The sequence below is a fragment of the Frankia sp. RB5 genome, from assembly GCF_059816245.1.
In genome coordinates this window covers 1-57671 of the sequence record NZ_JCBATA010000043.1, presented here as the reverse complement: position 1 = coordinate 57671, position 57671 = coordinate 1, and the positions used below count along the sequence as shown (strand labels likewise).

The following is a 57671-nucleotide window of genomic DNA, read 5'->3' as shown; positions in this document are numbered from 1 at the left end:
TCGCCCGGTTCGCCGTTCCCCCTCACCGGGACGCCGGCATCGGTGCTCGTCGTGTCGGCGTCCGGGGAACAGGCCGATGTGCTCGACGCGGTGAAGGCGGGGGCGTCCGGTTATCTGCTCAAGTCGGCCCGGCCCGAGGAGCTCGTGGACGCTGTCCGCCGTACCGCGAGGGGGACTCCCGTCTTCACCGCGGGTCTGGCCGCCCTCCTCCTCGGCGAGAACTCCCGGGCCGCGCGCGCCGCCGGTACCCGATCGGGTACCGGCTCGTCGTCGGCACCGCGGCTGACCGAACGGGAGATCGAGGTGCTACGGCTGGTCGCGAAGGGCCTGTCCGCCCGGGACGCCGCCAGCGAGCTGGGTGTCTCGCACCGGACGGTCCAGAACCACGTGCACAACGTGCTCGGCAAGCTCCAGCTTCGCAACCGCGTCGAACTGACCCGCTTCGCCCTGCGTGAAGGTTATGACGAGGACGCGGGCGGCGACGGCGTCCGCTGAGCGTCGCCGGCTCGGCCAGGCCCGGCCTCGATCCCGTGGCCTGGACATCGCGGGCGGCCCGCGCCGGTGGGGGCGCGGGCCGCCGCGAGCGTTGATCGTCCCCCCGAGAGACGATCAAACGTCCGAGGAGCCGGCTGCCGGCAGAGCTGCCGAGTGTCAGTGCGTCAGAACGCCAGAACGCCAGAACGCCAGAGACGACGGCGACCGCATACGGCCGTCGTCCCGCTGTCGCGCTTCGAGATCAGTGCCTGTGCGCGCCGTCCCGAAGGCGGTCGACGCGATACTGGGCGGCGCGCAGCCGCTCCGCGTCCGCAATGTCGCGGCGCTCGTCGGCGAACCTGGAAAGGATGAGAAGGAAAACAGTGCCGAGTGCCAGCGCCAGGGAAATCGCCAGCAGCACAATGAGAAGCTGGGTCATTGGGACTCCTCTCTCCGGCCCTACTGTGCAGGTAGCCCCCGTTGGTACCGGCTGTGGTCCGGCCTAGCTTCGTGCCGTACAGTTCATAGCGTCGCGGATCCGACGAAGATCGGCAAGCGGAGATTGATCGGATGTGACGGTGAAGAAAGGGGGGAGGTGATGAGTCGGAACGAAATCGGAACGGACGGGGAAGGAATTCGGAAAGCCCTTGTCGCGGAGCTGATGCAGTTGCGCAGAGGCCGCGGTCTGTCACTGGCCGCGCTGGCGCAGCGCAGGGGCCTGCTCGTCGCGCTCCAGGACTGGAACCGGGCGCTCGGTCGCCCGGACTCCGTGACCGCCGCGCTCGAGCTGTTGCGCGACTCGTTGGTCGAGCTGGGAACGGGAGCCAAGGCCCGCTCGCTGCGCAACGCGCTCGCGGTCCCCGAGCCGCCGTCGGACGCGGCGGCCGGCACGACCGCGATGACCTGGCCGGGCCGTGATCCCGGTTACCTCACCGCACGTCGCCGCCAGCTCGCCGAGACGCTCAGACTGCATCCGGACACGATCGAGAACTATGAGAACGAGGCCATCGACGAGCTCGCCCTCAAGATTGTCGAAGGGCGGGCGCAGGCGTATCCCGTCAGCCAGGCGCCGCCTACCCCGCTGGGCATCACGGTGTTCGTGGGTGGCACCTACACCGACCTGATCGATTATCGGCGGGCGGTCGCCGACGCGGTCGCCGGAAGTATGGCCGACTACGGCGTGAAGGTGACCACGGTCGGGGACCGTGCGGAGGAACCCGGGCAACCGGCCGCCGCCGCGGTGGACGCGTGCGCGGTCTTTATCGGCATCTTCGGGCACACGTTCGGCGTGCCCTCCCCGTACCCGACCCGCTCGGTCGCGATGGCCGAATATGATCTTGCCCGTGCCGCGGGCAAGCAGGTGCTTGTCTACCTGGCCGACGAGAGCCTGCCGGTGCCGCACGACATCGTGCCCGCCGACGACCTGCGTGAGCTGCAGGCGGATTTTCGCGACGAGTTGCTGCGCCGCCATCCCGCCCGGCTGTTCACCAGCCCGGCGGACCTCGCCTTCCGGGTTACCGTTGATCTCGCCCGGGTGGTGGGGCAGCGGAACGCGCCGGCGCAGACCTACGCGGTGTTCGATTCGGATCTGGTCGGCGTGCGCGATCTGGTGGACACCGGAAATCCGACCTCCCGTGCCCAGGTGCAGGGATTCCTTGGTTTCCTGGCGGAATCCTTCCAGCCGCTGTTCACCATCGACCGGTCGTCCTACGGCGCGCATCCCCTGCTCCGGGAGGCGGGGAACCGGCTGAGTGACCTGCTGCCGGAGTTCAGTCTTTCCGCGCAGGACGGTGTGATCAGCCGTACCGGGGTGCGACATGTCATCCTGCGGACGGAGACGGTCGTCCAGTTGCTGCGGCTGCTGCTGCCAGACCGGGCGGACCTGCTGGAGAACGCCGCGCAGAGGATCGGCGCGGGCGCCGCCCGGGACCTGGTCGAGTTCGTGCTGCGCGGCGGCCGGTTCGTGCCCAGCAGCCCCGAGGCGTTCGTCGCGCTGTGGAACTACTGGGACCGCACCGGCGGCTGGGGCACGTACACGCTGGAAAGCGTCACGCGGGACTCCTGGAAGATCATTGTCAGGCGCAGTTTCCTCCGCGCGGCGGACCCGGCTGAGACGCTGGTGCTCGCGGCGTTCTGGCGGGGTTACATCAAGGGCTTTCTCAACGAGTCGCTGCCGCAGATCTCGGCACTCATGCTGAATCTGCCGGAGCAGCAGCGGGCCACGCACCTCACCATGCCGGCATCCGCCCATGTGAGCACGGTGGAGTACGAGACGGCCAGAGGAGACGACGACTCGTTCTTCGTCACCTTCGACCGTGGCCCCTTCTTCGCCGCCCTGCGGGCGCTCATCGCGAGTAGTTACCACCGGGATCGGCAGGAGTACGCCGATGCGGTGATCCATGCCCGGGAGGCGTTTCACTCCGGCCGACTGGCCGGCCCGGAAGAATTCCGTCGGGTCGTCGTCGAGTTACGACTCGACGAGAGATATCCTGCCGCGATGGCGGCGCTCGAGACCTTCATGACCCCCGTGGAAGACGTGGATCTCGCCGCTGACTGCTTTTTTGTGGCGAACCTCGTCGTGCAGAATCTACGTCAACAGCGAGAAGAGAAGTCATGAGCAAGCTTGTCGTGAGCCTGGCGGATATCGACGAAAGGTTTCTGGGCGAGAACCAGGTGATCTGCCTCTTCAGCGGCGGACTTGATGGTACGTTCCTGTTGCACCATATCGAGTCCGTGTTGCCGTCGGCGTCCGTGCTGGCGCTCACCGTCGAACTGGGCGGTGGCGACAGCGTGCGCGCCAGCCGGGTGTGCGAGCGGCTGGGGGTCGAGCATCTGGTGCTGGACCGGACGCATGAGTTCCTCGCGGGCTACGCCTTCCCCGCGGTGGCCGCCCAGGCCGTCTACCTGGGCACTCATCCGATCTCGGCCTCGTTGACCCGGCCGCTGATGGCCCAGGTGGCCACGGCGCTGGCCCGCGAGCGCGGCTACGACGCGGTGCTGCACACCGCTGACGGCACCCAGAACAGCCTGCGGCGCTTCAACCAGACCTTCGCGGCCCTGCGGTTCGACGGCAGCTACGGATCCCCGTTCGTCGTCGACGCGCCCTCGCGCGAGAAGAAGATGCTCAGGCTCGTCGACAGTGGGCTGGGCGACCTGATCCGGCCCGAGTCCGGGCTGTACAGCACCGACATCAATCTGTGGTGCCGGGAGTTCGAGGCGGCCGGCCTCGACGACCCGGAGCGGATCGACGTACCTGAGTCGCTCTACACCTGGACGACCCCGGCGGCCGCGGAACCGGTGGACGTCGAGGTGAGTTTCCTCGACGGGGTGCCGGTCGCCGTCGATGGCCGGGAACTGGCCCCGGCCGATCTGGTCCGTGCCCTCAACGCGCTGGTCGGCGGCTACGGCCTCGGGCGTTACATCGGCCTGGAGGAGATCGAGAACGGAACGAAGGTGCAGGAGGTACGGGAGATGCCCGCCGCCCACCTGCTTCTCGACGCCTATCGCCGGCTCGAGCAGGCAAGCGTGGACGCCGCCACACTGCGCGAGAAGATGCATCTGGAGCAGATCTGGGTGCACGAGGCGGTCGAGGGACGCTGGCTCGGCCCGTTGCGCACCGCCGCGCAGGCGTTCATCACCTCCGTCGCCCAGACGGTCTCCGGGCGGGTGCGCTACCGCGTGTCCGGCACCGGCCTGGCCCCGCGAGCCGTGATCGCCACGCGCCCGCTCTACGTGCGCGACCGCGTCGAGATGCCGCAGCCCTGACCCTCTCGGCGGTCCCTGGCCATCGCGAGGCCAGGGACCGGCCGGGTGCGCGGCGCGGGCGCTTGATCAATGCGTGCGGTGGTGGTCGTCGAGGCGGCGCAGAAGCCGGATCAGCTCCGCGCGCTCGGGCGGGGTGAGCGGGGCGAGAAGGTCGGTCTGCGCGGCGTCGACGCGCCGGTCGAGATCGCGCAGGTGGGTGCGCCCGGCCGTGGTCAGGGTGACGACGTTGCGGCGGCGGTCGGTGGGGTCGGGGGCGCGCTCGACGTGACCTGCCTCGGTCAGGGCGGCGAGGACGGCGACCATGTCGCTGCGGTGGATGCCGGTGCGGTCGCTGAGCTGGGCCTGGCTGGCCGGGCCGCCGTCGCGCAGGGTGACCAGGGCGGCGTACTGCCAGCGGGTCGCGCCCGCCGTGGCGAGGTGGGCGTGGGAGATCCGGTCGGCGTGGAGCGCTGTGCGGCCGATCAGCCGGCTGGGCAGGGACCGCAGACGGGCGGGGACGGCGGCGGGGTCGATCGGCCCGTGACGGTCGTGTTCCGGCATGCACCGCATCCTAGGGGCTTGCGTTCGTCCCCCTAACGATTTAACGTTTGTCTCCCTAACGTTAGGAGGACGAACGATGAGTATCGAGCCTTTCCGGATCGCCGTGCCGCAGGCCGACCTCGACGATCTGCATGCCCGCCTCGACCGCACCCGCTGGCCCGACGAACTGCCCGGCGTCGGGGACGAGTTCGGCGTGCCCCTCGCCCGCGTCCGCGACCTGGCCGATCACTGGCGCCACCGCTACGACTGGCGCGCGGCCGAGGCCGAGCTGAACACCCATCCCCAGTACGTCACCGAGATCGACGGCCAGCGGATCCACTTCCTGCACATCCGCTCCCCGCGCCCGGACGCGCTCCCACTGGTGCTCACCCACGGGTGGCCAGGTTCGATCATTGAGTTCCTCGACGTGATCGAGCCCCTCTCGGTCGACTTCCACCTGGTCATCCCGTCGATTCCGGGCTGGGGATTCTCCGGTCCGACGCGCGAGCGCGGCTGGGACGTCGACCGGGTGGCCCGCGCCTGGGCCGAACTGATGCGCCGGCTGGGCTACCGCCACTACGGCGCCCACGGCGGCGACTGGGGCATGGCGATTTCGCGGGCGCTGTCGCAGCACGACGCCGAACACGTCGTCGCCATCCACCTCACCTACCTGCCGACCCCGCAGGCACCCGGCGATCCGGACCGCGCCGACCTGTCGGCCGAGGACCAGCAGCGCCTCGCCCAGATCGAGGCCTACCAGCGTGACCAGCCGGCGGTGCGCACGCTCAACGGCACCCGGCCGCAGACCCCGGCCTACGCCCTCACCGACTCGCCGGTCGGCCTGCTCGCCTGGCTGCTCGACCCGATGACGATGTGGGCCGCGCGGGACTTCCCGATCAGCGCCGAGCGTGTGCTGACGAACGTGACGCTGTTCTGGCTGACCGGCACCGGCGGCACGGCCCCGCGCCTGCATCGCGAGACCGGCGGGCGTCCGCCGCAGTGGCGGACCGTCCAGCCGGTGGGCATCCTCGTCCTGCCCGAGGACATCACCCGACCCGTCCGTCCGTACGCAGAACGCCGGCTGCCGATCCTCCGCTGGACCGAGGCCGACCGCGGCGGCCACTTCCCTGGCCTGGAGGTCCCCGCTCTGCTCGCCGCCGACATCCGGCACTTCTTCCTGACCGTCGGGATCACCGAGTGACCGCCCGACATCGGCACCGGAGCGGGTCAGGGCCAAGGTGACGGCGCCGCCCACGCCGCGCCCCTGTTAAAGTTTGAGGGGTCAACTTTTAACGGAGACCATGAACATGAAAGGTTGGGAGCCGCCGCGTGGCTCGCTATGAAGATCGGCGATGGGAGGCGGATCACGGAGCCCCGGGGCGCCGGGACCGCCGGGGCGGTCTCTACCGCACGTACATCCCCGATCCGCTCATTGGTCGGCCGCTGGCGCTTGATGCCACCCTCGACGCGCGGTGCGCCGAGGTCGAGGCATCGGTCCGTGCGCTGGCGGTGGGCGCTGGGGCGCGAGGGTTGGAGGGCCTTGCCCGCTTCCTGCTGAGATCGGAGGCGCTCGCGTCGTCCAGGATCGAGGGCCTTCAGGTCTCACCGCAGCAACTCGCGCTGGTCGAACTGGCGGAGTTCGAAGGCCTGCCGGTACGAGGCTTCTCGCAGAACGCCCGGCTGGTCGCCAACAACGTCACCGCCCTGCGACGGGCCGGCGGTGACCTGTCCGGCGCTGCGACGATCACCCGAGACGGGATCGTCGACCTTTATCGTGCCCTGCTGCCCGATCAGAAGCCCCCTGGCCCGCGGGACACACAGAACTGGGTCGGCGGTGGAGCCTGGAATCCGCTGGACGCCGAGTTCGTGCCGCCTCCGAGCGATTGTGTGCCTGATCTTCTGGATGATCTGGCTCGCTACGCATCGGGCGGCGGGCACTCGGCACTGGTACAGGCCGGATTGGTGCACGCGCAGTTCGAGACGATCCATCCCTTCAGCGACGGCAACGGCCGGGTCGGCCGTGCCCTGATCCACACAGTGCTGACCCGGCGCGGACTGACCCAGGCGGCGGTGCTGCCGGTGAGCCTCGTTCTGTTGACCCGCTCCGATGCTTATGTGGCTGGTCTGACGTCCTACCGCTACGACGGACCGCCCGACGGCGAAGCTGCGCGGGCGGGGGTCGGAATGTGGCTCGCGGGCTTTCTGGACGCGGTTGACCTCGCGGTTGATCAGGCTCAGGCGTTCAGCGCCGATGTCGCCGCGCTCGAACGGCTCTGGGCGGACCGGCTGGCGAGGCAGCGGCAGGCCGCGGGCCGGTCGTCGCGTGCAAGGGCGGGCTCGTCGCTGCGCCGAATACTCGACATGCTTCCCGAGACTCCGGTGATGACCGCGCGCACTGTCGAGCGCATGCTGGGCGTGTCGTTCCCTGCGGCAAGATCCGCGCTGGAAGAACTGGTGGCGGCCGACGTTCTCACCTCTCGTCAGGTCGAGCGCAACACGACGGGCTATCTCGCGCCCGAGATCTTTGACCTGCTGACCATCACCGAGCGACGCCTGGCCAGCACCCGTTGGGACACCCGTGAGGTGCTGCCTGGGCGGCCCTCTCCCCGACTTCCGGAACCAGCTCGGAATGGGTCGACGCGTACGTAGCCCTCGGGTGCTCGACCGGCCCCGCGGGCATGTTCCGGCGGGGTTGACGTTGCTCAGGCACGTGCTTTAGATGTTGGCCTGTCTGACGAGGTGGGGCCGATGCGAACATCACGACGTTGATGGCGCCCGCCGCTATGCCGCCGCGCCTCGCGGCTACGCGATGGCGGGCACCGGGCCGAACATGTCAGGGCGCGGCACGCTGCTCGAATACCTTGTCCTGTGCCTGGAGACGCTGTGCGGTCACTGGCTGCGCGCCGGCGAGGTGGTGCGCAACCCGGGGGTGCTCGTCGGGGAGCGGGCCGCCGGGGTCAGGAGCCGCGGGTGAGGACGCCGCTGGGGTTGCCGCTGCCGGGGATGTCGCTGGTGTAGCTCATCGTGCCGTCCGCCTGTAGGCGCAGCGTGACGCTGCCCCCGTGGGTGCAGACGGGCAGGCCCAGGACCAGCGGGTTGTTGCCGGTGCCGGGGACGTCCTGCAGTCGGACCCCGTCGCGGGCGTCGAGCAGGCTCATGTCGGCGGTGCAGCGGATCTGCGTGTCGCTGTCGCTGAGGCTGTTCAGCGCGTCGACGGCGACCTCGGAGTGCGCGACCGTCTGTCCGACCCGCCCGGCGCGCAGGTTCACGACGACGCTCTGCGGCAGGGCGGAACTGCCGCTGATCGTGCCGCGCCAGATGCCGACGTACCCGCTCGGGACCGAACCACTGCCCGGGGAGTCGGCCGGCGCGGTGCCGGAACGGGTGCCGTCGGCGGACCCCGACCCGGAGCCCGATCCGGACCCGGAGCCGGAGCCTGAACGGGACGAGGCCGGATCCGTGGCGGCCGATCCGGTGGTGCTGATGCGCGCGGCGACGTCGTCCGTGGACCCGTCGTTCGACGAGCGCAGGACAAGGAGCACGATCGCCAGCGCCGCCAGCACGACGACGAGAACGCCGGCGCCGGCCGCGATCGCGACGAACGGCAGCGTCCGGCGCGGCCCCGATCGCGGCGCCGGGCCAGGCGATGCCCACCGCGGATCCGTGCCGGTCGGTGCGCCGGGAAATCCGCCGCCCGGCGGCGGGGGTGTCGCCGGCGGCAGGCCGTGGCCTGGTGGGAAGTCGGTCGGTGTGCGCGTCGCGGCGGTGCTGAACGGGCCGGCGGGGGTTCCGCCGGCACCGGACGGGACGGAGACGGGGCCGGATGGGATGCCGAAGGTGGCGTGGGGACTGGGTGTGCCGGGCGAGCTGGGTGTGCCGGGCGGGCCGGGTGTGCCGGGCGGGCCGAGAGCGGGCGTCGGCCCTGGTCCTTGGCCCGGGTGGAGACCGGCGGTCGGCGGTGGCGGGGTGCCGGGAAGATCGGTGCGGACGGGCGCGTCGAGGTCGAGCAGGGCGACCGCGCGGCGGCTCAGCGCGGTGACCAGCGCCGGCGGCAGCCAGCCGGCGGTGATCAGGCCGGCGGCGCCGCCCGGGACGGCGGGGGCGAGCCGGGCCAGCACCGCGCGCGGCGTCGGCCGTCGTCCCGGAGACTTGTGCAGGCAGTCCGCGACCAGATCCCGCAGGTCGTCCGGGACCTTCGTCAGGTCTGGTTCCCGGGACAGGACCGCGTACATCGTGCCGGGCATGTTCGACGCCTGGAACGGGGACGTGCCGGTCGTGGCGAACACGAGCACGGCGCCGAGCGCGAAGACGTCGCTCGCCGGGCCGACGTCGGCCGTGCCGATCTGCTCGGGGGCCATGAACGCCGGCGAGCCGATCGGCGCGCCGGTGGTCGTCAGCACCGTCGCGTCGACCGCCCGCGAGATACCGAAGTCGATCACCCGCGGACCGTCCAGGCTCAGCAGCACGTTCGACGGCTTGAGATCACGGTGGACGAGGCCCGCGCCGTGCACCGCGACCAGCGCCTCGGCGAGCCCCGCGCCGAGCGCGCGCACGCTGTGCGCCGGCAACGGTCCGTGCTCGCGCACCGCGTCGTGCAGCGACGGGCCGGGGACGAACGCGGTGACGAGCCATGGCCGCGGCGCCTCGGGATCGGCGTCGAGCACCGGCGCCGTCCAGGCACCGCCGACCCGGCGCGCGGCCTCGACCTCCCGCCGGAACCGCTGGCGGAAGTGCGGATCGTCGGCGAGGTCCGGGCGGATCACCTTGACGGCGACCGTCCGCCCACCGGCGCTGCGGCCGAGATAGACCCGGCCCATGCCGCCCGCACCCAGCCGCCGTAACAGCCGGTAGTCGCCGAGCATCTCGGGATCGTCGGCGCGCAGAGCTTCCACTGCCGTCGTCCTCCCGGTCTGGCTCGACTTGTGCCGAGGATACGGGTGCGGTGAGCGACAGACCCCGGCGCCCGCCTCCGCGCTGCCGCCGTCGGGCCTCGGGCCACCGGCCGCGCGGGCCGCCGGCACATTCCGTTGTCGGCGCACGACGCGTCGGTCTACACTCACCAGCATTCCGCCGGGCGAAGTCCCGGCGGCCGATCTGGAGGATGCCTTGTGCCCCCCGGGCTCTGCCCGGGTCGCGTGATTCCCGGGCCTTGCCCGGGGTGCCCGCGACTCGTGGCCTTCGCATGCCCCGTCACAGCCTCCTGATCGGAAATTCGGAGCATCCTGCGTTGACCGAGCACATTTCGTCCGCTCACGTTCCCACCGGCTCCGTGCCGGCCACCTGGTACGCGGACTTCTTCACCTATCTGCCCAACGAGTTCTGGCGCCGGGCCGCCACCGAGCAGTGGACCGCCGCCGACGTCGACTTCGTCGAGAGCCGGCTCGGCCTCACGGCCGGGTCGCGGATCCTGGACGTACCGTGCGGCAGCGGCCGGCACAGCCTGGCGCTCGCCGCTCGCGGGCACCGGGTCACCGGCGTCGATCTGTCGACGGAGGCCATCGCGCACGCCAGGGCCGTCGCGCACGCCAGGGCCGTCGCCGCGGCGGCCGGGGGCACCGTACGGTTCGAGCACGGCGACATGCGTGACCTCGAGCGTCACGGTGTTTTCGACGCCGCGATCTGTATGGGTAACAGTTTCGGCTATCTGGACCTGGCCGGCACACGGGCGTTCGTCGATGCCGTCGCCCGGGCTGTCCGGCCGGGCGGCGGGCTCGTCGTCGATTTCGGTGTGACCGCCGAGTCGATCCTGCCCGGCTTCACCGGTGAGGCGAACACCATGGTCACGGGTGACATCACCGTGGTCGCCAAGGAGGAGTATGACGCCGAGGCCAGCCGGCTGATCAGCCGCTATCGCTTCAGCCAGGGAGCGCGGCAGCTCGAGGCCACGGCCATCCACCACGTGTACACCAGCGGCCATCTCGGCGATCTGCTGGCGACGGCCGGCTTCACCGACGTCCGCCGCCACGCCGATCCGGACGGCACCCCGTTCACCCTGGGTTCGGGACGGCTGCTGATCACCGCCCGCCGGCGGTAGTCGGCGACGAGCGGGCGGGCCCACCGCGGCCCGCCCGCTCGCCGCGTGGGTTTCGTCACCGTAGTCGGGACAACCCTTGATGTAGGCTAATTATTGCTTGACTGCAACTATTTTGCGGTGCGTCCGCTACTCGGCGTGGCATGGCCTGCCTGGGCGGCGGTGGCGGTGGGGGTGCGATGGCCGAGCTGACGCGAGGGCGGCGGATGCTCGTCCTGGCGATCTGCTGCCTGAGCCTGTTCATCGTCGGGCTGGACAACACGGTCGTGAACGTCGCACTGCCGTCGCTGCGCCGCGACCTGCACGCGTCCCCCTCGGGCCTGCAGTGGACGATCGACTCCTACACCCTGGTCCTGGCGAGCCTGCTGATGCTGGGCGGGTCGAGCGGCGACCGGTTCGGGCGGCGCCGGATCTTCCAGACCGGCCTCGCGCTGTTCACCGTCGGATCACTGCTGTGCAGCCTCGCGCCCGGGCTGGGCTGGCTGGTGGTCTTCCGGATGCTGCAGGCGGTCGGCGGGTCGATGCTCAACCCGGTCGCGATGGGCATCATCAGCAACACCTTCACCGATCCGAAGGAACGGGCCCGGGCGATCGGGGTGTGGGGCGCGGTGATCGGGGTGAGCATGGCGCTCGGTCCCGTCCTCGGCGGGACGCTGGTCGAGTCGGTGAGCTGGCGGGCGATCTTCTGGGTGAACGTGCCGGTGGGCGTCGCCGCGCTGGTGCTCGCCGGCCTGTTCGTCCCGGAGTCGCGGGCCGCGCGGGCGCGTCGGTTCGACCCGGTCGGTCAGATCCTGGTGATCGTCGCGCTGGCGTCGCTGACCTATGGGATCATCGAGGCGCCGGCGGCGGGCTGGCTCGCGGTCCGCACGCTCGCCCTGTTCGCGGTCACCGCGCTCGCGGCGGGCCTGCTGATCGGCTACGAGTCCCGCCGGGACGAGCCGCTGCTGGACGTGCGGTTCTTCCGGGCGGCACCGTTCAGCGGGGCCACCGGCATCGCCGTGTGCGCGTTCGCCGCGCTGGCCGGCTTCCTGTTCCTGAACACGTTGTACCTGCAGGAGGTCCGCGGCTACTCGCCGCTCGTCGCCGGGGTCGCCACCCTGCCGATGGCCGGGATGACAGTGATCTGCGCGCCGATCTCCGGCCGGCTCGTCGCCGGCCGCGGTGCCCGGCTTCCGCTCCTGATCGCCGGGGTCGCCATGACCGCCGGCAGCGTCATGCTGACCGGGCTGCGGCCCGGTACGTCGATGTCGTGGCTGGTCGGCGCCTACGTGCTCGTAGGGCTGGGATTCGGCATGGTCAACGCGCCGATCACCAACACGGCGGTGACCGGCATGCCACAGTCCCAGGCCGGCGTGGCCGCCGCCGTCGCCTCCACGAGCCGACAGGTGGGACAGTCCCTCGGCGTCGCGGTCATCGGCTCGCTCGCCGCCGCGCATGTCGCCGGGCGCGCCGCCACGGTCGACCCGATGAGCGCCGCCGGCTGGTGGACGGTCGTCCTGTGCGGCGTCGGCGTCCTCCTGCTCGGCGCCGCCAGCACCGGCACCTGGGCTCGGGGCACCGCCAGCCGTCTCGCCACGCGCCTGGCCGCGGGCGAGGTGAATCGTCCGACACCGGCGAAGGGCAGCACGGCTCCGCCAGGCGGGCCGGCCTTCGATCGTGTGTCCGCCGCTGGTCCGGCGTCTGGAACGGCAGGACCAGCCGCGGCGCGGACGGACGTGCCGTCGTCGGGGCCGTCCTTCGCGATGAAGAACTCGGTGTCGCGTTCGGAGAAAACGGGGTGCGCCAGCGACTCGGCGCCCAGCAGCCAGTAGATGTGGGCGAATTCGGTGAACGCGGCCCTAGGCCGCGGGTGTGGGTCGGTGCCGGTAGCGAGTAGTTCCGGGTCTGGGCTTGTCGGCCGGCAGCCGGGTGGCTTTACTACCCCGTGAACGCCGGGCGGGGTGGGCGTTCCGTATCGGGCCGGCACCGCCACGGGGGTTTGATGGCTACCAAACACGAACATGCCGACGTCGTCGTAGTAGGTTCCGGATTCGGCGGATCCGTCACCGCTCTTCGCTTCGCCGCTGCCGGTCGGAGCGTAATTCTCATGGAACGTGGAAAATCGTATCCGCCGGGTTCTTTCGCGCGGACACCGTCCGAGATGTCGAACAATTTCTGGGACCCGAGCAGGGGCCGGCACGGCCTGTTCGATGTCTGGTCCTTCCAGGACTTCGAGGCGGTGGTGTCGAGCGGCCTAGGGGGCGGTTCGCTCATCTACGCCAACGTCCTGTTGCGTAAGGACGCCAAGTGGTTTGTCCGGGACGCCCCCGCCGGCGAGGGCTACGAGAGCTGGCCCATCACCCGGGCCGACCTTGAACCACACTACGACGCCGTCGAACAGATGATGACTCCGCAGCGGTTCCCCCAGGGCCGGCCCGGGTACGAGGCCGCCCGCCGGGCCGACCTGCTCGCGCAGGCCGGCCGGGCCCTCGGCTTCACCGCCGACCAGCCGCCGCTCGCGGTGACGTTCGCGGCCGGCGGCGGGCCCCCGACCCCGGGGGCGCCGATCCCGACCCCCGCCTACGGGAACTATCACGGCAAACCTCGGATCACCTGCGTGCTATGCGGCGAGTGCGACCTTGGCTGCAACTCCGGCAGCAAGAACACGCTCGACCACACCTACCTGTCGGCGGCCAAGTACCACGGTGCCGATATCCGGACCCACCACGAGGTGCGGACAATCACTCCGCGTGACGGCGGTGGCTACGCCGTCGGCTACGTCGTGCACAACCCTGGCACCGCCCGGGCCACCGTCGACCTGTCGACACGCACCGTCACCTGCGACAAGCTGGTCCTGGCCGCGGGCACCTTTGGTACCACCTACCTGCTGTTGCGCAACCGGTCGGCCCTGCCGGGAATGTCACGGCAACTCGGCCGGCGGTTCTGCGGCAACGGCGACCTGCTCGGATTCGTCAGCGACGTCCCCGGGCTCCCGCTCGGGTCCTCGCGTGCCCCGGTCATCACGTCCTACGTCCGGGTACCGGACGCCCTCGACCACACGGCCGGCTCTGGCGGCGGCAACGGGGCCCGCCCGTTGTCGACCGCGACCGGGCGCGGGGTCTACGTCGAGGACGCCGGCTACCCGACGGCCGTGGAGTGGTTGGTCGAGGCGACCCAGGTGCACAGCACCGCACACCGGGTCGCCCGCGCCGCCGCAGCCCTGCTGCTGTCCCGGCTGCGGTGGGCCCCGTCGCGCCGGATCAGCTCGATCGTCGGGAACCTGCTCGGCCAGGGTGAGGTGTCGGCCGGTTCGATGCCGCTGCTCGGGATGGGGCGGGACCTGCCGCTGGGCGTCATGTCCGTGCGCGGCGACTACCTCCAGGTGGAGAAGTACCCGGCCGGGAACTGGCCGTACTTCACCGGGATGCGCGAGGTGATGGAAGGCCTGGCAGAGCAGCTCGGCGGGCGTTTCACCGACAACCCGATGACCTGGCTGTCCCGGGTGGTGACGGTGCACCCCCTGGGAGGGGCGTCGATGGGGGACGACGTCGTCTCCGGGGTCATCGACGGCTACGGCGAAGTGTTCGGCCATCCGGGGCTGTACGTGGCGGACGGGGCCGCGATGCCTGGTCCGGTCGGCGCCAACCCGTCGATGACCATCGCGGCGTTCGCCGACCGGCTGGCCGAAAACGCCCTGAGCGTCCCCTGGCCGAGAACAGCCAGCGCGCCGGCACTGCCGAGACCGGCCGCCCGACCGACGCCCAGCGTCAAGAGAGCGAGCATGTCTTGACCACCCGTTCGGCGAGTTCGAATGTCCAGACCAGCCTGTCCGGCCCGGCCGGACCGGCCCCGGCCAGCCCGAGGCGCGGATCCGGTGCGTCCAGCAAGGCCAGTCCTGTCGCCAAGGCCAGTCCTGCTGCCAAGGCCAGCACTGTGAGCAGGACCGGTCCTGCGAGCAAGGCCGGAGGGAACGGCAAGGTCAGCCGGCCGAGCACGACTCGCCGGCCGAGCAAGGCCAGCCCGGTCGGCCCGGCTCCGACCAGCCCGAGGCGCAGGTCCAGTCCGGCTGGCAAGGCCAGCCTGGTCAGCCCGGTCCCGGTCAGCCCGGTCCCGGTCAGCCCGGACGGCCAGTCCGGCGCGGTCGCTGTGCGGTTCACCGAGACGATGCGCGGCTTCTTCGCCTTTGACACGAACGATCCGCAGCGGGGCTACGACCAGGGCCGGGCCGACGGGACGGGGCTGTTGTTCCGGCTCACCATCGAAACCGACGACGTCGACGAGTTCCTCGCGAGCCCCCGGCACCAGGCGGTCGCGAACGGCCATGTCGGATGCGACGCGCTCGGTGGGCGACGGCCGGTCATCGACGGTGAGTTCAACCTGTTCGTGGCCGACGACGGCGCCACCCCCGGCAGCGGCCGTAACGGCGCCCAGCCCCGTGGCGCACAGCGCCGCGGTACCCAGACGCGGCAGCCGTCGCGCAACCGCCGGATGCTCTACCGGCTGCCGTTCACCGACGCCGCCGGTCATCCGCTCACCCTCAACGGCTTCAAGGTGGTCCGGGACGACGTGGGTCTGGACCTGTGGAGCGACACCACGACCCTCTACACCCGGATCTACGCCGGGCACGTCGGCCTTGGGCCGGGCGCCGATCTCACGACCGAGCCTGACGCGCGCGTCGTCGGGGCCGGGATTCTGCGGATCTACCCGCTCGACTTCCTGCGCCAGCTCACGACGTTCCGAGCCGACCCGGCCGGACTCGCCGGACTCGCCGGGCTGGCCCGGTTCGCTCGGTTCTTCCTCGGCGATCTGTGGCGGGTTTACGTCCCGTTCCCGCCAGCCCCGGCGCCCGGCGCCCCCGCATCGCGAGACCTCATGCCGAAGCCGGCGGGCTTTCGATGAGCCGACCCGCTCCACCTCGCCCGAAGGCGGACCGGCCGGCAGAACCCGGCTCCGCCCGGCGGAACCCCGCCACGCCGACCTTCGACGATGTCGTCGAGGTGACCGCGACCGACGGCCTGCCGCTGAACCTGGTCCATCCGCGGCGGGAGCAGCCGCCGACGCGCGGGCCGGTGGTGCTGGTCCACGGCGCGGGCGTGCGCGGCAACGTGTTCCGGGCCCCGGTACGCCGCACGCTGGTCGACGTCCTGCTCGACGCGGGCCACGACGTGTGGCTGGCGAACTGGCGGGCCAGCATTGACCTGCCTGCAACCGACTGGACGTTGGACCAGGCCGCCGTCCACGACCATCCGGCGCTGGTGAAGGCGGTCCTTGAGCGGACCGGTCGGGACAGCTGCCAGGCGGTGGTGCACTGCCAGGGCTCGACCAGCTTCATGATGTCGGCAGCGGCCGGGCTCCTGCCCGAGGTGGAGACGGTCGTCGCGAACGCGGTTGCGCTGCACCCGATCGTCCCCCGGTGGTCCCGGTTCAAGATTTCCCGACTGGCTCCGCTGGTCGCACGGGTGTTCGATGGCATCGACCCGAGGTGGGGCGACGACGCGCCGGGCCCGTTTGAGGCGGCCCTCGTCGGTGTTGTCAAAGCGTTCCACCACGAATGCAATAACGCGGTCTGCCGCATGGTCAGTTTCACCTACGGGACGGGGTTCCCCGCGCTGTGGCGGCACGAGAACCTCAACACCGGCACGCATGCGTGGGTCAGGACCGAATTCGGCCGGGTACCGATGACGTTCTTCGCGCAGATGGCCCGGTGCGTGGCGGCCGGGAGGCTGGTGAGCGTCGACGGGTTCGCTGAACTGCCGGCCGTGTTCGGCGTGGAGCCGCCGACGACCTCGGCCAAGTTCGTGTTTCTCCGCGGCGAACGCAACCAGTGCTTCCTCCCGGAGTCGATGCGTCGGACGTATTCCTACTTCCAGGAGCACCAGCCGGGACGGCACCGGCAGTACTCCTTCCGTGACTACGGCCACCTGGACGTCTTCATGGGCCGCCGGTCCGCTACCGACATCTTTCCGATCATCGCTCGGGAACTGGAGTCAGCATGATTTTCACGCCGCGCCGGGAACGCCGCCGCGCCGGGAACGCCGCCTCGCCGGCCGGCACGCACTCGTCGACGGAATTCCGTTCGTCATGCCGGTGAACTCGCGCACCAGCCCGGCGCTGATGGCGGCTTTCCCGCTCGACGCCGACGCCGCGGCCAACCTGCTACCCGGCGGCGAGGTTCATCCGCTGCGCCTGCCGAACGGGCGCGGTCTGCTCGTCATCACCGTCATCTACTACCGTGATACCGACATCGGCTCCTACATCGAGTTCTCGATCGCCATCGCCTGCACGCATGGGCCCCGGCCGCTGCCCCGGATGCTGACCGGGCTGGCGTTGCTGCCTGACTTCGCGCTCTCCCAGTACGTCGTCGATCTGCCGGTGAGCACGCTGGTTTCGGTGAAGGGCGGCAAAGGCGTCTGGGGAATGCCCAAGCACCAGGCAAACCTGGACTTCAACGTCGAGGATGGGATCATCTCGAGCCAGTACGACATCGACGGCGAGCTGGGTGTCCGGATCGAAATCGACCACCCCGGCGGTCCGCGGCTACCGTTGCGGGCGGCGGGGGTGAACTACTGCGCGTTCCGCGGGATGCTGATGAAGTCCACGGTCCGCTTCGCTTCGCCGGCCTATGTGGGAGCGTTCCGGCGGGCCCGGGCCCACCTTTACATCGGCTACGCGCCGCGGGTACGGTCGCTGCGTTCCCTCGGTATTTCCGGCCGGCCCTTGTTCACTGCCTACCTACCCGACAGCGGCGGCACGCTGGACGATCATTTTGAATCCTGGTTCCTCACCTCGACCGACAATATCACCTTTCGTCCGGAAGGTATGGAGAGCGTCGTCGACCTCGAACCGTCGCAGGAATGGCTCAAGCCGCCGAGCGCCCCGTACGGGCCGGAACAGTGGATTCCCTGATTGACCGGAGGTTTGTCTTCAGTCGTACTCGTCTGTTACCTGTAGGAGCAGGACCATGCCACCGGCCTGACGGGGCAGGCTGCCGTCAGCTCCGGGAACGGGGCAGCGGGCAGCCGGGTTCGCTCGAGCTGCCCGCTCCCCTGCGATCGGGGTGGTGCCTCAGTGGGTGCTTTCGGGGAGGTCGTCGACGCCCAGTTCGGCGAGCAGGAGGGTGCGCAGGCGGTCGAAGGCGGGGTCGGTGCGGCGCCGGGGAGAGGCGACGTCCACGGCGACGTCGAGGGAGAAGCGGCCGGCGGTGAGCACGAGCACCCGGTCGGCGAGCAGGATCGCCTCGTCCACGTCGTGGGTGACGAACAGGACGGCCGGGCGGTGGCGTCGGCACAGCCGCTGGAGCAGGGCGTGCATCCGGATGCGGGTCAGCGCGTCCAGGGCGCCGAACGGCTCGTCGAGCATGAGTAGCTCCGGCTCCCGCACGAGCGCGCGGGCGAGGGCGACCCGCTGGGCCTCGCCGCCGGACAGCGTCACCGGCCAGGACCGCTCCCGCCCGGACAGCCCCACCTCGGCGAGCGCCGCCCGACCGCGCTCGCCCGCGTCCCGGCCGGTCAGGCCAAGCGTGACGTTCGGCAGCAGCCGCCGCCAGGGCAGCAGCCGTGCCTCCTGGAAGACGACCGAGCGGGAGCGGGCGGCGAGCACCTGGCCGTCCACCTCGTGGTCGAAACCGCCGAGGACGCGCAGCAGCGTGCTCTTGCCCGACCCGCTGCGGCCGAGCAGGGCCACGAACTCGCCGGGCGCCACGGTCAGGTCCAACCCGTCGAGCACGACCTGATCGCCGAAGGCTCGGCGCAGCCCGCGCACCCGCACGGCGGCGTCCCCGAACCGGTCCGCGACCGCGGTGCCACCGCCGCTCGCGTCGGATGTCCCGGAGACAGAGGTCCCGGAGACAGAGGTCCGGGAGACAGAGGTCCCGGCCTCGGAGGCTCCCGCGACGGAGGCTGTGGTCAGGTTCCGTCGAAGCCGCGTCGCCATGACAGCAACGTCCTTTCCAACAGACGGACCAGGCCGTCACTGATCAGTCCCAGCAGGCCGTAGATCACCAGGCAGAGCACGATGATGTCGGTGCGGTTCCACGACTGGGCGTTCGTGAGCAGGTAGCCGATCCCGGAGTCGGTGTTGACCTGCTCGGCGAACACCAGCAGCAGCCAGGCGACGCCCATCGCCCACCGCAGCCCGACCAGGAAGCCCGGCGCGGCACCCGGCACCACCACCGAACGGATCAGCCCGAATCGGCCGAGCCCGAAGGTCTGGCCGGCCTCCACCAGCCGGGCGTCGACTCCGCGGATCGCCGCGAAGGTGTTCATGTAGATCGGGAAGGCGACCCCGACGGCGATGAGGAAGATCTTGGCATTCTCGCCGATGCCGATCCACAGGATGATCAACGGGACCAGCGCGATGACCGGGATCGTCCGCAGGAAGTTCATCGCCGAGTCGACCGTGTCCGAGGCGGCCCGAAAGAATCCGGCGACCACCGCGAGGACGAGCCCGGCGGCGACGCCGAACGCGAGCCCCAGCCCGACCCGGTACAGCGAGACGCCGAGGTCGCGGGTGAGGTCGCCACTGCGCCACAGCTCGCGGCCGGCGTCGAGCACCGTGGCGGGTGACGCCAGCGCCCGGTCGCTGACCAGGCCGAGGCCGGTCACCGCCCACCAGGCCAGGAACAGCAGCGCCGGCCCGAGGAACCGTCGCACCTCCACCGGCACGCGCCACCGCCGACCCGCGCGCCGGCGTCCCCCGGTCGGGTCCACCAGCACGATCGGAGCGCGCCCCGCGTCGCCCGACGTGGCCTCGTCGGCTCTGTCGGGTCGGTCGGCTCTGTCGGGTCGGTTGGCTCTGTCGGGTTGTTCAGGTCGGTCGTTCGTGATGGTGCTGCTCGCCGCGACGGTCCTGCCGTCGGCGAGGGTGACGTCGGTCACGCTGTCTGACCTCCCTGTGCGGGCGGAATTCCTGGTCAGGCCGCCGGGAAGGCCTTGGCGAAGGCCGCGGTCAGCTCGGTGGTGAAGCCGCTGTCGAGCTCGTTGTTGACGTCGAGGCCCTTCGGCAGCACGCCGACGCCGCCCAGCAGCCGGGCCTGCACCCGCTGGCTCTCCACGAAGCCGGGGGAGACGGGCCGGTAGCGGCTGTCGGGGATCGAGTCGAAGTACCGCCGCGCCGCGACCGGATCCTGCTTGAGCTGGTCGACGTAGTACTTCTGCACCCAGGTGGCGGCGTTCGCCTTCGGCCAGGCGGACGCCCGCGACAGCCGCAGCACGAAGTCACGTACCGCCGCCCGCTTCGCCGGGTCCTTCAGCGCCGCCTTCGACGCGAGCAGCACCGAGTAGACGGGCAGCTGGCGCGTCTGGATCTCATACGACCCGGGTGCCTGGCGGGCGACGCCGGCCGTGTACATCCGCGTGTAGACGATCGCGTCGACCTTCCCGCCGGCGAGCGTCGTGGTCAGGCTGGTCACCGGCACGTTGACCGGGGTGATGTCCTTCTGGTCCAGCCCGACGGCGTCGAGCTGGTTGAGCAGGTAGCCGTGCAGCGAGGTCCCGACGGTGAACGCCACCCGCCTGCCCTTGAGATCGGCCGGTGTCCGGATGCCGGAGCCGGCGCGCGCGATGATCGTCTGGGTGTTGACGGGGCTCTCCTGCACGGCGACCGCCACGGCGCCGGCGCCGGCCGCGTTCGCGAACAGCACCGGCGTGTCACCCATGAAGCCGACGTCGAGGCGTCCCGCGCTGAACGCGGCGTTCATGTGCGGGCCGTCGGCGAACGTGCTGTACGACAGCCCGTAGGGCGTGCCCCGGTCGGCGCCGGACAACGACAGCGGGAGCTGCACGACCTTGCTCTGGTCGCCGATGCGCAGAGTGACCCGGCCGGGGGCGGACGACGCCGCGCCGCCACCCCCGCCACTCCCGCTGCCGTCGCCACTCCCGCCGCCGTCGCCGCAGGCGGCCAGCAGCACCGCGACCAGCGCGGCGACGCCAGCGAGCAGGAGGGATGGACGCCGCATGCGCGGTCGTCGTTGGCGCATCGGAAATACTCCCTGTCGGTCTGTCGGTCGTCGCACGGGAGACGAGCGGCGCGTGGGAAGCGAACGGGTGGGGCGGCCGGCCGCGGGGAGGTGGCCCCGCGGCCGGCGATGGTTCGGAACCTCAGGAACCGAGGAAGGGCTCGCCCGCGACGAGCTCGGACTGGCGGCCGTCCACGCCGACAGGCACCTCACCCTCGAGGGTCACCCGGTACAGCACCCGGTCGAAGTCGAGGTGGCCGAGGTCGGACGGGCCGAGGTGAGCGGTCGCCCGGTTGTCCCAGAACGCGACGTCCCCGGGGTTCCACTTGAAGCGGACGGTGAACTCGGCGCGGGAGATCTGGTCGTAGAAGAGGTCGAGGATCTGCCGGCTCTGCTTCGGCGAGAAGCCGACGATCTGGCCTTCCTTCGCGGTGAAACTGGGGCTGACGAACAGGGCCCGCTCGCCGGTCTCCGGGTGCACCCGCACCACGGGATGAACCGCCACCAGCGGGTTCGCGGCAACCTTGCGGCCGTAGTCGCTGTCGACGGGGAAGTTGCCGAAGCTGTGCCGGGCCCGCAGGCCGTCGGCGAGGTCGCGCAGCGGCTCGGGCAGGGCCTCGTAGGCGGCGACCAGGTTCGTCCAGGCGGTGTCACCGCCGTAGGGCGGGATGATGTCGCCGCGCAGGATGGAGCCGGCCGGCGGGTTCACCAGGGCGGTGACGTCGGTGTGCCAGCCGTTGTCGTAGGTGGCCTTCCGCTTGCCGAAGTACTTCTCGTAACGACGGCTGTCGATCGGCAGGATCTCCGGGAAGCCCGCCGGCGGGGCGTCCTCATGCGGATGCGCGGGGGTGAGCCGGCCGAAACGGCGGCCGAACGCCACCTGCTGGGCGTGGTCGATGTGCTGGTCGCGGAAGAACACGACCTTCCACTGGTGCAGCGCCGCGCGGATCTCGGCCACGGCCGCGTCGTCGAGGTCCGCGCGCAGGTCGATGCCGTGGATCTCGGCGCCGGTGTGGCCGGAGAGGGGGCGAACATCTATGCCGAGAGCGGGTGTGGTGCTGGTCATCCTGCGTTCCTCCCGGGATGGGGAAAGGGCGGAGTGGGTTCCGAGCGGGGGGTGCTGGCAGGCTTCCGGTGCGTCCGGGCGCGGCGAATCGACCGACACCTGGAAAGGTCGGAAAGAAGCGCGGGAAGAGCCCGGGAAGAAACGATCGGAAGCCGTGGAGGTATCGCTGGGAGGGCGCGCGTAAGCCGCACCCTCGCGCGCCGCGGAGCAGAACATCGAACCGCGGTCGAGGAATGCGATGTGAACGCGTCGTCAGCGCGATGTGAAAGAGCGGGAGAGATCCCGCGTCAACATCGCCGGCAGCGCCGTCCGGTGGGCGGATGAATATCCGCGCCGCTGCCTTCGGTGTCGTTCACGGGTTAATCGTCGACCATCCGGTCCCAGGTCGTCAATGTTTGGCGTCCGGTTGGAACTAATTGCTCGCGCGGGTGAGCGGCGCGGTCCGCCGCGGGGGTGCGGCGGCGGTCTGCGTCCACGCTCTGTGGGCTGCGGTGGACCGCGTGCAGGACCGTCGCGGCCGCCGCGACGGCGAGCACGTCGGGTCCGAAGCTGCTCGGCAGGACCGCGCGCGCCGGCGCCGCGTGCACCCGGGAGTGCGCCGCGATCTCGGCGTGCAGGTCGTCGCGCAGCTCGGGGAGCAGCATCACCGCGGCCTCGGTGAGGACCACCAGCTCCGGGTCCATCACGTCGACGAGCTGTGCGACCAGCCGTCCCACCGCGCGCACCCGCTCGCGGAACAGCGCCACGGCCCGCCGGTCGCCGGCCGCCGCGACGGCGGCGAGCGTCTGGATGTCCGGCACCGTGATGATCCCCTCGTCGAGGGCGCGGCGTAGCAGGGTCCGCTCGGACAGGGCCGCCTGCGCGCAGCCGGCGCGTCCGCACTCGCAGGCCTGCGTGCTGTCGGCGAGGCGAAGATGGGCGATGCCGCCGGCGGCGGCGTGCGGTCCCACGTGCACGATGCCGTCGGTGGCGAACGCGGCGTCGACGACGTTGCCGACGAACAGCTGCAGCAGGCTGCGGCGGGCCCGCGGGTCCCCGAAGAGGATCTCCGCCTGGGCCAGCGCCCGTGCATGGCCGTCGACGTGCACCCGCAGTCCGGTGGCCGGGGCCAGCAGTTCACGCACCGGGACGTCGTGCCAGTCCAGCGGCTCATGCTCGATCACCCGGCCACGCCGCGGGTCGACCCGACCGCCGGTCACGACACCCAGCCCGAGCACCTGGTTTCCCCGGGCGTGACGGGCGAGGAAGCCGGGCAACCGTCGACCGATCATGTCAAGTACCGCCCGCGCGTCGCCCGACCTGGGCAGCCGTTCCTGGGCGACGACGTGGCCGCGCAGGTCCACCAGGCCGAACGTCACATACGGCACGGCGATGTGCACGCCGCAGGCGACGTGGTGGCGGGTGTCCACGTCGAGCGGGGTGTGCGGCCGCCCGGCCCGCGGGGCCAGCGAGCTCGCCGGCAGCTCTCGCAGCAGTCCCAGCGAGATCAGGCCGGCCGTCTGCCGGGACACCGCTGCCGGACTGAGTCCGGTGGCCCGCCCGATCGCGGTCCGGGCGACCGGCCCGTGGTCGAGCACCGTCCGCAGGATCGCCGCCGCGGGCGAGGTGCCGTCCCGTCCGGACGACCCAGGGGTGCTGGGAGCACCGGGGGGCCGGGAGGGAACGGACGGGCCGCGGGCTATGGACGTGCTGTGAGGGACGGACACGGAGACCTCCTCGCGTCACGTGCGGCGCGCCGTGGGACCGCCGGGGCGGCGTGGGTGCGCGGCACGCCCGGGACCCGCGGGGGGCCGCGTCCCGGTGGCTGAGCTGGGCGGGCGTCGCGGCGCGGGTGACACTGCCCGCGCCCGGGCCGGGCGGTGGTGATGACGGCTCGCGCACGTACCTCGGGACAGCGGGTGGGCGCCGGCGGCTCAGCCGCGGGTGGTGCCACCTGCCATGTCCGACCGGAGGGCACGCCGGCATGGCCGGTCGGAGCGGCTCGGCAGGGCGGCTCCCGAGGTCGCGAGGATCAGCGGGAACTCGGACAGAGCGCGCTCGCGACGCGGTGGAGGTCAATGTGCGCGCGGCAGACCAGGAGAAGGCGCCGGCTCATGAAGCTGACGGTAGATACCACCTTGGGGGATGTCAACCAAGACGACCGGGATGGTGATGCACCTCGCGGGAGAACCGCAGGTCGCGGCGAGTGGTCAGCCGGTGTTGCGCAGGCCGGCCGCGATGCCGTTGATGGTCAGCAGCAGGGCACGGCGCAGCTTCGGGTCGACGTCGGTCCCGGCCGCGCGGGCGCGGGCGAGCAACGAGATCTGCAGCGCGTGCAGCGGAGCCAGATAGGCGTCACGGACCTCGAGGGTGTGGCGCAGCGTGGTCGCGTTCTCCAGCAGTTCCCCCTGTCCGGTCACGGCGAGCACCTCGGTGACGGTGCGGGCGTGCTCGGCCCGGATCGCCGCGAAGATCGCCGCGCCGTCCGAGCCGACCAGGGTCGTCACGTAGCGCTCGGCGATGGCGAGGTCCGACTTGGCCAGCGTCATCTGCACGTTGCCGAGGAACGTCCGGAAGAAGTGCCACGAGCGGTACATCTCGGCGAGCGTGTCGCCGGCCCCCGCGGCCCGGGCGGCGGCCAGGCCCGTCCCGACGCCGAACCAGCCGGGCAGGATGATCCGGGACTGTGTCCAGCCGAACACCCACGGGATCGCCCGCAGGTCGGCGAGGCCGCCGGAGCCGCCGGGCCGCCGCGACGGCCGCGAGCCGATGTTGAGGTTGCCGAGCTCCTCCACCGGCGTGGCGGCCAGGAAGAACGGCACCAGCGCCGGATCGCCGACGAACGCCTGATAGGCGGCGCGGGCCGAGTCGGCGACCGCCTGCATCGTCTCGTCCCAGCCGGCGAGCACCGCCGAGGACTGCCGGGACGACCGGTGCAGGATCGACGCCTCGATCACCGCGGACAGCGCGATCTCCAGGTTGTGGCGGGCGAGGCTCGGCAGCGTGTACTTGTCCGAGATCACCTCACCCTGCTCGGTCACCTTGATCGAGCCGTCCAGGGTGCCGAACGGCTGCGCCATGATCGCCTCGCCGGTCGGGCCGCCGCCGCGGCCCACCGAGCCGCCGCGGCCGTGGAACAGCCGCAGCACCACGCCATGGCGGCGGGCGGCGTCACGCAGCTCCCGCTGCGCCTTGTGGATCTCCCACTGGGACGCGGTGATCCCCGCGTCCTTGGACGAGTCCGAGTAGCCGAGCATGACCTCCTGCACGTCGCCGCGCGCCCGCACCAGCGAGCGGTAGGACGGGTCGGCCAGCATCCCGTCGAGCAGGCCGCCGGCGGCCCGCAGCTCGGCGACCGTCTCGAACAGCGGGACGAAGCCGATCCGCGCCCAGGCGGGACGCCCGCCGACGCCGACCCCGACCAGCCCCGCCTCCCGGGCGAGCACCACCACGGCGAGGATGTCGTCGACATCCCTGGTCATCGACACGATGTAGCTCTCGATGACGTCCGCGCCGAAGCGGTCGAGCGCCGCGCGGATCGTGCGCATCAGCTCGAGCGTGCCCCGCGGCTCGTCGGGCAGCGGCGGCGGCGCGCTGCCCAGCAGGGGGCGCCGCCGCGCCAGCTCCCCGGACAGCAGGACGCGCCGGTCGGCCCGGGTCAGCTCGGCGTAGGGGGCGTCGAGCTCGCCGACCTGGTCGTAGATCGCGGCCAGGGTGGCATGGTGCTTGTCGGCGTGCTCGCGGATGTCCAGCGTCGCCAGCGCCAGCCCCATCGCCCGGGCGGTGCGGATGACCCGCAGCAGCTCGCCGTTGGCCACGAGGATGCCGTCGCGGGCGGCGAGCGACGCGCGCATCACCGCCAGATCGTCGAGCAGGCCGGCGAGGCCCGCGTAGTCGCGGCCCGGGACATGGGCGGTGCCGGCGGCCAGCCGCTCCCGGGTCCCGGCCAGGCGCGCCAGGATGTAGCTGCACTTGAGCCGGTACGGCTCCTCCGCGTTCAACCGGACGAACCGGTCGTACACCTCCGGCAGCACCTCGCGGTCGGCGGCGAGCGAGTCGACCAGATCGTCACTTACTCCCACCACCCTGGTGGACGCGGTCAGCTCCGTGATCAGCCGTTCGACGGACGCCGTCAGCAGCCGGATGCCGAACTCGTGCTGAAGGGTGAGCACCTCCAGGGTGACCGCCGGCGTCACATTCGGGTTGCCGTCGCGGTCACCGCCCGCCCACGAGCCGAACCGCAGCGGCCGCGCGTCGGCGGGCAGCGTGATCCCGACCCGGCCGAACGCCAGATCGAGCTCCTCCAGCAGGTCGGGCAGCACCTCGGAGGCGATCAGCTCCAGGTAGTAGGCCGCCGAGCGGGCCTCGTCGGCGGGCTTGGGCCGCTCCACCCGCAGCTCGTCGGTCTGCCAGAGCACGTCGACCATCTCGGCGAGCCGCCGGGCGATGCGCTCCCGCTCGGCCGGCCCGGGTCGCGCGCCGGCGACCGTGCCGGAGACCGTGCCGGACACGTCGGCGTCGCCGGGGCCGCCCAGGCCGCCCAGGCCGCTGGGGCCGTCGGGGCTGTCGGCGTCGAGCAGGTCGGCGATGCGCCGCAACGTGTCGAGCACCGAGCGGCGGCTGGCCTCCGTCGGATGGGCGGTGAACACCGGGCGCAGCTGGAGGCGCCCGGCGATGTCGGCGGCCAGGGACCGGTCGAGGGTGCCGGCGTCGAGCGCCTCGCCCATCCGGTCGAACGTCTCGGCCAGCGCGCCGCGGGCCCGGTCGGACAGCTCCCGCGAGCGATGCAGCTGCTCAGTGATGTTGGCGAGCTGGAAGTAGGCGGTGAACGCGCGGGCGAGCACGATCGCCGTCGGGTCGTCCACCCCCGCCAGCAGGCGGGCGAGCTGCGCGCCGTTGTCCGGCCGGCGGGCCAGCGCCCGCACCTGCTCGACGAGTGCGAGCGTCTCGGCGCCCTCGTGCCGGGTGAGCGCCTGGCCGAGCAGGTCACCGAGACGGCGTACGCCGGCGCGTACCGCCGCGTGCCGCACGTCGGAGGAAACCCCGCCGGCGAAGGCACCCGGGTCCGGCCCGAGGCTGGCCTGGGTCACCGTCGCGCTGTGTTCGGTCGTCACGCCGCCTCCGGGGGAAGCCGTTGCACCGGTCACCGGACGCGGCGACCACGTTGTCGCCGGTGTCGCCGGGCGCTGGTAGCCGCGGCGTCGCGGCCTAGTCTGCCCACTTCCCGAGTGGTTGCCTACGGCGCGGGAATGTGGGAAGGCCGACGCCGCCGGTCAGCTGACGCCGCCGGTCAGCCGACGCCGCCGGTCAGCCGACGAGGACGATCAGCGGGGGCGCGGCGAGGACGACGACGGCCGCCAGGTACGCGCACGACGGCTGCCACCAGTGCACCACTGGAGGGTCAAGAAGCCGGGAGATCCGGGAGACGACCGGATTGGCCGTGCCGGGCCGTGGCCCGGACGCGACCGCCGCCGTCTCCTTGACCGAGGCCACGCCCGGGGCCGGCCCGGCAGCCATGAATCCGGCCGGTGGCCGAACCGCCGGCAGGGCCGCGATCAGCATCGGGGACGTCGACGCCGACGTCGACGGGCGCGTCGGCACGGTGACCGTGCCCGTGCCGGGGGCCTGGGCGGAGGCCGTGGCCTCGCCAGGGCCGTTGATGCCGAGCGCGCCGGCTGGCACGGGGGCCCTCGCGACGCCGAGACGGGCCAGCGCGCGGGCCAGCGCGCGGCGGCTGGAGCGGCGGGCGGCCGCGTCGTCGGCGAGCATCTCCACCAGTAACGACACCGCCGCCGTCGCCTCCCGGGCCGGGCGTAGGAAGGGGAAGGTGCGCTCCCAGGCGACGAACGGTTGGATGACCAGGTCGTGCCGGCCGGCGACGTGTGCCGCCTCATGGGCGAGCACCGCGTCCAACTCGGCGGCGTCGAGGGTGTTCAGCAGCCCGCGGGACACGACGACCCGGGCGTGGCGCACCCCCGGCACGCAGTACGCCACGGCGATCGGATGGTCGAGGATGCGCAACCCGATGTTGGCGCGGTCACGGTGCTCGCACAGACAGCAGCCACCGGGGATCGTCCCGCCAACGCCGCGGCCGGACGCTCCGCCCCGCTGGTCGCCGCTCTGCTGGTCGCCGCCGTGATGGTCGTGGGCCTCGGGGGTGTCGTGGCCGCGGTGGCGGCGGCCGGCGAGGTCCACGAGGTGCCGGTGCCGATGCCGTTCGCGCAGGGTGGCGGTGGTGGACGCGGCGAGCACGCCGAACAGCCGGCCGGCCAGGGCGGTCGCCACCGCGAGACCGACGAGGTTGATCCAGCTCAGACCGTCGAGCGGTACGCCCGCCGCGATGTTGCCGACATGGTCGACGATCGCGGACGGGGTGCTGGTGGACAGGGGCGAGACGGTGAAGGCGATGGCCGCGAGGAGGGCGGAGACGCCGCCGGCCAGGCCGATCGCCTGCCAGAGCACGATGGCCGCCCGGGGGCAGCGGTGCGGCCAGCGCGCGGCGGCCAGCAGGCGTGGTGCCGGCCACGCCAGCACGCCCGCGAACAGCGCGAGAAGGGCCGCGGTCGTCATCTCGTGGCCAACGCTACCTCTGGCCGGGCGGAATCTGAACCGATCGGGCGGAGCCCGTCGTCACTGCACCGGGCCGTCGGGCAGTGCCACATCGCCCGACCGCGCCGAGCCGTCGGGACGAACGGGACCGTCCCCGAGGGGCGGTGCCGGCTCGTCCGGGTCGACGGATCCGGCCGCCGCCGGCTCCAGCGCCCGCCGCAGGATCTCCGCCTCCTCGGCGGAGACCGAGCCGACGAACCGGACCAGCGCCGATCCACGGTCATCCGCGGTGCCCAGCGCCTCCATCATCGCCTCGGCGACGACGGCCTCCCGGCTGTCGGCCGCCGCGTAGCGATGCGCACGCGCGGCCCGCTGCCGGCGGACGAATCCCTTGCGTTCCAGTCGCTCAAGCACGGTCAGCACGGTGGTGTACGCGAGATCGCGCTCGTGGTCGAGGCGGGCAGCCACTTCGCGGGCCGTCAACCACCCGTCGATGGACCACGCGTCACTGGACCACAACACGTCCATGACCGACCGTTCGAGGTCACCCAGGCGCGCCATGAGTCAATCCTACGTCGCGTAGAAGTTCTGTGCTGCCGATCCGGCGATGCGGACGGGGAAGTGTGGGTCACAGTCAGCCAACCACGGTGTTCGCCGGGTCTCGGACGGTGGCGGCCGGCGCGCGGGCCCGGCGCGGCGACGCTCGGAGTCGGCGAGGTCACGCCCTGACGTGGCTCGAAGGTGTGGGCGCGAGGGCGAGGCGCTGGCCCGCCCCGGTGATCCGGGCCGCGCCGGGGCGCCGCGCCGGGTGCCGCCGCGGACGCCCGACCGGCACTGCCCGGCACGCACTCGCGGGCGCCGGGCGGGACCTTTCGCCCGGCCCGTCCCGGTGCCGCCCGGACCTTGCGCCCGGATGGCGTCCGGACCGTGCGCCCGGGCCTTGCGTCCGGACATTGTGGGCCGGGTGTCGGCGGCCCTTTTCGGCATACCGGCGACGGGATACCCGGGCCCCCGAGGAATTCTTGACCCGTTGGTAATACTGCAATCCGGGACGAGCGGCCCGCGGCCGGGTGACATTCTTCTCGGCCGCGTCGGCCCGCGGTCTTTCCGGTGCGGCCGCGATGCCCGTTGGTGCCGTTCGGGGGCCGGTGATTTCCGAGGTCCGCGGCGGTTGGCCAGAATCACATCCGGCGGTCGAGCAAAAACGCCGCCGCAGCGCGTATGCACTGTGAGGGGACGCGGGATGCACCGTCCCACCGGCCGTCGTCGCGCATGTCGTCGACCTCACGATCTCGCGGCGGACGACCGGATCCCCTGTTACGTACCTTGGGACCTTCTACGTGGGGTAGAAGGTCGGCTGAATCCCGGCCGATTATCTTCCCGCGGTCCATCGAAGGAGCCGTGCGCATGGTTCTCGCCGCCGACGCCGTCGACCTCGCTCGTGCCCAGACGGCGTTCTCCCTCGCGTTCCATATCTGCTTCGCCGTGTTCGGCGTCGGACTGCCATGGATGCTGATCTACACCGAGTGGCGGTGGCTCAGGACCGGTGACCCGATCTGGCTCGCGCTGACGAAGAAGTGGTCGCGCGCCTTCGCCGTGCTCTTCGCGGTGGGGGCCGTCTCGGGAACGGCGCTGTCGTTCGAGTTCGGGCTGCTCTGGCCCGCGTTCATGTCCAAGTACGGCGGTGCCCTCGGGTTGTCGTTCACGCTGGAGGGTTTCGCCTTCTTCACCGAGGCGATCTTCGTCGGGATGTACCTGTACGGCTGGAAGCGGCTGTCCGCCCGGGCTCACTGGCTGACGCTCTGGCCGATCGCGATCTCCGGCACGCTGTCGACGCTGTTCATCATCACGGTCAACGCCTGGATGAACGTGCCCCGCGGCATCGTCGAGCGCGCCGGACAGGTCGTCGAGGAGAAGCCGCTCGCCCCGTTCACCAGCCCTTCGTTCCCACCGCAGGTCGTACACATGCTGCTCGCCGCGCTGATGTGCGCCGGCGGCATGGTCGCGGCCATCTACGCCGTCGGCATGCTGCGCGGGCGCCGCGACACCTACCACCAGCGTGGTCTCGGCGTCGGCCTCGCCGTCGTGCTCGCCTGCGCGCCGCTGCAGCTCGTCGCCGGTGACCTGGCCGGCCGCAGCGCCGGCGACCACCAGCCCTACAAGCTCGCCGCGATGGAGGGGCTCTACCACACCGGTTCGAACGCGCCCTTCACGCTCGGCGGAATCTACGACGACAAGACCGGGGAGGTCCGGTACGGCCTGGAGATCCCCGGCATGCTCTCGCTGCTGGAGGGTTTCAGCACGAAGCATGTGATCACCGGCCTGGACGCGGCGCCTCCGGACGAGCGGCCCGACGGCACGCTCGTGCACGGCGCGTTCACCGTGATGATCGTCGCCGGTTCCGCGCTGATCGGGCTGTCGCTGCTCACCGGCGTCGCCGTCGTGCGCCGGCGCCGGCGCGGCGAGACACCGCTGCTGCCGACCGGTCGCGGCTGGCTGCTCGCCGCGGCCTGCAGCGGCCCCGCGGCGATGCTCGCGATGCTCACCGGCTGGGAGGTCACCGAGGGTGGCCGGCAGCCGTGGATCGTCGGCGGCCACATGCGGGTCGTCGACGCCGTCACCGGTGGCGACGCCGCCGCGCCGATGTTCGCCGGCACCCTCGTGCTGTACCTGAGCCTCGCCGGTGCGCTGATCCTCATCCTGCGCCGAATGGCGACCGGTGGCCCCAGCGGCGAGCAGTTCGTGACGGGCCGGCCGACCGGTCCGTCGGCTCCCGACGCGCCCCGCCCCCGCGACGGCGGCCCCGGTACCCGCGACTCCGGCCCGCTCCAGGGCGACGGCGACGGCACCGGCGCGGACGGCAGCGGCGGCACGGACGGTGACGACGACGCGGGTGACGACGAGTCCGGAACCAGACGGTCCGCGCCCGCCGCCGCGTACGACGACCCGGCCGCCGTCTACGACCCCGCCGCCGAGCCGGCCGCCTGGTACACGTCCCACCTGGAACCGGTCGGCGACCAGGACCAGCCGGGCGTTCCGGTGGCCGTGCTGCGTCCCGGCCGTCGCCCGGCCAGCACCTCCGGTACCCCGACGTCCACCGACCCCCGGGACCCGGCCACCACCCGCACGCGTGCCGGCGCTCCCGCTCCCGCCGGCACCCCCTCGCGTTCCGCGGAACGCGCCGCGCGCGCCGGCCACCCCGCCGGCGCCAACGCGCGTTCCGCGCAACGCCGCTCCCCGGCCGATCGGGGCGCGAGCGGCACCGACGTTCCGGCGATCCCACGGCCACGCTCCGAGCCGCATCAGATCGGCTGGTCGGGGCTGTTCGGCCGCCGCCCCACGGGCCGCCACTCCGGCCACCGGCAGCCCGGCCCCGGTACCGGGTCTGGCTCCAGCTCGGGTCAGCCGAACTCCGCTCAGCCGAACTCCGGTCAGCCCGGCGGCGGGCAGGTCGGTGATCGGAACACTCGTGGGCGCCACTCCGGGGGACGCCATGCCGTCAGTCGGCATGCCATCACCGGGCGGCGGCCCGACGCGGCCGCGCCCGGCACTCGTCGCACTGATCGGGGGGACACCCGATGACCGCCGCGGATCTGCTGCTCGTCGTCATGGTGATCGGACTGACCGCCTACGCGCTGCTCGGCGGCGCCGACTTCGGCGGGGGAGTGTGGGACCTGCTCGCCCGCGGGCCGCACGCGCGTGACCAGCGCCGGCTGATCTCGGCGTCGATCGGCCCGGTGTGGGAGGCCAACCACGTCTGGCTCGTGTTCATCGTCGTCGCCCTGTTCAGCGGATTCCCGCCCGCGTACGGGCTGGTCGGGTCGTCACTGGAGATCCCGCTGGCGGCGGCCCTGGTCGGCATCGTGCTGCGCGGCGCCGCGTACGTCTACCGCGCCTACGGCGCCGGCGCCGCCGGGCCGGATCACTGGTGGGGGCATGTGTTCGCGGTGTCGTCGGTGATCACGCCGTTCGCCCTCGGGGTGACCGGCGCGGCGCTGGCCAGCGGCCAGGTGTCTCCCGATGATCCCCTCGAACCGCTGCGCAGCACGTTCGGCATCGGCTGCGGGCTGTTCGCGGTCGCCGCGACGGCGTTCCTCGCCGCCGTCTACCTGTGCCGGGACGCCGCCGCGTCGCCGGCGACCGAACACCTGGTGGAGGACTTCCGCCGCCGGGCGGCCGGTGGCGCCGTGGCGTGCGGCCTGCTCGCCCTGGTCCTGCTGCCGCTGTTCTGGGACCAGGCGCCCGAGGTCGCGCACCGGTTCGGGGAGCGGTCGGTGCCGCTGGTCGCGCTGTCCGCCGTCGGCGGGGTCGGCACGCTGATCGCTCTGGCCCGCGGTCAGTTCGTCGTCGCCCGGCTCGCCGCGGGGCTGGCGGTCGGCGGGGTGCTCTGGGGCTGGGCCATCGCCCAGTATCCGGACCTCGTGGTCGGACAGGTCACGGTCGCCGCCGCCGCCGCGCCGACGACGAACATCCACGCGATGCTCTACGCGGTCGCCGGCGGCCTGGTCATCGTGCTGCCACCGATGATCGTCCTGTACCGCCTGTTCACCCGGCCCGAGCCGGTCGACTGAGCCCAGCGGACTGAACTGGTCGGGGTGAGGGGGCACCCCGACCGTCCGCGACCGTGGGCTACCGTCGAGTGGTGACGGACGCCGTGACCGCCTCGACCGCGGCGGACGGCCCGGCCGCCGACGGTCCGGCCGCGGGCCGTGCCACCGCCGGCCGTGCTGCCGGCGGCGCCCTCACCGGCGGTCGGCCCGTGGTCGCCGCGGGTGGTGCGGAGCCGTTGACGCGGCGTCAGCTCGGCGCGGAGATCGCGCTGGTGCTGGGGTTGTCGTTCGCCGCGTCGGCCCTCTACGCGGTCATCCGCTATATCGGCGTGCTCACCCGTCCCGGGCCGGTGCGCGCCCAGGTCGCCCGGCTCAACAGCTCAGCGGCGCCCGGGCGGCCCTGGCTCGACCTCGCCCTGCAGCTCGCCGACCTGCTCACCGGGGTGATGCCCGTCCTGCTGGTCGTGTACCTGCTGGCCCGGCACGGCGGCGGGCGCCGGGCGATCGGCCTGGACGGTCGGTCGCCCGGCGCCGACGCCGCCCGCGGCGGACTGCTCGCCGCGGGGGTCGGCGGGATCGGCCTCGGCTTCTACCTGCTGGCCTGGCACAGCGGCGCGAACCTCACCGTCGCGCCGTCCGGCCTGCCGGACGTGTGGTGGCGGGTGCCCGTGCTGGTGCTCAGCGCCTGGCAGAACGGGCTGGCCGAGGAGGTCATCGTCACCGGCTACCTGCTGGTGCGGCTGAACGAACTCGGCGTGCGGCCCGGCCGGGCGCTGCTGGCCAGTTCCCTGCTGCGCGGCTCCTACCACCTGTACCAGGGGCTGGGCGGGTTCGCCGGCAATGTGGCGATGGGGCTGCTGTTCGCGCGGCTGTTCCAGCGAGGCGGCCGGACGCTGCCGCTGGTGATCGCGCACAGCCTGATCGACACGGTGGCCTTCGTCGGGTATGTGGTTCTCGTCGGGAACGTCTCCTGGATTCCAGCTCCGCGCTAACGTAAACGGCCGGAGTACTCGCGTCGTCCATCCGGTGTCCAGTCCTCGTCTCCCTGGTGTTCTGGGTGGCGGGTTGGGTGCGCGGACGGTGTGGCGCGGGTGGTGAGGAGGCGGGGCGGATGGCCACCGGAGTCCGTGAGATCGAACGCAAGTACGCCGTCGAGCCGACGTTCGTGCTGCCGCGGCTGGGCGAGATCGCCGGCGTCGTGACGGCGCGCACCCGGCGCACGGTCAGCCTGGAGGCCATCTACTACGACACCGACGACCTGCGTCTCGCCCGCAACCGGATCACCCTGCGCCGGCGTACCGGCGGGGCCGACGCCGGCTGGCACCTGAAGCTGCCGGTCCGGGTCGGCGAGCGCGACGAGCTGCGGCTGCCGCTCGACGCCGACGCCGACGCCGACGCGATCGAGATCGCCGAGGGGCACCGGCACACGCCGCCGACCGAGTTCGTCGACCTGGTCGCCGTACACCTGCGCGGCGCCGAGCTGCTCCCGGTTGCTCGGCTGCGCACGCTGCGCACCGCCCGCCGGTTGCGCGACGCCACCGGCACCGACCTCGCCGAGGTCGTCGACGACCAGGTCTCCGCCCAGACGCTGGGCGCCTCGACGACGGTCAGCAGCTGGCGGGAGATCGAGGTCGAGCTGGTCGACGGCCGCCCCGACGTGCTCGACGAGGTCGGCGAGCTGCTGCTCGCGGCCGGCGCGGTCGCCGCGGCCGACTCGTCCAAGCTCGGCCGGCTGCTCGGGCCGCTGATCGCCGCCGGCCCCGGCCCGGACGTGCCCGCCCCGCCGCGCCGCCCGCGCCGGCGCAAGCCGGCCGGCGATGTCGTGCGCGCCTACCTCATCGACCAGGTCCGGGCGCTGCTCGCGGCCGATCCCCGGGTCCGGCTCGACGAGCCGGAGGCCGTGCACCGGATGCGGGTCGCCTGCCGGCGGGCCCGCAGCGCGCTGCGGATCTTCGCGCCGCTGTTCCCGGCGAAGGCGGTCGCCCATCTGGACGGCGAGCTGCGGGACCTCGCCGGGGCGCTGTCCGCCGCCCGGGACGCCGAGGTGCAGATCGCCTACTTCGACGGGCGCGTGGCGCGGCTTCCCGCCGAGCTCGTCGCCGGCCCGGTACACGAGACGGTCACCGCGCATCTCGGCACGGGCCTCGCGGCCGGGCGCGAGCAGGCGCTCGTGATGCTGCGCAGCGAGCGGTACTTCGCCCTCGTCGACAGCCTGCTCGACCTCGTGCGCTCGCCCTGGCGGGGACTGGCCGCCCGACCGGCCGGCACCGTGCTGCCCGGGCTGGTGGCGGCGGCGGACCGGCGACTGGCCCGCAAGGTCGCGGCGGCGGCGGCGCTGCCCGTCGGCCCGGAACGCGACGAGCTGCTGCACGTGGCCCGCAAGCAGGCCAAGCGGCTGCGGTACGCGGCCGAGATCGTCACCCCGCTGTACGGCGAGGCGGCCACCGCCCTGGCGGGGCAGGCCGAGCGGGCCCAGGAGCTGCTGGGTATCCATCAGGACGCGGCGGTCGCCCGGGCGCTGCTACGGGACTGGGGCGTTGCCGCCCAGGCGCAGGGCGATCCGGCGGCGTTCACCCTCGGGGTGCTGCTCGGGCTGGAGGAATGCCGCGGCCGGCTCGCCGAGCGGGACTTCTTCGACGTCTGGCCGGAGATCTCCGGGCGCCGGTACCGCCGCTGGCTCGGCTGACGCGGGGTCACGTACCCGGCAGACTGGTGGACGACGGGTAACTGTCCATGTTCACCTGGTGACATCCGGTGCGTTGTGGGCTCGGCCGTGGTCGGAGAGAAAGTCTTCAACAGATCACCCGTCCGGGTGCCACGTCCGGGCCACCGCCGGGCCGGCGTGCGGCGCGGCCCGGTCGGGCCTGGAAATCCCCTGCCAGCTCGATGGATTGCGGGACGGTGCCGCCCGAGGTGCCCGGGATGGGAGCGGCGGCGTTGTTCTGTTACCGGGGCATGAAGTGGACTTCCTTGCTCGGAGGACTCCCGCGAACGCCTCCGTCCGTGTAGCGTCGTCCTTGGCCGGAGTTCGCCGGTTCGCGGCTCAACCGAGACGCGGCGGAACAGCGCCAGGATCTCTTGTGGCTTCCTGGCGTTCGGTCCGGGGCCCGCGCGGTGCGGGTCCTGACTGCACCAGCAGGGAGAACGGCACGTGGCTCAGGGCACGGTGAAGTGGTTCAACTCGGAGAAGGGCTTCGGCTTCATCTCCGTGGACGGCGGCGGTTCCGACGTCTTCGTCCACTACAGCGCGATTGACATGGACGGATACAAGGCACTTGAGGAGGGCCAGCGGGTCGAGTTCCAGGTGACCCAGGGTCAGAAGGGTCCGCAGGCCGACGCCGTCCGCGTCGTCTGAGCCACGAGAGACTTCACGGTCAGCCCGCCCAACGGGTGTCCCGCTGGGCGGGCTGACCGCGTCTGTGCACCTTCCGTCACGGAGCCGGTTCGCACCCCCTCGCGGCCCGATCGTGACGGAACCCTCCGGCTTCCGGTTGCGCCGGACAGTTCCGGAGATGGTGATCTCGCGGCATCCGATCGGGAATTGTGATCCCGGGCTCGGTGGGGCCGGCTCGTCTTCCGGTGCTCCGCCGGCTATTCGTCGATCAGCGCGATATCGCTGGCGGCGGCCGGGATGCTAGCTGTTCGTGCAATCACCGGTAAGGGTCTTTTGGTTCTTCCGGTGCTTGTTCTCGGCCCTTCGGTCGTGCCCCTTCGTCACGTCGAAGCTTAACGCTTCATAAGAAGCGGCCGAAAAGCGAATGAGAGCCGTGACGCGGGCTGGTGAAAGGCCTACCAGCCCGCGCCACGGACAACACCGGGTTCATCACTCAAGGCGCTGCTCCGCGCCGACGAGCAGCTCGGCGATCTGCAGCGTGTTCAGCGCCGCGCCCTTGCGAAGGTTGTCACCGCACAGGAACAGGGCGACCTCGCGGGGGTCGTCCGGCGACTGGCGGATGCGCCCCACCCAGGTGGGATCGGTGCCGACCACGTCCGCGGGCGTCGGGAACTCGCCGGCGGCCGGGTCGTCGACGACGGCGACCCCGGGTGCGCCAAGCAGCACCTCCCTGGCCTGCGCGGCCGTCACCGGCTGGGCGAACCAGGCGTGCACCGCCACCGCATGCGTGGTGATGACCGGCACGCGCACGCAGGTCGCCGAGACCCGCAGCCCGGGCAGGCCGAGGATCTTGCGGGACTCGTTGCGGACCTTGAGCTCCTCGGACGACCAGCCGCCGTCCTTCAGCGACCCGGCCCACGGCACCACGTTGAGCGCCAGCGGCGCCGGGAACGGCCCGAGCCCGTCCTCCCCGATGGCCTTGCGTACGTCGCCGGCCGTCTGTCCGAGCTCGTGGGTGCCGCCGACGGTGGCGAGCTGGTCGTAGAGGGTGTCGATGCCGGCCTGCCCGGCGCCGCTCGCCGCCTGGTACGACGAGGCGACCATCGACTCCAGGCCGAACGCCCGGTGCAGCGCGCCCAGCGCGACGATCATCGACAGGGTCGTGCAGTTGGGGTTCGCGATGATCCCCCGCGGCCGCCGCGCGAGCTGGTCGGCGTTGACCTCCGGCACGACGAGCGGCACGTCGTCGTCCATCCGGAAGGCGCCGGAGTTGTCCACCGCCACCGCGCCGCGCGCCGCCGCGATCGGCGCCCACTGCGCGGACACCTCGTCGGGCACGTCGAACACGGCGACGTCCACCCCGTCGAAGACCTCCGGCGCGAGCACCTGGACGACGACGTCCTCGCCGCGCACCCGTACCGTCCGCCCCGCCGAGCGGGCCGACGCGACCGGCCTGATCTCGCCCCAGACGTCCGCCCGCTCGGCGAGCAGCGACAGCATCACCGTGCCGACCGCGCCCGTCGCGCCCACCACCGCGAGCGTCGGCCGCCGCCCCGCCTCGCTGCCCGTCGTCATCTCCGGTCCCTCCTGTGCCTGTTCGATCATCGCGCGTCGGTGGTCATCGGCCGGTGCCGGCGTAGACGACGCCGCCGCCGTCCGGATCGCCGAGCTCGAACGCGCCGTGCACGGCGCGCACGGCGCTCGGCAGATCGGTGTCGCGCACGACCACCGAGATGCGGATCTCCGACGTGGAGATGATCTCCACGTTGATGCCGGCGTCCGCCAGCGAGCCGAAGAACCGGGCCGACACGCCCGGGTGCGACTTCATCCCGGCGCCGATCAGCGACAGCTTGCCGATGTGGTCGTCGTAGAGGGTCCGCTCGAAGCCGATCTCGGCCTGCACCTTGGCCAGCGCGGTGAGCGCGGTGCGCCCGTCGGCCTTCGGCGCGGTGAACGAGATGTCGGTGCGGCCCGAGCCCGCCACCGAGCCGACCTGGACGATCATGTCGAGGTTGACGTCCGCGTCCGCGACCGCCCGGAACACCGCGGCCGCCACCCCCGGCTTGTCCGGGCAGCCGACGACCGTCACCTTCGCCTCGCTCAGGTCGTGCGCGACACCGCGGATGATGGCCTGTTCCACGAGCTGTGCCTCCGGAATCTCGGTGACCCACGTGCCCGGCTTCGAGGAGAACGACGAGCGGACATGTACGGGGACGGTGTAACGGCGGGCGTACTCGACGCACCGCAGCATCAGGACCTTGGCGCCGCAGGCGGCCATCTCCAGCATCTCCTCGTAGGAGATCCGGTCGATGTGCCGCGCGTCCGGGACGATGCGCGGGTCGGCGCTGAACACGCCGTCGACGTCGGTGTAGATCTCGCAGGCGTCCGCGTTCAGCGCCGCGGCCAGCGCCACCGCCGTCGTGTCCGAGCCGCCGCGGCCCAGCGTCGTGATGTCCTTGGTGTCCTGACTGACGCCCTGGAAGCCCGCGACGATCGCGATCGCCCCCTCGTCGAGCGCCGCCCGGATCCGCCCCGGCGTCACGTCGATGATCCGCGCCTTGCCGTGCGCCGAGTCCGTGATCACCCCGGCCTGGGAGCCGGTGAACGAGCGGGCCTCGGCGCCCAGCGTCGTGATCGCCATCGCCAGCAGCGCCATCGAGATCCGCTCGCCGGCGGTGAGCAGCATGTCCAGCTCGCGGGCCGGCGGCAGCGGGGAGACCTGCTCGGCGAGGTCGAGCAGCTCATCGGTCGTGTCGCCCATGGCGCTGACCACGACGACGACGTCGTTGCCGTCGCGGCGGGACTCCACGACACGCTCGGCGACTCGTTTGATGCGGTCCGCGTCGGCAACGGAGGATCCACCGAACTTCGCGACCAGGAGCGCCATGGGGCTCAGATTACCGAGCACCGACGCCTGCCCGCCCGCCTCGGCGGGATGTCGTGCCGCTGACGGCACGCTGGGCGGATCCGGACCGTTGTGCCAGGGTGACGACACGGCCGCGCGGCCGTACGAACCGGTCCCCGACGCCGAGGACCGCCCCAGGAAGGACGATCCGCAATGGCAGTCAGCCTTGCCAAGGGTGGCAACGTCAGCCTCACCAAGCAGGCCGCTGAGGCCGGCACCGCCCAGCTCACCGCGCTCAACGTCGGTCTGGGCTGGGACGCCCGCACCACCACCGGGACGGACTTCGACCTCGACGCCTCGGCGATCGGGGTCAAGACCGACGGCAAGGCCCTCAGCGACGGCTACTTCATCTTCTACAACAACCTCGCCGCCCCCGACGGCTCGATCACGCTGACCGGTGACAACACGACCGGCCAGGGCGAGGGCGACGACGAGTCGATCATCATCGACCTGCCGAAGGTCCCCGCCGACATCGAGCGCATCGTCGTACCGGTGTCCATCTACGACGCGGCGGGCCGCAGCCAGAACTTCGGCCAGGTGCGTAACGCCTACATCCGCGTCGTCGACCAGGGCGGCAACGAGCTGGTCCGCTACGACCTGTCCGAGGACTACTCCACCGAGACCGTGGTCATCTTCGGCGAGGTCTACCGCAACGGCGCCGAGTGGAAGTTCCGCGCCGTCGGCCAGGGCCACAACGACCTCGGCGGCCTGGCCCGCGACCACGGCGTCAGCGTCTGAGCGGCTGAGCGGCTGAGCGGGGACGCGGGAGATGCGGGCCTGGCAGGTCGACACGCCGGGGCCGATGGCCAGCCGGCCGCTGCGCCGTGCCGACCTCCCGGTCCCCGAACCGGGCCCGGGACAGGTCAGGCTTCGGGTCGATGCCTGCGGGGTGTGCCGGACCGACCTGCATCTCGCCGAGGGCGACCTCGCCCCGCGCCGCGCGCGCGCCGTGCCGGGCCACGAGGTCGTCGGCCGCGTCGACGCGCTCGGTCCCGGGGTAGGCGGTCCCGACGCGCTCGGTCCCGGGGCGGGTGGGCCAGGGTCTGCCGTGCGCCGCGGGGATCGGCTGGGCGTGGCCTGGCTCGCGTCGACCGACGGCACCTGCGCCTACTGTGCGCGCGGGGCGGAGAACCTGTGCCCGGCGTCGACCTACACCGGCTGGGACGTGGACGGCGGCTACGCGGAGTACGTCTGCGTCCGCGCCGACTATGCCTACCGGCTGCCGGACGGCTACTCCGACGCCGAGCTCGCGCCGCTGTTGTGCGCGGGCATCGTCGGCTACCGGGCGCTGCGCCGGGCGAAGCTACCGCCCGGCGGGCGCCTGGGCATCTACGGTTTCGGCGCCTCCGCCCACCTGGCCGCCCAGGTGGCGATCGGGCAGGGTGCCCGGGTGCACGTGATGACCCGCTCGCCCGCCGCCCGTGAGCTGGCCCTGGGCCTCGGCGCCGCCTCGGCGGCCGGTGCCTGTGACCCGCCGCCCGAGTCGCTGGACGCCGCCGTCCTGTTCGCCCCGGTGGGGGAGCTGGTGCCGGTGGCGCTGGCGGCGCTCGACCGTGGCGGGACGCTGTCCGTCGCCGGCATCCACCTGACGGACATCCCGCGGCTGCGCTACGCCGAGCACCTGTTCCAGGAGCGCGACCTGCGCAGCACGACCGCGAACACCCGGGCGGACGGCGAGGAGTTCCTGGCGATCGCCGCGCGTCGGCGGCTGTCGGTCACCACCACGCCCTACCCGCTCGACGCCGCCGATCAGGCGCTCACCGACCTGGCCGCCGACCGGGTGAGCGGTGCTGCGGTCCTGATCCCGTAGGGGCGCCCTGGTGCCCTAGGCGCGCTCTGCCGGGCTAGGGGCGGGTGGCGAGGCGGCGCAGCAGGAGGGTGCCGGCCGCGGTCAGGACGGCGGCGGTGGCCACCTCGCGGGGCAGGCGGTGGCGGGCCTCGTTCTGGATCCGCTCGTGGAAGCGGTCGAACCGGCTCGGCCACGGGCTCGAACCGACGAAGTACCGGCCGACCTTGTCGGTGTCGGGCAGGCAGGCCCCGGTCATGCCGGCGAGCACGGCGAGGCGGCGGCCGGCGGGCGCGGACGCGGTCAGCAGCGCCATGGCGGCGAGCCCGGCCACGCCGTCGCGGCGGGCGATCGGCAGCCACTCGGCCTCGGTGTTCGGCCCGGTGCCCCAGTGCGGCATCGCGTCCATGACGAGGTGGGAGACGAAGCCGGCGGCGAGCGCCGCCGCCGGATCCCGGACTGCCATGCCGACGAACGCGCCGGCGCCGACATGCGAGCTGATGATCATTCTATGGGTCTCCTCGGACAGCGGTGCGGCAGGGGCGCGACCTCTACCTTGCCCTTCCGGCGGGGCGGGACGGCGTCTGGGTCCCGGAGAGGCCACCGCGGTGGCTCCTGTGCTTTTGCATGTGCAAATGCTTCTCCCGATGGATGTTCGAAGGAGCACGCGTCTGCGCAGTCGGACGCGCGGCCATTCGCCAACGCTGACGCGCGCGCACCTGCGCGAGCGAGTGCGCATGATGGACAGATGGCCGCACGGCGTAGCATCTGGGTGCACAGCGCAGCGAGGTGTTGCTCACCGCTGCCTGACAGGTCGGACGACGGTGGCGGCCGATGCGAAGAGTGACGGACTTTGCTGAGGGTGATCGGGGCAGGGTGATCGAAGCGGGTGGATCCGTCCGGGGGCGGGCATGGCAGGCCGGCGCTTCGGCGCGGTCCCCGCGCGTGACGAGCTGGACGGACGGTGTGCGCGGCGACACGCGGGCGTGCCGACTGCTCCCCGTCCGGGATGCCGGACCCACCGCGCCGGCGGGGATGGTGGTCTCGGTGGCGTGGCGGCTGGACGGCGCCGGGCGGATCATCGTCGGGGCGCTGCCCCGTGGCCATCCCGAGGGCGGCCCGCGAGGCAAGCGGGTCCTGCACGGCGAGGGAGTGTGGAACGCCGAGCTCCTCCCGTCCGATCGGGAGATCACCGCGGAGCTCGACCTCGTGGAGCCGGGGCCCGCGGCCCAGCCGATCCGGCTCGTCGTCCACGGCCCGGAACGCGACATCGTCGGCTATGTCGACCAGCCGCGGCTACCCCCTGCGGGCCGGGCCCGACTGACGACGGGCCTGCGCCGCGACGCCCGGCAGATCCGGATCCGCGCGGACGGGCGGGTCTGGTGGATCCGGGCCACGAACGTGTTCGGCGTCCGGGTGGTGCGGGAGCAGGGCATAGCCGTCTACCGCACCCGCGGCCTGCACGCCGTGTTCAGCGATGAGGCGGACCACCTCGACGTCAGCGTCGTCCTGCTGACACTCGCCTCCGTGCCCAGCTCGGCATACGCGCCGATTCTGGGCTTCTGAGCTCAGGCGCCGACGACCCGGCGCCCTTCGAAGGCGCGTCCAAGCGTCACCTCGTCGGCCCATTCCAGGTCGCCGCCCATCGGCAGCCCACTGGCCAGCCGGGTGACCCGCAGCCCCATCGGACCGATCTGGCGGGCCAGGTAGGAGGCGGTGACCTCGCCCTCGGTGTTCGGGTCGGTGGCCAGGATCAGCTCGGTGACCGTGCCATCGGCCAGCCGGGCGACCAGCTCGCGGATGTGCAGGTCGTCGGGACCCACCCCGGCGATCGGATTGATCGCCCCGCCGAGCACGTGGTAGCGGCCGCGGAACTCCCGGGTGCGCTCGATCGCGACGACGTCCTTGGACTCCTCCACCACGCAGATGAGCGAGTCATCCCGGCGGGGATCGGCGCAGATCCGGCACAGCTCGGCCTGGGCGACGTTGAAGCAGCTCCGGCAGAACCGGACCTTCTCCTTGACCTCCGTCAGCGCCGCCGCCAGCCGGCGAACGTCCACCGGGTCGGCGGCCAGCAGGTGGAACGCGATGCGCTGGGCGCTCTTCGGCCCGATGCCGGGCAGTCGCCCGAGCTCGTCGATCAGATCCTGGACGACGCCCTCGTACATCGACCCGTCCGCCCGTCAGCCCGGCTGCTCGCCGCCGGCCACGGGCCGGGGCCCGCCACCGCCCAGCAGCCCGCCGAGATCACCCAGCCCACCCAGCCCACCGAGATCGCCCAGCCCGCCGGGCGCCCCGCCCGGCGCAGGTCCGCCGAAGCCACCGAGGCCGGCCAGCCCGCCGGTGACCGAACCCATCCGCTCCTCGGCCAGCCGGTGGGCGTTGGTGGTCGCGTCCCGGACGGCGGCGAGGACCAGATCGGCGAGCGTCTCGGTGTCGTCGGGGTCGACCGCCTCGCGGGAGATCGTCAGGTCGACGAGCTCGCCGCCGCCGTTGACGGTGGCGCGTACGAGGCCGCCGCCGGCCGTGCCGTCCACCCGGGCGTGGGCCAGCTCCTCCTGCGCGGACAGGAGCGCGGCCTGCATCCTCTGCGCCTGCTGGAGGATCTGCCCCAGCGGGGCGGCGCCGCCGGCACCGGCGGAAGGCCCTCCGGCAGGGGTCTGCGGGTTCGACATGTCGATGAGCCTACGTCCTCAGGTGGTCGAGATCTGCTCGATGATCGTGGCACCAAGCCCGGTGCGCAGCAGCGACATCGCCGCCTCCTCACCGCCGCGCGCCCCGTCCGGCTGGCTCGGGACATCCTCGTCGTCCAGCGACGGCTCATCGACCGGTGGCGGCACCTCCGCGGCACCCACCCCGCCCGTGCTGTGCTGGCTGGCGCCGTCCTCGCCGGCCGGTCGACCGCTCCAGCCCGGCCGGTTCGCGGGCTGGGACGATCCCGGCGCCTGATCGCCACCGCCACCGCCCGCGGTCCCGAACCCGCCCGCCCGCGCGTTCTCGGAGTGCCCGTCGCTCCCTGAACGGCCGTTACTCCCGGCGAACCCGCCGTTTCCGGCGAACCCGCTGTTTCCCGCGAATCCGTTCTTTCCCGCGAATCCGTTGTTCCCCGTGGACGTGTTTCCGCCCGTGGACGTGTTTCCGCCCGCGGGTCCGAGGTTGCTCGACGGCCCGTCGCCGACGGCGCCCGTTGCGCCCGACTGGCCATAGCTGACGGCACCCGCCGCGTGCCCGGCACCGTTCGCGGCCGGTCCGGGCCCTGCCCCCCCGCCGCCCCCGCTACCACCAACGCCGTTGCGCGGCTGCGCGCCGCCGCCCCAGCCGGGCCCGGACGCCGACGGCCCGCCGAAGCCTCCGCCGCCACCGCCTCCGGGAGACGCCGGCGGCCCACCCACGGGCCGTCCGCCGCCACGTGCGGGACCAGCTCCGCCGGCCGGCCCGACGCTCACCCGCCACGACCCGCCGATCCGTTCGGCCAGGGCGGAGCAGAACACCTCGCCGTTGTTGCCCTGCCCGAACATCCGGCCCATCGTCGGGGTCGCGAACGCGAGCACCACCTCGTCACCGCGCACGTCGGCGACGCTGGCGTGGTCCTTGAGGATGGCGTGTGTCTTGCGGCTGCGCCGGGCGGTGAGAGCCAGCACCTCATCCCAGAGCATGCGCAGCCCCGCCGCGTCGATCCGCCCGCCGCCCGCGCCCGCTCCCGCGGGACCGCCCGAGCCCCCAGATCCCGCGGGACCGCCCTGGCTCGATCCTGTGGTGGCGCCGTGTCCGCCCGGTCCCGCCGGACCGCCGTGACCACGTGTTACGGCGGGAACGTGCCCGCCCGTTCCCGCGGGACCGCTCCCGCTCGGTCCTGTGGCGGGGCCATAGCCGTCCGGTCCCGCGGGACCGCTCCGGCTTGGGCCTGTGGCGGGACCAGGTCTTCCTGGTGTCGCAGGATCACCGTGACCAGGTGTTCCCGCGGGAACGGAGGTCGGCGCCCATCCGGCGGGGCCGCTTACCGCGGGTCCGGCCGCGACCGGCCCGGGCATCGCCGGCCCGGGCATCGCCGGCCCGGGCATCGCCGACGCGGGCATCGCCGGTGCGGGCGCGGCGAAACCGGCCCCACCGTTCTCGCCCGCGACGACATGGTCCGGGCCGGAAGCGACGATCGCGCGGCGTTCCAGCCGTTCCAGCCGGGTCATCAGGGCGGCGGGGTCGGTGGCGGCCGCGGGGAGCAGGGCGCGGGCGAGGATCAGTTCGAGCATGAGCCGGGGGCTCGTGGTCCCCCGCATCTCGACGAGGCCGCCGTGCAGGACGTCCGCCGTGCGGGACAACTCGGCCGGGCCGACGGCGGTGGCCTGCGTGCGCATCCGGTCGATCTGGTCGGGGGAGAAGGCGTCGAGCAGCCCGCGCTCGGCGGCGTCGGGGACGGCCGCCATCACGATGAGGTCGCGGAAGCGGTCGAGCAGGTCGGTGGCGAACCGCCGCGGGTCGTGACCTGCGGAGACCACCTTGTCGACGACGGTGAACAGGGCCGCGCCGTCCCGCCCCGCGAGCGCGTCGACCGTCTCGTCGAGCAGCACGCCGTCGGTCATGCCGAGCAGCGTCACCGCCCGGTCGTAGCGCAGCCCATCGTCGTCCGCGCCGGCGAGCAGCTGGTCGAGGACGGACAGCGAGTCGCGCACGGAACCGGCGCCGGCCCGCACCACCAGCGGCAGCACCGACGGCTCGACGTGCACGCCCTCCCGCTCGCAGACCGACGCCAGATGGTCGCGCAGTACCCCCGGAGGGACGAGCCGGAAGGAGTAGTGGTGGGTCCGCGAGCGGATCGTCGCGATGACCTTGTCCGGCTCGGTGGTGGCGAACACGAACTTCAGGTAGGGCGGCGGCTCCTCGACGACCTTCAGCAGCGCGTTGAACGCCGCCGTCGTGACCATGTGCGCCTCGTCGACGACGAACACCTTGAACCGGGCCGACGCCGGCGCGAAGAACGCCCGTTCACGCAGGTCACGCGCGTCATCGACCAGACCGTGCGAGGCGGCGTCGATCTCGGTGACGTCCATCGACGAGCCGGTGCGGATGCCGACGCACTCGTCGCAGACCCCGCACGGCTCCGGCGTCGGCCCGTGCACGCAGTTCAGGGACGCGGCGAGGATCCGCGCCGACGACGTCTTGCCGCAGCCGCGCGGCCCGCTGAACAGGTAGGCGTGGTGCAGCCGGCCGGTGGTCAGAGCTTTGCGCAGCGCGTCCGTCACATGTTCCTGGCCGACGACCTGGGCGAACGTCGCCGGACGGTACCGGTTGTACAGCGCTGCGCTCACTGGCCTGCTCCGCGTGCTCGACGAGACGATCGGCGAAACGTAGAGGACCCCCCGCACACCCGTCAGAGCCCGCTTACCCTTGCTGCCTTCCGGCCCTGGGGGGGTTCACGAGGGTAACGCCGCACGAGGGGTCTGCAACGCAGTCTAGCCGTCCCGCAGGGATCATGAACGCGGAGGGGTCGTGCCCGCTGTCGCCGTCGGCGAGGGCGTCACTTCTTGACGGCCACGGCCCCGTAGATGCTGGCCTGAGCGTCGGTCACCTCGGTGGGGGCGTAGCCCTCGGGCCGCCAGCGGTGGGTGGCCTGGATGCCGGGGTCGACGAGCTCCAGGCCGTCGAAGAACCGGGCGATCTCCTCCAGGCGGCGCAGCTGCATCGGGATGCCCCGGTCCCGGTAGGCCTGCGCCGCCTGCCGGTCCGCCGCCGGGTCGAAGTCGGCGGTCGCATGGGTGAGGGTGAGGTAGCTGCCGGCGGGCAGGGCGTCGAGCAGGGCGCGGACGATGCCGAACGGGTCCTGGTCGTCGGGGAAGAAGTGCAGGATCGCGATGACCGACAGGGCGACCGGCTCGGACAGGTCGAGGGTGTCGCGCAGCTCGGCCGAGGTGAGGATCGCCTCGACGTCGTGCAGGTCCGCGTCGAGGTAGGCGGTGCGGCCGCTGGGGCTGCCCGTCAGCAGGGCGCGGGCGTGAGCGAGGACGATCGGATCGTTGTCGGTGTAGACGACGCGGGCTTCCGGGGAGACGGCTTGGGCGACCTCATGCAGGTTCTGCGAGGTGGGGATACCGGTCCCGATGTCGAGGAACTGGCGGATCCCCGCCTGCTCGGCCAGGTAGCGCACCGCGCGGTGCATGAACGCCCGGTTCTCCCGCGCGGTGATCCGCAGGTGCGGGAAGCCCGCGAGGGCCCGCTCGGCGGCCTCGCGGTCGGCGGGGAAGTTCTCCTTGCCACCCAGCAGGTAGTCGTACATGCGGGCGGAGTGGGCCCGATCGACGTGCAGGCCCACCGGCTCGCGCTGCGCTGGCGGCCCGCTCCGTCCGAGATCGCTGATCGGCTTCCGGCCCGCCTCCGTCACAACCACTCCTCTCCGCGCCGGCCCGCGGACTCCGTCGACCGGTCGCCCCTGACCCGGTGGGTTTCTCCCAACCGTACCGTTTTAACACCCACCGAAGCCGACCAGACACAGAAAGACGCAACCTGACGGCGACAGCTGGACGGGTGGGGCACGGATGGCCTCAGCTCAGAGGCCCGGCCTGGCGACTCGCCCCGGTCCGGACCGGCGAGCCACCGGTCCGCGGCACCGCTCGGGCGACCCGGTGCCCACGCCCGCGCGACGATCAGATAGTCTCGTCAACGGAGGATTCGCCTAGTGGCCTAGGGCGCACGCTTGGAAAGCGTGTTGGGGGCAACCCCTCGCGAGTTCGAATCTCGCATCCTCCGCCAGCTCCGCCGCATCCGGCTCCTGCCGATCAACGCTCTGATCAGGCACGATGGCGCCCGTCCCTTTCTCTCACGGCGGTTCTCCCACGCTGGTGCGGACATGGTGCGGACGTCGCGTCGCACGAGGCACCGCCGCGGCGACCATCTCGGCTGCCTGAGCGCCCACCGACCGCAGCAGATGGACGTACAGCGACTCGGTGATCGATGGCGAAGAGTGACCGAGCCGCTTGCTCACGAGGGGTCCAGGTACCGCCCGTCCGGGCGAGTGAACATTAGCTCCGACAGCTCGACCGGGTCCCTGTGCTCATTGGGAAGGGTGCCGTTGCACCAGGTGGGACCGAGCCGTTCGCGCTCGATGTCCTGGGTCGCCCGGTGGGCCAGCAGCGCGCCAAGCGTGGTGGCGTCGAGGCCCACCTTCCGCTTGCCGGACCGGGTCTTGGGCGCCCACACCCCGGGATCGCCACCCGAGTCGGTGATCTGCCGGAAGATCGTCAGCACCGAGCGGGTGTCGTCCAGCCCCGTCCAGGTGGCCCCGCACGCCTCCCCGCGACGCATCCCATGAAGGCCGATCAGCTCCCACATCACGGACAGCCGGTCGGTGGCCGCCTCGTCCAGGAACGCCCCGACCTCCTCGGCACCCCACGGCTCGACCTCCGGCCGGGTGTATTCCGGCAGCTCGACGGCCTCGGCCGCGTTGAACGGCACCATCCGCTGGCGGACCGCATCGCCCAGCGCCGTCTTGAACATGGCGTGCGCAAGCCTGATCGTCGCCGGTCCAACCGCCCGCCGCCGGGCCGGGTTGTCCGCCGCGATCCGCTGGTACGTCTGGTCGATGTGATGGGCCCTTGGCCCGGTCAGAGGGATGCCACCGAGGTAGGAAACCGGCAGACGCACATACTGGGCGTACCGGCGCCTGGACGAGGGACGGAGGCTCCGCTTCCGGGGCAGCCAGTCGTCTTGGAGGTAGGCCGCGCACCGTCAGATCGCCGATGTGCTGCTGACCGGCACGGATCGCCGACCACTTCCTATCGCCGTCCTCCTCGGCTTCCCTGCGGGTTGCGCCTCGGTACCGGATCCGGTCTGTACCGGCCAGGGCCACGAGTTCCTTGGGCACGCGGACCTCGCCTGACCAGAATCCGTGGCCGCGGCGGGCTCGCTCTGTCGTCTGCCAACGTAGGTGAGACACGATCACGGCCACGACCTGGGATGCCTCATCTTGGCTGGCAGAGTCGAGGGTCTTGATCTGCCATGAGATCTGAGGCAACTCGGGGTGTCGGTCGTGGCCCGGAGAGATTGTCGGGAGTTGTGGATCACGCTCATGATGCGGCGTTGTGGTAGGTCCACATCTCGGCCATTCGGCCGTCCTGGATGCGGACCAGCCAGATGAGACGGCTGGCTGCCGTCGCGGGTCCCGGGGTGGAAGCGGCCTCGCCTACTGCGGCGACGAGGTTGCCGTCGCCCAGCAGGGCCTGGATGTTGAAGCGGAGGTCCGGTTGTGCTGTTCGGATGCGCTCGACCGCTCGCTGCACGCCGGCCGGTCCGGTGACCTCGGGATGGGCGTGGTCGATCCACTCCTGGTGAAGGATGTCGAGGGCGATTGCCGAGTCGCCGCCGTTCCACATCTCGAAATAGCGCATGACCAGCTGTTGTGCTGGGGACGACACCTGACTGTTGATCATCTTATGATTCGCCTGGTTTCCTCGGACTGCCGGGGGCCGGTAGGGACCAATGCCGGACGCGGTGATAGTCGGGGGCACCGCCCCGACCCGCTCGAACAGCGCGTCCCAGCACAGCAGCAACAGTTCCCGGCGGCGCTCCCCACTATCCCCGACGAAACTATCCCCGACGAAGTCCAACTCGAACTCGGCGCCTGGCCCAGCCGAGGCAACCACGCCGCGGCGCGAAGCCCCCCACCCATCGCGCTCCCGACCGACCGAGACGACCCGCAACCGACGTGCCTTGACAGGGGTCGGACTCGGCACGGGTGGCAGCGGCCTGGCAGGACCGCGACGAGAACGAGGGAGCCCGGATTCAGCCGAGCCCGAGTCCCTTGGCCACGCTCAGCTGGATCTCGTTCGTCCGCCCGATGTTCTCCAACGCCGTGCGGTTCGCCGCGACCCTGGGTTTCTGGAGGGCGGCCTCAACGGCGAACCAGACGCCGACCAGGTTGGTCTGCTTCTTGCAGGCGATGTCGGTGGTCGCGACGGTGATCTCGGTTCTCGACACCGGGCCGTCGCGGAACCGCGGGTCCGCGGCCGCGTCGAGCGGGGTCGCGTAGTCGTAGCCGTGTCCGTGCATGCAGTCCGACCAGGCGTGGGTGGCAGCCTGGACACGCCGGTCACGGCCGGACTGGCCGTAGCTTTCCTGCGAGAGCCGCTGGGCGAGGAACGGGTCGCTGACCGCGGGCGCGCCGACGGTCATCCGGCGCCTTGCCTCACCGGAGCAGCCGCCGTTCGGGACGGGGTGGCCGTCGACCGTGCCGCGCCGACCGGTGAGCACATCGAGGAGGCGGGGATCCGCCGAACCCGTCGGTGTCGGCCTCGCGGGCGGCGTCGGCGCCGCGGCTGACGGCGTGGCGGCCACGCGGTATCCGGCCGATGCGGCGAGCGCCGGGTCGGTGATGCCGTAGCGGCGCTCGTTGGAGGTCGCCGGCCCGCCGGTGGAGACGGGCCGCTCCGGCGTGGTGAGCCCGAAACGCCGCAGGCAGTCGGTGAGAGGGCGGCGATACGCCTGCGACACCCACTCCGATTCACGAGGCGTCAGCAGATAGGGATCGAGTGGCAGCCGCAGACGCGATGCGTCCAGCACCACCGGCGGGCTCGGGGGAGGCGCGGCGTCGGCGTGCGTCGTCGGGCCGTTCCCACAGCCGCCGGCCATCGTCGCCATGATCGCCACGGACACCCCCGCCCGCACACGCCGGGCGGCGGTCGGAGAGTGGGAACGTCCAGGACCCCCTCGAGATGCGGCGCGAAACGGATACCACACCCGCGACATTGATTGTCCTCTCGCTTGGATGGCGCGTGCACGCCGGCGCGGCGAAGGAAAGCCGGCCGAGGCCGGAACCGGTCGGGAGAGACCGGCTCCGGCCTCAGCCAATGCGCGGTGCTAGATCCACTTGAACGACTCGACGTTGTTGTTGAACCCTCCGAGGTTCGAGTTTCCGGAGCCCGCGGGGATGTTCAGGGAGGCGCCGGTGTAGTTGGTTCCGGTCCAGAGCTGGGCAGTGAAGACGTTGTCGAAGTTCACCGCGGACATGGTGTTGTTGCCCACGCGCTGGCCCTGGCCGGCGCCCTGAGCGATGAAGACGTTGTCGTTGAGGTTGCTGTCCGCGAAGAAGAAGTCGGAGAAGCTCCCGCCGAAGTTCGAGAAGTACCACAGACAGAGATCGCCGGTACCGCTCGAAAGCCGGTTGCAGGCGCCGTCGAGGTGCTTGGCGCTGGCGCCGGCGCTGTTGCGCGCGGTCGTGTCGGACGTGCTCGCCGGCGGGGGAGTGGTGGGCGAAGTCTTGGCCTGAGCGCCTTGCGCGGGCAGGCCGACGGCGACCAATCCGGCCGCGGCAACACTGCCGGCGGCGACGGCCAGGCGGCGGCGGATACTCGTTCCGGTCATATCTAGCTCCTTGCTCTGCTGTGTGGGGGCGCGCTCGCCCCGGCCTGCGAAGTACGCAGGCGTAGTCCCATGGCGGAGATGAGTTTTCGCCCCGTGACATCGCAGCACCTGCCTGCGGCCATCAGGCCGCTGGGGCTGTGCGGGATACTGGCCGGCCGGCCATGGAATGTCCGAGGCTTACCAACAAGGCAACCAGGAGGCAGCGGGTTGCGCGCTTGTTGAGAATATGGCGCGCGGTGCTCTGCGTCCAGCATGTCGCCGCGGTCCGGGGGAGTGGCGCGCCGGATGATTTGTGGGCTCCGGTCGCGCGGCCACGCCGAAACCGGGAACGTCGGTGTGCTTTCTATGACGAATAAGACCCTCTTCGTACCCTCGGCGGGCGTATTCCTGGGCGGTCAGGTGTCATAGAGCCGACAGACGTGGCGGAAGCACCGCCATAAAGCTGCTCAAACTCGCCGGGCGAAAAATGGTCCCCAGGTTCGTTTGCGTAGTTCGGGGCGATCTCCGGCGCCGGCGCCGAGCGACGGCTTGGGCTATGTCGACGTCGGTGCTGGTGCTGGTGCTGGTGCCGCGTGGAGGCGGACGGTGAGGAGGGTGAGGTCGTCCTTGTCGACGGCGCCGGCGGCGCGCTGGGCGGCGAGATGGTTGCGCAGGTCGTCGCGGCGGCTGCGAATGACCGTGCAGCAGGGATCCGGCGACCATCGCTGTATCCATCTGGCCGGGGAGCGCCGAGCGGTAGGCGATCAAAGCCTTGGCGCGGGCCGCCCAGGCCTCAGCGAGGTCGACGGGCAGGTGCGGCAGGTCGCGAGGCACGCCCTCCAAAGCCAGCCGAAGGGTCGCACCGACAACGCTATGATCGATCGTCTGCGGCTTGGTCACGACGTGTGCGGTCAGGTAGTCGGCGGCCGAGTGCATGCCGCCAAGGAACGCCTCGGCGATGTCGAGCATCGACAATGCCATGACGGTGTCGGGATGCAGCACGGCCGGCGGCTGGCGCAGTGCGATGACTGCGGCGGCGGTGTCGGCGCAGAACACAGCCTCGGCAGCCTCGAGAGCCGCACCGGAACCGTAGCGGCCGGCTTCTGGGTAATAGGTGTCGAACGCAACCTGCCCGGCGGTGCCGGACGTGGCCAGCATGGCGGCCCACTCACCGAGAGCGGTCGCGCGGGCCGCGTGGCTCGGTTCGCGGGCCGCGACGCGGATGCGCAGATGATCCGTCTGTTCAGGGTTGCGGTAGCGCACCATCCACAGCGGCGCTGCGTCGAGCCGAACCTGCAGGTCCAGGAGCTGGTTAGCGATGACGTCGTCCATGGCGGTGGGGTGTGTATGGACGCGAGCGGAGATCCAGCGGGCGTTTGGATCTCCAGGTCGATGGCCGTCGGCGTTGACTCTGCTGATCAGCACAGCGGCCATCTTGTTCGGCGCGGGCGGACCCGCGCGGACCACTGGCGCGACGACCTCGTGCGCACGGCCGATCCAACCAGGGTCCTCGCTGGGCACCGCGCGGTTCAGCATTGCCGTGACCGTCTTGGCCAGATGTCCGCGCAGGATCGTGGCGTGGGCCGGGACCGCGAGGTCGAGCCGCAAGGTCATGTCACCGTCGGCCAGCTCCACGAGGTCCGGGCACCGATGCCGCTGCCGCCACTGGGCGAGTTGACCACGCCAGTCGGGTGCCGGTGCGTCGAGGCTGGGCAGGTCCGCGGAGTTGAGGCGCCATCGTTCGGGAGCCAGGATGATCCGGCCGTAGCGAACCTCGGGTAGATGCGGCAGGGCACCGGCCGCGGGGCCGAAGTCGAAGGCGTCATGGGGGCGGCGAACGCTCGTGGCAGGTGCGTGAGGAATCGCGCCAGCGACGGCATCTGACGGTCGGGTGCAAGCGCGTGGAACACCTGCGGGTCGCGTCGGGCCACGATGATGCGGTCCTCATTCTGATCTCACTCGTATCTTGCGTGGCCCTCATTCGCGTCAGGCGGCCCCTCCGCAGCGCGCTCGGCAAGGACCTGGGCCTCTGCCGGCGAGGTCGCTCCCGGTTCCTGCTTCGGGTGGCTGGGTGGTTACTGTGTGGTTGTGGTGCGATCCCGGTCGAATGCAATGGCGCAGATGGGGCGGTTCTGCGCGCGGCGGGGATGGTGGGTACTCGGCGCCTGGGTGGTCTTTCTGGCCGCCGCGACGCTTGGTCACCGTCTCGCGGGCGGGCACTACTCCGACGACCTGCAGTTGCCGGGTTCGTCGGCGCAGCAGGGCGCGGACCTGCTGCAAGCCCACGAGCCGGGGGCGGGCGGGTATGCCGGGCAGATCGTGTTCACCGTAGGGTCGGCCTCGCTGCGGGCGTACTCGTCCGAGCTGTCGGCAGCGGCGGCCGCGGTCGGCCGGCTGCCGCACGTCCTCGCGATCAGTGACCCGCTGGCCGCGGGGAGGACGTCACAGGATGGCCGGACCGCCTATGCGGCGGTCCGTTTCGATGTCGACCCGAAGGCCCTGGGACCGTCCTCCGTCGCGGCCGTCGACCGGGCGGTCGCTGGGGTGCGGGCGGCCGGGGTCCGGGTCGACTACGGCGGTGTCCTGGGGCAGGCCGCGCGGCCGAAGCCCGGGGAGGCGCGTTCAGAGGTCATCGGCGTCGTCGTCGCGATCGTGGTGCTGCTCGTGGGGTTCGGCAGCGTCTATGCCGCCGGGCTACCCATCCTCACCGCGCTGGTCGGCGTCGGGACCGGCGTTGGAATACTCGGCGTGGCCGCGGCGGCCAGCCCCTTCGCCTCGGTGGCCCCCACCCTCGGCATCATGATCGGCCTGGGCGTCGGGATCGACTACGCCCTGTTCCTGTGCGCGCGGCACCGCCAGCTGCTCATGACCGGGGTCAGGCCGGCCGAGGCCGCGGCGGGAGCGCTTGCGACCAGCGGCCGTTCGGTGCTCGTGGCAGCGGCCACGGTGGTCATCGCGATGCTCGGACTGTTCGCCTCCGGTATCGGGTTCGTCGGCAAGCTCGGTCTGGCCGCGTCCATCACCGTGGCGGTGTCCGCGCTGGCCGCCATCACGCTGATACCAGCACTCCTGGGGCTGGCCGGGCACCGCATCGACCGGTGGTGGGTGCGCCGCCCAGTGGCCGAAGGCGCCGCCAGCGGCCATGACGGCGCGACCGGCTGGCACCGGCACGCGGCGCGGGTGGGCCGTCATCCATGGCGTTATCTCGGCGCCGGCATCGCCGCGCTCGCCGTGCTGGCCGTTCCCGCGCTGTCGATGACGCTTGGCCACATCGACGCGGGCGCAAACCCGACATCCTTCACTGACCGTCGGGCCTACGACGCCATCAGCCGGGCGTTCGGGCCGGGCGCGAACCGTCCGTTCGTCGTCGTCGTGCGCCTCGCGGACGGTGTGTCAGATCCGGCGCTCGCTCCTCGCCTCACGCGCACCCTCGCCAGCACCCCGGGAATCGCCAGCGTCAGCCCAGCGCGGACCACCGCCGACGGGGCTCTGCTCGTCGCCACCGTCGTGCCGGCCACCAGTCCGCGGGACGCGGCCACCGACCGGCTGCTCACACGCCTGGACGACGAGACGCTGCCACGCGCGCTCGCCGGCACCGGCAGCCGCGGCTACGTCACGGGATTCCTGGCCGCCAGCCTCGAGTTCGACGACCAGGTCGCCGCCCGGCTTCCGGTCATCATCGCCGTCGTGCTCGCCGCGGCGTTCCTGCTACTGGTCGTCAGCTTCCGCGCCCCCGTGCTCGCGCTCAAGGCCGCGGTGCTCAACCTGCTCTCGATCGGCGCTGCCTACGGCGTCATCGTCGCCGTCTTCCAGTGGGGCTGGGGCAACTCTCTGCTCGGCGTCGACAAGCTGGTGCCGGTCGAGGCCTACGTGCCGATGATGATGTTCGCGATCGTGTTCGGACTGTCCATGGACTACGAGGTCTTCCTGCTCTCCCGGGTCCGTGAACGCTGGATCGTCACCGGCGACAACGCCCGCGCCGTCGCCGACGGGCTCGCCGCGACCGCCCGCGTCATCACCTGCGCGGCCCTGATCATGGCCAGCGTCTTCCTTGCGTTTCTGCTCTCCGGCAACATCATCATCAAGATGCTCGCCCTCGGACTGGGCATCAGCGTCCTCATCGACGCGTCCCTCATCCGGCTGATCGTCGTCCCGGCGACCATGTTCCTGCTCAGCCAGGCCAACTGGTGGCTACCACGCTGGCTTGACCGCCTCCTGCCCCGACTCGAACCCGCGCCTGCGCCTGGGTCTGGGTCTGGGTCTGGGTCTGGCCTCGACACCGAACGGAAGGCCCACCCCGAACCCGCCACGACATGACTCGGCACGGCTCCGGCGCGGAGGAGGGGACCTGCTCCGCACCTTGTGGCGGTGCGGAACTCAGCGCGGCATCCGGTAGGCGACCAGATGGACGCTGGCGGTGTCCTTCGTCGGGAGGGTGACGAGGACTTCTCGCTGCACCTGCGGATCCTGCGGGCTGCTGGAGCGGCAACTGAACGGACGCTGTATGGAGTCGCCGGTCACGCCGTAGTAGGCACGGGTGTCCGGCCTGAGCCCGTCCAGCCACGGCAGGGGATACCGCCGCACGCCGCGAGCACAGCCAGCAGGGATGCTCCCGCGCAGGCCAGTCTCGCCCCACGGAGGGATCGTGATCTCACCTATGTTTCCCTCTGGCGGTCTCGGCCACGAGGGCGAGGGCGAGGAGGGCAATCGCCGAAACCATCAGGCATGCCACCATCATTCTGCGGATCGCGACCTGGATCGGTCGGGTCGCGCACAGGGCGGATCGTAGTGGACGCGGGGCAGCATCTGGTGTCATTCGGTGGCGGTGAGCTCGTGGCGGTGATGGTGCACGCGCTGGGGAGCAGTACTCCCGGCGTCGCGCGCCGCAGGCACCGCAGTCACCTCGCCGGCCGGCTCCCGGGCGGCGCATCCCACGACGAGCACGGTCACCTCGCTCTCCGCGGCCATCCGCACGGCGGCGGTTGGGATTTTCCCAACCGTGGGGTACCGTGGCCGCATGTACGGCATCGGCGACCGGGTGCTGGAGCGCATCCAGCTGGCCTGTCCCAACGCTCTACACCGCGACATAGCGGGGGTCGTCGGGATGACCCCCGATGCTTTTTCGCGCGCGCTGAACGGGAAACGAGCCTTCTCGTCGATCGAACTTGCGCGCCTGGCCGACCACCTGGACGCGGACGTCCACTGGTTGATCACGGGACGCCCCGACCCCCACAGGCTGGTCGTCGCGGCGCGTCACACCTTCGACCACGAGACGGGGCAGCGGGATGTCCCCGGGCGTGAGGCCGACGACCGGGTGCTCAGGGACATAGGCCTGGCGTACCGCCAGGCCTACCCGGAGCCGCAGGAGTTGCCTGCCCTGCCGGAAAGCCCGGCCCAGGTCAGGCGCGCGCTCGGTGCTCGCTTTGTGCGACCGTTCGCTCCCCGACTGGAGAGCGAGCTCGGTGTCGATGTGGTGCGTGTCGCCGGCCTCTCGACCGCATACTCCTTCACCACTGGCGGGCATCCAGTGATCGCGCTCCCGGCGACCGGGAGCTGGTTCCACGAGAACTGGTCTATGGCCCATGAGCTAGGGCATCTCGCCAGACGTCACCATGATGATTCTCTCTCCGAGAGTGAACGGCATAACCATGAGATGGCGGCAAATGCCTTCGCGGCCGAGGTTCTGCTCCCACGAGAGTCGCTCGAATCGATCGACTGGGACGGCCTGGACGCCGCTGGCCTGGCCGACCTGGTGTGGGAATGGGGCGTGTCGACCGACGCACTCGCGCGACGCCTGAAGGCCTGCCGAGGCTCTGTGCCCGCAGTCGTGCAGACCTGGGCCGGGCATGCCACACAACGCTTGCTGCGGCGACATTGGCGGGGTGACCCGTCGGGCCGCGACGAGATCACGGTTCGTATGGACGCTGCTGCCCAGCGCCGTTTCCCCGTCTCGCTGCAGGAGGCACATCTGCAGGGGATCGCTTCTGGCGCGCTCGGCACAGGAATGCTCGCGTGGATGCTCGGCATCGATCCGGATGCGCTTGAAGTCGACAGTCCACTGGCGCCTGAGATGGACATAGACGATCTTGCTGAGGTGCTGGGCCTCTGATCGTGGCCGTCTATCTACTCTTCCCCGACAACACGGTCCTGATCAACTTTGCGATCATCGACCGCATGGATCTCCTGGAGCGTCTGACCAACGGCAACGGCCGCTGGTGTCTGTCGGTCGCGCGTGAGTGTGATCGATCAGCGGAGTTGCCAGGCCTCGGCGCACTGAGCCAGGCCAGGGCTGTCTTCGGCGTACCCATGCACCCCGACCCGGCGGAGTGTCCATTCACGGGTGGTGGGTTGAGTAGCTCCGTGTTGATGGTGGTTCAGGCGGCGAGAGTGTGTGTGGGGCGGGCCGTGCGCGGGGTGGGCAGCCAGGGTGTGCCGGCGAGGGCGAGGCGGATG

General features: G+C 71.8%; 46 protein-coding genes, 1 tRNA gene, 1 other RNA gene and 2 pseudogenes (1 of these 50 running past the window's edge). 24 read left to right on the top strand and 26 right to left on the bottom strand.

What is annotated here, in order from left to right; genetic code table 11:
* The 3 genes from AC6EXY_RS21720 to AC6EXY_RS21710 form a co-directional block, all read left to right on the top strand.
* Window positions 1-495, top strand: partial view of a response regulator gene (locus tag AC6EXY_RS21720; protein WP_499817867.1) — the 3' portion only. It extends 243 nt beyond the left edge of the window; 495 of the gene's 738 nt are visible here — the last part of the coding sequence; its start codon lies beyond the left edge, outside the window; its stop codon occupies window positions 493-495.
* A 250-nt stretch (window positions 496-745) separates the two neighbouring features.
* Window positions 746-3091, top strand: coding sequence for a DUF4062 domain-containing protein (locus AC6EXY_RS21715; protein WP_133150679.1), 2346 nt, complete (start codon window positions 746-748; stop codon window positions 3089-3091).
* Complete coding sequence (locus AC6EXY_RS21710; protein WP_499817868.1) at window positions 3088-4239, top strand: argininosuccinate synthase domain-containing protein; 1152 nt, start codon at window positions 3088-3090, stop codon at window positions 4237-4239. The genes AC6EXY_RS21715 and AC6EXY_RS21710 overlap by 4 nt, the downstream gene beginning before the upstream one ends.
* Before the next feature lie 66 nt (window positions 4240-4305).
* Here AC6EXY_RS21710 and AC6EXY_RS21705 read toward each other — a convergent pair whose 3' ends face one another.
* Complete coding sequence (locus AC6EXY_RS21705) at window positions 4306-4779, bottom strand: MarR family winged helix-turn-helix transcriptional regulator (RefSeq protein ID WP_101832127.1); 474 nt, start codon at window positions 4777-4779, stop codon at window positions 4306-4308.
* 76 nt (window positions 4780-4855) lie between these two features.
* Between AC6EXY_RS21705 and AC6EXY_RS21700 the strand changes: the two genes are divergently transcribed.
* From AC6EXY_RS21700 to AC6EXY_RS21690, 3 genes are all read left to right on the top strand, one after another.
* A complete protein-coding gene (locus AC6EXY_RS21700) occupies window positions 4856-5959 on the top strand; it encodes an epoxide hydrolase family protein (RefSeq protein ID WP_101832126.1) in 1104 nt (367 codons plus the stop codon).
* 329 nt (window positions 5960-6288) lie between these two features.
* Window positions 6289-7407 carry a Fic family protein gene (locus tag AC6EXY_RS21695; RefSeq protein ID WP_499817869.1) on the top strand — a complete coding sequence of 373 codons (1119 nt, stop codon included), beginning with the start codon at window positions 6289-6291 and terminating at the stop codon, window positions 7405-7407.
* A gap of 70 nt (window positions 7408-7477) precedes the next feature.
* Window positions 7478-7732 carry a hypothetical protein gene (locus AC6EXY_RS21690; protein WP_499842399.1) on the top strand — a complete coding sequence of 85 codons (255 nt, stop codon included), beginning with the start codon at window positions 7478-7480 and terminating at the stop codon, window positions 7730-7732.
* Here AC6EXY_RS21690 and AC6EXY_RS21685 read toward each other — a convergent pair.
* Window positions 7716-9650, bottom strand: coding sequence for a serine/threonine-protein kinase (locus tag AC6EXY_RS21685; protein WP_101832124.1), 1935 nt, complete (start codon window positions 9648-9650; stop codon window positions 7716-7718). The genes AC6EXY_RS21690 and AC6EXY_RS21685 overlap by 17 nt on opposite strands.
* Window positions 9651-9985: 335 nt before the next feature.
* Between AC6EXY_RS21685 and AC6EXY_RS21680 the strand changes: the two genes are divergently transcribed.
* The 3 genes from AC6EXY_RS21680 to AC6EXY_RS21670 all read left to right on the top strand — a co-directional run bounded on the left by AC6EXY_RS21680 (window position 9986) and on the right by AC6EXY_RS21670 (window position 14558).
* Window positions 9986-10792, top strand: a complete 807-nt coding sequence (locus AC6EXY_RS21680) for an SAM-dependent methyltransferase (protein ID WP_499817870.1) — start codon at window positions 9986-9988, stop codon at window positions 10790-10792.
* A gap of 176 nt (window positions 10793-10968) precedes the next feature.
* Window positions 10969-12600: a DHA2 family efflux MFS transporter permease subunit gene (locus tag AC6EXY_RS21675; RefSeq protein ID WP_133150678.1), complete on the top strand. Its 1632-nt coding sequence runs from the start codon at window positions 10969-10971 to the stop codon at window positions 12598-12600.
* 170 nt (window positions 12601-12770) lie between these two features.
* On the top strand, window positions 12771-14558 hold the full coding sequence (locus AC6EXY_RS21670; protein ID WP_101832122.1) for a GMC oxidoreductase: 1788 nt from the start codon (window positions 12771-12773) through the stop codon (window positions 14556-14558).
* On the opposite strand, the gene AC6EXY_RS21665 is transcribed toward AC6EXY_RS21670, so the two are convergent.
* A complete protein-coding gene (locus AC6EXY_RS21665; RefSeq protein WP_101832121.1) occupies window positions 14536-14925 on the bottom strand; it encodes a hypothetical protein in 390 nt (129 codons plus the stop codon). The two genes, AC6EXY_RS21670 and AC6EXY_RS21665, sit on opposite strands and share 23 nt — an antisense overlap.
* Here AC6EXY_RS21665 and AC6EXY_RS21660 point away from each other — a divergent pair.
* The 3 genes from AC6EXY_RS21660 to AC6EXY_RS21650 all read left to right on the top strand — a co-directional run bounded on the left by AC6EXY_RS21660 (window position 14915) and on the right by AC6EXY_RS21650 (window position 17674).
* Window positions 14915-15667, top strand: coding sequence for a hypothetical protein (locus AC6EXY_RS21660; RefSeq protein ID WP_101832120.1), 753 nt, complete (start codon window positions 14915-14917; stop codon window positions 15665-15667). The genes AC6EXY_RS21665 and AC6EXY_RS21660 overlap by 11 nt on opposite strands.
* A 98-nt stretch (window positions 15668-15765) precedes the next feature.
* A complete protein-coding gene (locus AC6EXY_RS21655) occupies window positions 15766-16764 on the top strand; it encodes an alpha/beta hydrolase family protein (RefSeq protein ID WP_101832145.1) in 999 nt (332 codons plus the stop codon).
* 85 nt (window positions 16765-16849) lie between these two features.
* The gene (locus AC6EXY_RS21650) at window positions 16850-17674 is read left to right on the top strand and encodes an acetoacetate decarboxylase family protein (RefSeq protein ID WP_499817871.1); all 825 of its coding nucleotides are present in this window, start codon (window positions 16850-16852) and stop codon (window positions 17672-17674) included.
* 159 nt (window positions 17675-17833) lie between these two features.
* Here AC6EXY_RS21650 and AC6EXY_RS21645 read toward each other — a convergent pair whose 3' ends face one another.
* The 8 genes and pseudogenes from AC6EXY_RS21645 to AC6EXY_RS21610 all read right to left on the bottom strand — a co-directional run bounded on the left by AC6EXY_RS21645 (window position 17834) and on the right by AC6EXY_RS21610 (window position 28878).
* Window positions 17834-18700, bottom strand: a complete 867-nt coding sequence (locus AC6EXY_RS21645) for an ABC transporter ATP-binding protein (protein ID WP_101832118.1) — start codon at window positions 18698-18700, stop codon at window positions 17834-17836.
* Window positions 18673-19485, bottom strand: coding sequence for an ABC transporter permease (locus tag AC6EXY_RS21640; protein WP_499817889.1), 813 nt, complete (start codon window positions 19483-19485; stop codon window positions 18673-18675). The genes AC6EXY_RS21645 and AC6EXY_RS21640 overlap by 28 nt, the downstream gene beginning before the upstream one ends.
* Window positions 19486-19679: 194 nt before the next feature.
* Window positions 19680-20744, bottom strand: coding sequence for an ABC transporter substrate-binding protein (locus AC6EXY_RS21635; RefSeq protein ID WP_499817872.1), 1065 nt, complete (start codon window positions 20742-20744; stop codon window positions 19680-19682).
* Window positions 20745-20865: 121 nt separating this feature from the next.
* Entirely contained in the window at window positions 20866-21789 is a 924-nt protein-coding gene (locus tag AC6EXY_RS21630) for a TauD/TfdA dioxygenase family protein (RefSeq protein WP_101832116.1), read from the bottom strand.
* Between the two features lie 359 nt (window positions 21790-22148).
* Window positions 22149-23495: an ROK family protein gene (locus AC6EXY_RS21625; protein WP_499817874.1), complete on the bottom strand. Its 1347-nt coding sequence runs from the start codon at window positions 23493-23495 to the stop codon at window positions 22149-22151.
* Between the two features lie 483 nt (window positions 23496-23978).
* The gene (gene ppc / locus AC6EXY_RS21620) at window positions 23979-26882 is read right to left on the bottom strand and encodes a phosphoenolpyruvate carboxylase (RefSeq protein WP_499817875.1); all 2904 of its coding nucleotides are present in this window, start codon (window positions 26880-26882) and stop codon (window positions 23979-23981) included.
* Window positions 26883-27075: 193 nt separating this feature from the next.
* Window positions 27076-28338 carry a M56 family metallopeptidase gene (locus AC6EXY_RS21615; protein ID WP_101832114.1) on the bottom strand — a complete coding sequence of 421 codons (1263 nt, stop codon included), beginning with the start codon at window positions 28336-28338 and terminating at the stop codon, window positions 27076-27078.
* A 13-nt stretch (window positions 28339-28351) separates the two neighbouring features.
* A pseudogene (locus tag AC6EXY_RS21610) lies at window positions 28352-28878 on the bottom strand (BlaI/MecI/CopY family transcriptional regulator).
* 846 nt (window positions 28879-29724) lie between these two features.
* On the opposite strand from AC6EXY_RS21610, the gene AC6EXY_RS21605 reads away from it, so the two are divergent.
* From AC6EXY_RS21605 to AC6EXY_RS21585, 5 genes are all read left to right on the top strand, one after another.
* Window positions 29725-31899: a cytochrome ubiquinol oxidase subunit I gene (locus AC6EXY_RS21605; protein WP_499817876.1), complete on the top strand. Its 2175-nt coding sequence runs from the start codon at window positions 29725-29727 to the stop codon at window positions 31897-31899.
* A complete protein-coding gene (locus AC6EXY_RS21600; RefSeq protein ID WP_499817877.1) occupies window positions 31896-32888 on the top strand; it encodes a cytochrome d ubiquinol oxidase subunit II in 993 nt (330 codons plus the stop codon). The genes AC6EXY_RS21605 and AC6EXY_RS21600 overlap by 4 nt, the downstream gene beginning before the upstream one ends.
* Window positions 32889-33076: 188 nt before the next feature.
* On the top strand, window positions 33077-33859 hold the full coding sequence (locus AC6EXY_RS21595; protein ID WP_243407575.1) for a CPBP family intramembrane glutamic endopeptidase: 783 nt from the start codon (window positions 33077-33079) through the stop codon (window positions 33857-33859).
* Between the two features lie 119 nt (window positions 33860-33978).
* Window positions 33979-35553 carry a CYTH and CHAD domain-containing protein gene (locus AC6EXY_RS21590; RefSeq protein ID WP_499817878.1) on the top strand — a complete coding sequence of 525 codons (1575 nt, stop codon included), beginning with the start codon at window positions 33979-33981 and terminating at the stop codon, window positions 35551-35553.
* Window positions 35554-36018: 465 nt separating this feature from the next.
* Window positions 36019-36222: a cold-shock protein gene (locus AC6EXY_RS21585; protein ID WP_018500469.1), complete on the top strand. Its 204-nt coding sequence runs from the start codon at window positions 36019-36021 to the stop codon at window positions 36220-36222.
* Window positions 36223-36690: 468 nt separating this feature from the next.
* On the opposite strand, the gene AC6EXY_RS21580 is transcribed toward AC6EXY_RS21585, so the two are convergent.
* Together AC6EXY_RS21580 and AC6EXY_RS21575 are read right to left on the bottom strand one after the other, a co-directional pair.
* Window positions 36691-37776 (bottom strand): aspartate-semialdehyde dehydrogenase, encoded by a 1086-nt coding sequence (locus AC6EXY_RS21580; RefSeq protein ID WP_101832141.1) that lies wholly within the window; start codon window positions 37774-37776, stop codon window positions 36691-36693.
* 43 nt (window positions 37777-37819) lie between these two features.
* On the bottom strand, window positions 37820-39088 hold the full coding sequence (locus AC6EXY_RS21575) for an aspartate kinase (protein WP_101832110.1): 1269 nt from the start codon (window positions 39086-39088) through the stop codon (window positions 37820-37822).
* A 171-nt stretch (window positions 39089-39259) separates the two neighbouring features.
* Between AC6EXY_RS21575 and AC6EXY_RS21570 the strand changes: the two genes are divergently transcribed.
* Both AC6EXY_RS21570 and AC6EXY_RS21565 read left to right on the top strand, forming a co-directional pair.
* Window positions 39260-39844, top strand: a complete 585-nt coding sequence (locus AC6EXY_RS21570; RefSeq protein WP_101832109.1) for a TerD family protein — start codon at window positions 39260-39262, stop codon at window positions 39842-39844.
* A gap of 31 nt (window positions 39845-39875) precedes the next feature.
* Entirely contained in the window at window positions 39876-40916 is a 1041-nt protein-coding gene (locus AC6EXY_RS21565; protein ID WP_101832108.1) for a zinc-dependent alcohol dehydrogenase family protein, read from the top strand.
* A gap of 34 nt (window positions 40917-40950) precedes the next feature.
* On the opposite strand, the gene AC6EXY_RS21560 is transcribed toward AC6EXY_RS21565, so the two are convergent.
* Complete coding sequence (locus AC6EXY_RS21560) at window positions 40951-41400, bottom strand: hypothetical protein (protein ID WP_499817880.1); 450 nt, start codon at window positions 41398-41400, stop codon at window positions 40951-40953.
* 437 nt (window positions 41401-41837) lie between these two features.
* On the opposite strand from AC6EXY_RS21560, the gene AC6EXY_RS21555 reads away from it, so the two are divergent.
* Window positions 41838-42458, top strand: a complete 621-nt coding sequence (locus AC6EXY_RS21555; RefSeq protein WP_423748078.1) for a hypothetical protein — start codon at window positions 41838-41840, stop codon at window positions 42456-42458.
* 2 nt (window positions 42459-42460) lie between these two features.
* On the opposite strand, the gene recR is transcribed toward AC6EXY_RS21555, so the two are convergent.
* The 5 genes from recR to AC6EXY_RS21530 all read right to left on the bottom strand — a co-directional run bounded on the left by recR (window position 42461) and on the right by AC6EXY_RS21530 (window position 47265).
* Window positions 42461-43060, bottom strand: a complete 600-nt coding sequence (recR, locus tag AC6EXY_RS21550) for a recombination mediator RecR (protein ID WP_101832106.1) — start codon at window positions 43058-43060, stop codon at window positions 42461-42463.
* 15 nt (window positions 43061-43075) lie between these two features.
* A complete protein-coding gene (locus AC6EXY_RS21545) occupies window positions 43076-43567 on the bottom strand; it encodes a YbaB/EbfC family nucleoid-associated protein (protein ID WP_499817881.1) in 492 nt (163 codons plus the stop codon).
* 18 nt (window positions 43568-43585) lie between these two features.
* Entirely contained in the window at window positions 43586-46195 is a 2610-nt protein-coding gene (locus AC6EXY_RS21540; protein WP_499817882.1) for a DNA polymerase III subunit gamma and tau, read from the bottom strand.
* 39 nt (window positions 46196-46234) lie between these two features.
* Window positions 46235-46331, bottom strand: an RNA gene (gene ffs, locus AC6EXY_RS21535) — signal recognition particle sRNA small type.
* Between the two features lie 73 nt (window positions 46332-46404).
* Entirely contained in the window at window positions 46405-47265 is an 861-nt protein-coding gene (locus tag AC6EXY_RS21530; RefSeq protein WP_499817883.1) for an SAM-dependent methyltransferase, read from the bottom strand.
* 280 nt (window positions 47266-47545) lie between these two features.
* On the opposite strand from AC6EXY_RS21530, the gene AC6EXY_RS21525 reads away from it, so the two are divergent.
* Window positions 47546-47633 (top strand) — tRNA-Ser (locus AC6EXY_RS21525).
* Between the two features lie 228 nt (window positions 47634-47861).
* Here AC6EXY_RS21525 and AC6EXY_RS21520 read toward each other — a convergent pair.
* The 5 genes from AC6EXY_RS21520 to AC6EXY_RS21500 form a co-directional block, all read right to left on the bottom strand.
* Complete coding sequence (locus tag AC6EXY_RS21520; protein WP_499817884.1) at window positions 47862-48524, bottom strand: site-specific integrase; 663 nt, start codon at window positions 48522-48524, stop codon at window positions 47862-47864.
* A 422-nt stretch (window positions 48525-48946) separates the two neighbouring features.
* Window positions 48947-49486, bottom strand: coding sequence for an ester cyclase (locus AC6EXY_RS21515; protein ID WP_499842398.1), 540 nt, complete (start codon window positions 49484-49486; stop codon window positions 48947-48949).
* A 175-nt stretch (window positions 49487-49661) separates the two neighbouring features.
* Window positions 49662-50516, bottom strand: coding sequence for a hypothetical protein (locus AC6EXY_RS21510; protein WP_499817890.1), 855 nt, complete (start codon window positions 50514-50516; stop codon window positions 49662-49664).
* 219 nt (window positions 50517-50735) lie between these two features.
* The gene (locus AC6EXY_RS21505) at window positions 50736-51239 is read right to left on the bottom strand and encodes a peptidase inhibitor family I36 protein (RefSeq protein WP_101832194.1); all 504 of its coding nucleotides are present in this window, start codon (window positions 51237-51239) and stop codon (window positions 50736-50738) included.
* A 402-nt stretch (window positions 51240-51641) separates the two neighbouring features.
* Window positions 51642-53081, bottom strand: coding sequence for a thiopeptide-type bacteriocin biosynthesis protein (locus tag AC6EXY_RS21500; protein WP_499817891.1), 1440 nt, complete (start codon window positions 53079-53081; stop codon window positions 51642-51644).
* 249 nt (window positions 53082-53330) lie between these two features.
* On the opposite strand from AC6EXY_RS21500, the gene AC6EXY_RS21495 reads away from it, so the two are divergent.
* Complete coding sequence (locus tag AC6EXY_RS21495) at window positions 53331-55535, top strand: MMPL family transporter (protein WP_499817886.1); 2205 nt, start codon at window positions 53331-53333, stop codon at window positions 55533-55535.
* Between the two features lie 60 nt (window positions 55536-55595).
* Here AC6EXY_RS21495 and AC6EXY_RS21490 read toward each other — a convergent pair whose 3' ends face one another.
* Complete coding sequence (locus AC6EXY_RS21490) at window positions 55596-55802, bottom strand: hypothetical protein (RefSeq protein ID WP_101832191.1); 207 nt, start codon at window positions 55800-55802, stop codon at window positions 55596-55598.
* A 228-nt stretch (window positions 55803-56030) separates the two neighbouring features.
* Window positions 56031-56168: a hypothetical protein gene (locus AC6EXY_RS21485; protein WP_499817887.1), complete on the bottom strand. Its 138-nt coding sequence runs from the start codon at window positions 56166-56168 to the stop codon at window positions 56031-56033.
* A gap of 67 nt (window positions 56169-56235) precedes the next feature.
* Between AC6EXY_RS21485 and AC6EXY_RS21480 the strand changes: the two genes are divergently transcribed.
* Window positions 56236-57327, top strand: coding sequence for an ImmA/IrrE family metallo-endopeptidase (locus tag AC6EXY_RS21480; RefSeq protein WP_499817888.1), 1092 nt, complete (start codon window positions 56236-56238; stop codon window positions 57325-57327).
* Between the two features lie 2 nt (window positions 57328-57329).
* Window positions 57330-57671 (top strand): annotated as a pseudogene (locus tag AC6EXY_RS21475) (hypothetical protein); the annotation flags it as partial.

Coding starts and splice junctions, on each gene's coding strand:
- AC6EXY_RS21710 (WP_499817868.1), top strand. CDS start 3,088: ATGAGCAAGCTTGTCGTGAGCCTGGCGGATATCGACGAAAGGTTTCTG.
- AC6EXY_RS21705 (WP_101832127.1), bottom strand. CDS start 4,779: ATGCCGGAACACGACCGTCACGGGCCGATCGACCCCGCCGCCGTCCCC.
- AC6EXY_RS21700 (WP_101832126.1), top strand. CDS start 4,856: ATGAGTATCGAGCCTTTCCGGATCGCCGTGCCGCAGGCCGACCTCGAC.
- AC6EXY_RS21690 (WP_499842399.1), top strand. CDS start 7,478: ATGTTGGCCTGTCTGACGAGGTGGGGCCGATGCGAACATCACGACGTT.
- AC6EXY_RS21675 (WP_133150678.1), top strand. CDS start 10,969: ATGGCCGAGCTGACGCGAGGGCGGCGGATGCTCGTCCTGGCGATCTGC.
- AC6EXY_RS21670 (WP_101832122.1), top strand. CDS start 12,771: ATGGCTACCAAACACGAACATGCCGACGTCGTCGTAGTAGGTTCCGGA.
- AC6EXY_RS21650 (WP_499817871.1), top strand. CDS start 16,850: ATGCCGGTGAACTCGCGCACCAGCCCGGCGCTGATGGCGGCTTTCCCG.
- AC6EXY_RS21645 (WP_101832118.1), bottom strand. CDS start 18,700: ATGGCGACGCGGCTTCGACGGAACCTGACCACAGCCTCCGTCGCGGGA.
- AC6EXY_RS21635 (WP_499817872.1), bottom strand. CDS start 20,744: ATGCGCCAACGACGACCGCGCATGCGGCGTCCATCCCTCCTGCTCGCT.
- AC6EXY_RS21630 (WP_101832116.1), bottom strand. CDS start 21,789: ATGACCAGCACCACACCCGCTCTCGGCATAGATGTTCGCCCCCTCTCC.
- AC6EXY_RS21615 (WP_101832114.1), bottom strand. CDS start 28,338: ATGACGACCGCGGCCCTTCTCGCGCTGTTCGCGGGCGTGCTGGCGTGG.
- AC6EXY_RS21605 (WP_499817876.1), top strand. CDS start 29,725: ATGGTTCTCGCCGCCGACGCCGTCGACCTCGCTCGTGCCCAGACGGCG.
- AC6EXY_RS21600 (WP_499817877.1), top strand. CDS start 31,896: ATGACCGCCGCGGATCTGCTGCTCGTCGTCATGGTGATCGGACTGACC.
- AC6EXY_RS21590 (WP_499817878.1), top strand. CDS start 33,979: ATGGCCACCGGAGTCCGTGAGATCGAACGCAAGTACGCCGTCGAGCCG.
- AC6EXY_RS21580 (WP_101832141.1), bottom strand. CDS start 37,776: ATGACGACGGGCAGCGAGGCGGGGCGGCGGCCGACGCTCGCGGTGGTG.
- AC6EXY_RS21575 (WP_101832110.1), bottom strand. CDS start 39,088: ATGGCGCTCCTGGTCGCGAAGTTCGGTGGATCCTCCGTTGCCGACGCG.
- AC6EXY_RS21570 (WP_101832109.1), top strand. CDS start 39,260: ATGGCAGTCAGCCTTGCCAAGGGTGGCAACGTCAGCCTCACCAAGCAG.
- AC6EXY_RS21565 (WP_101832108.1), top strand. CDS start 39,876: ATGCGGGCCTGGCAGGTCGACACGCCGGGGCCGATGGCCAGCCGGCCG.
- AC6EXY_RS21560 (WP_499817880.1), bottom strand. CDS start 41,400: ATGATCATCAGCTCGCATGTCGGCGCCGGCGCGTTCGTCGGCATGGCA.
- recR (WP_101832106.1), bottom strand. CDS start 43,060: ATGTACGAGGGCGTCGTCCAGGATCTGATCGACGAGCTCGGGCGACTG.
- AC6EXY_RS21545 (WP_499817881.1), bottom strand. CDS start 43,567: ATGTCGAACCCGCAGACCCCTGCCGGAGGGCCTTCCGCCGGTGCCGGC.
- AC6EXY_RS21510 (WP_499817890.1), bottom strand. CDS start 50,516: ATGGCGACGATGGCCGGCGGCTGTGGGAACGGCCCGACGACGCACGCC.
- AC6EXY_RS21505 (WP_101832194.1), bottom strand. CDS start 51,239: ATGACCGGAACGAGTATCCGCCGCCGCCTGGCCGTCGCCGCCGGCAGT.
- AC6EXY_RS21495 (WP_499817886.1), top strand. CDS start 53,331: ATGGCGCAGATGGGGCGGTTCTGCGCGCGGCGGGGATGGTGGGTACTC.
- AC6EXY_RS21480 (WP_499817888.1), top strand. CDS start 56,236: ATGTACGGCATCGGCGACCGGGTGCTGGAGCGCATCCAGCTGGCCTGT.